Below are 55455 nucleotides of genomic sequence, written 5' to 3'. Positions count from 1 at the left end.
CAGAGTCGGCATATCACATTGCAATGTGATTATTGCAAGGGCGTATCACATTGCGGCAGCGCGCAGGCTCTGCATCCTGTCGAGATAGCGGGCCAGCACGTCGATTTCCAGATTGAACGCGCGGCCTTCGGGCAGATGGGCGAGCGTCGTAGCGGCTGCCGTATGCGGGATGATGTTGAGGCCGAAATGCACGCTGCCATCGGGCTGATCGGCCACGCTGTTGACGGTCAGCGATATGCCATCGAGCGTGATCGATCCCTTTGCCGCGAGGGCTGCGGCCAGCGCCGGTGGCGCGGCGATGGTCAGCCGGATCGAATCGCCTTCCTCCTGTGCCGACACGAGATGGCCGATGTCATCGACATGGCCGGTGACGATATGGCCGCCCAGTTCGTCGCCGACTTTCAGCGCGCGTTCCAGATTGAGACGGCCGCCCTCGACCCACAGGCCCGGCGCGGTGCGTGTGACCGTTTCGGCGGACAGATCGACCGCGAACCAGTCCGCACCCTTTTCCACCACGGTCAGGCACGCGCCCGAACAGGCGATCGACGCACCGATTGCCACGCCGTCCATCGCATAGCTGCACCCGATGACGAGACGCAGGTCGCCGCGTTGCTGCGCGGCGCGCACGGTGCCGATGTCGGTGATGATGCCGGTGAACATGGTGCGTGGTCGGTCCTGTGCTATCCGTCGGAGAAACGTCCAGCGGCTTAGGCGCTCGACACGGCCTCGTAAACCTCCAGCCGGTCTGCACCCAAACGCCGTTCGTCCGTCATGCGCCAGCGGCCATGCGCCTGCGCCAGATCGGTGAGACCGATGTCGCCGATGCCCGCCAGCCCCGCGCCGATGATGATGGGCGCGCGGTAGAGCAGTAGCCGATCGACCAGCCCGGCGCGCAGAAAGGCGGCCGCAGTCCCTGCCCCGCCCTCCACCAGCAGATGATCGACGCGGTCCAGCGTTGCAATATCCTGCGGCGTTGCGATCCCGCCCCAACCTTCCGGCGCGGGGCCACGGCTGAGCAGGATGCGGCGGGGCGATCGCGTCTCCAGCCCGGTCAGCCGCACGTCGAGCCGGGGCGCATCGACGCGCAGCGTGCCGCCGCCCACTAGAATCGCGTCGTGCCGGGCGCGCTCCATATGCGCATGGGCGCGCGCGTCGGGACCAGTGATCCAGCGGCTTGCACCATCCGCCATCGCGATGCAGCCGTCGATCGAGACGCCCAGTTTCAGCGTGACATGGGGCCGCCCGCGCGTCTGGCGCAGGACGAACCCGGCCATGGCGCGGGCCGCGTCATCCGCCAGCAATCCCATCTCTACCGCTATCCCGCGTTCGCGCAGATAGGCCGCGCCCTGCCCATCGGTACGCGGATCGGGATCGCGCAGGGCGACGACCAGACGGGCGATACCGGCGCGCGCCAGCAGATCGGCGCAGCGGGGACCGCGCGGGGACAGGTGAAAACAGGGTTCCAGCGTGACATAGGCCGTCGCCCCGTGCGCGCGATCCATCGCCTGATTGAGCGCCTGCGCCTCCGCATGGGGGCGGCCGCCCTTTTGCGTCCAGCCGCGCCCGACGACATGACCGTCGCGCACGATGAGGCAGCCGACATTCGGATTGGGCGTGGACAGTCCCCGCCCGCGTGCCGACAGGGCGATGGCGGCGGCCATGAAACGCCGGTCGTCCTGCGCTATAGCGGGGGTCGTCATGGTCAGGGCTGGGTGACTTTGGTCCGCGCGGCCGCGCTTTTGGGCGTCTGCACGCCATCGATCGGCGCACCGGGCGCGTCAGCCTCCGCCTTCACAAGTCGCTTGTCGAGCAAGGCGTTGATCTGTTTCAACGCTTCCTTGCGCTCTCTGGTTTTGCGCGCTTCTTCCTCCCGCCATTCGATGCCCAGCGCATCGGCCAGCCGCTGCATTTCGCCCTGTTTTTTCTGCAGGATCACATTGTAGCGGGCCAGATCCATCTTTTGTTGCAGGATGATCGCCGCGTCGCTGCGGTTCGCGTCCCAGCTTTGGAAATAGACGATCTTGTTGCGAGTCGGCATGGTGTTGGTGTTGCCATCGACGATGAACGCCCAGATGATGACATAGGTGATCGCTGCGGACAGGCCCAGCAGCGGCCATTTATGCGGCCGGTTTTCGCGGAAATAGCCCCACAGATCGTGGACGGCCCTTTTGGGGGAAACGGGACGGGGAAATATCGCCATGGCTGGGATATAGGACAGGCCGGGCGTGGATGCAAAGGTCGGCGTCGCATCCGCGCCCGGCGTTCCTGTCCTTACCGGTCGGTCAGGGTGAAGCGCACCGTCAGTATCTTGTAGGATGCCACCGCCACGCCATCACGCGTCGCGGCGCGGAAACGCCATTTGCGTAGCGCGTGCCGCTGGGTCGCCAGCCAGAAACTCTCGTCGCTCGCGGCGATCCGTTCGATGTCGGTGACGCGTCCTTCCGGGCTGATGGTGACGCGGACGGTGACTGTTCCCTCCATACCCTGCCGAATCATCGCGCCGGGGTAATCGGGCTGGAAGGTCGGCAGCGCGCGGGGGTCGATCGCGGCTTCGGTCAGGACAGGATCGCGTGGCGGAACGATCGGCGGCGTGATGATGGTCGGGCCAGGGTCGATCGTTCGGACAGGGTCGTCCGACCCGAGCACTGGATCGGTTGGAAGTATCACGACTGGATCAAACGCGGTCGGCTTTTCCGACGCGACGCGAGCCGTGACGGGATCTTTGGCGACCTCCGTCTTTTCGGGTGGCGGCGGCCTGTCCTCCGGCACGGCGTAGGTTTCGAAGGGATGCGCGGTGAAGGTTTCGATGACCTCCTTGGGCATCAGCATCCAGACGCCGATGACCAGCGCATGCACCATGATCGCGCCGCCGATCCCCACGGGGGATGTGCCGCCACGCCCATAGCCTTCGGGCGTTTGTGCCGTTCGATTATGCAGGAGGCGGGCGATGACGCCCTGCCCCGGCGTGATGGTCCTGTCGCCCTGCCCGACCATCGTCTGCATCATATTCATGCGCATCGCTCGACTCCTCTGCCTGTCCGCCATCGTTGGTGCGGATCATGACATGTTACATCATATTTTCATGATATGTTGCAACATATATCTACATGATTGGTAGAGCAGTGGAACGGGCCGTATGAGGCGTTACAAAAGCGTGTCGATGGCGTGCAGCACTAGTCCGACGAGACCGCCGACCAGCGTGCCGTTGACGCGTATATATTGCAGGTCGCGGCCGACGGCATTTTCCAGCCGGTTGGTGATGGTGCCTGCATCCCATCCGCGCACGGTGTCGCTGACCAGACGGACGATCGCATCGCCATAGGTCGCCGTAGCCCCCACCGCCGCGCGGCGCATGAAACGGTTGATGAGCAGGCGCAGGCGCATGTCGGCCTGCAACGTACCGCCCAGTTGACGCAGCGCTTCGCCCAGTCGCCCGGCCATTGCCTTGCCCGGATCGCGCACCGCGCGCAGCAGGCCGCCGCGCGCCTGTTCCCACATCCCGTCGATCCAGCGCTGCATAGCCGGGTTGTCGAGTATCTCGTCGCGGATTTTGGCGGCCTTCGCCTGCATTTCCAGATCATATTGCAGGTCGAAGGCGAGTTTCGCCATGCCCTCCTGCGCTTTGAGCCGCATCCCATGGTCGGGGTCTGCCGCCATGTCCGCCAGCATCTTGCGCAGGCCAGACAGGATCGCATTGGCGAGATTTTCGTCCAGCCCAGTCCAGCGCAACACCTTGCCCGCGCGTTCCTGCACCATCTGCCGGATCAGATGTTCGTTCGCCTCCAGCGCGCGGTCGGCCCATATGATGAGGCCGTCCATCACCGGTCCGTGGCGACCATCGCGCATCGCCGCCTCGATCGCCTGACCGACCAATGGACCGACATTGATGGCGCGCAGCCGCTGGCCGATCGCGCCCTTGACCATGCCGCCCAGCCGTTCCTGATCCAGCGCCTCCAGCATGTCGGCGATCAGCCGCGACGCGCCTTCGCGCAGTCGTCCGTCGCCGCCCGAGGGGCTGGCGAGGAAACGACCCGCCGCCGACGCGACGTCCATCGTACGCATCCGCCGCGCAACGACCGCAGGCGTCAGGAAATTGTCACGCAGGAACAGCGCCAGCGTATCGCCGATCCGGTCCTTGTTACGCGGGATGATCGCGGTGTGGGGGATGGGCAGGCCAAGCGGATGGCGGAACAGCGCAGTCACGGCGAACCAGTCGGCCAGACCGCCCACCATCGCTGCTTCGGCAAAGGCCTGAACGAAGCCGATGGCCGGGTGCAGATGGACGGTGGCGCGCGCGATGATGAACAACAGCGCCATGGCCAGCAGCATCGCGGTGGCGACCATCCGCATCCGGCGCGCCGGATTGGGAGCAATATCGATGACGGAACGGCCTGAGGCAAAAGGGATGGGGCGTAACAGCTTCATGGCCGTTCAACGGTTACGCCACCGTTTCGTTCAGACAAACAGGTTTTCGCGTTACCGATTGGCTCACTCGGCGGGATGGGGGTGCGGCACGCCCTTGTCGTCGCCCGGCTTATAGGTCATCAGCCCCCGGCCAAGGCGCGGGCCGACCCAGTTTTCCAGACCGATCGCCAGGCTGAACGTCGCAGGCACGATCACCAGTGTCAGGACAGTGGACAGCAGCAGGCCGCCGATCACCGTGATGCCCATGGGCGCGCGCCATGCAGCGTCGCCCGACAGCGACAGCGCAGTCGGCACCATACCCGCCACCATTGCAACCGTGGTCATGACGATGGGCTGTGCGCGCTTGTGCCCTGCATCGACGATCGCTTCATAGATGGGCACGCCCTTTTCCATTTCCTCCAGCGCGAAATCGATGACCAGAATCGAGTTTTTGGCGACGATCCCCAGCAGCATCAGCAGGCCGATGAATACCGGCATGGACAAGGGCTGTCCCGCGACATGCAGGGCCAGCGCGCCGCCCAGAGGCGCGAGCAGCAACGACCCCAGATTGACGAAGGGCGGCATGATCCGCTTGTACAGCAGCACGAGTACCGCCAGCACCAGCATGATGCCCGACGCGACGGCGATGACGAAGTTCTGCAGCATCTCCATCTGCCATTTGGCGTCGCCCGCGTTGATCTTTTGCACGCCCTGAATGCGACCTTCGTTGATCGCCTTCATCAATGGCAGCGCGTTGATCTTCTGATTGGCCTGGCTGGTGACGACGCCAGGCGCCAGATCGGCACCGACGACGATGCGGCGGATCTGGTTGTAGCGGCGGATCTGCGTCGGCCCTGCGCCAAAGCTGATGTCGGCGACGACCTTGAGCGGCACGAACCCGCCGCTGACGGTCGGCACCGGCATGTTTTCGATCGTGCCGATGTCCTTGCGGCTGTCTTCGGCCAGTGCCACGCGAATCGGGATCTGGCGGTCGGACAGAGAGAATTTGGCGCTGTTCTGGTCGATGTCGCCGATCGTGGCGATACGGATCGACTGGCTGAGCGCCGCTGTCGTCACACCCATGCTGGCGGCCAGATCCAGCCGGGGCTTGATGATGATTTCAGGCCGCTGCATGTCGCCCTGCACGCGCGGGGCGCGCAGTTCGGGAATATGCGACATCTGTTCGACCAGTTGGTTAGCCGTTTTTTCCAGCAGTTCCGGATCATCGGACCCGAACATCATGATGACATCGCGGCCAAAGCCGCCGCCCGACTGCGACTGGAAATTGACCCGTGCGTCGGCGATCGTCTGGAACTTTGGCGCGACCTTGCGTTCCCAATCGACCGAACTCATCGGTCGGTCTTTCTTGAGCGTCAGGAAAATGTCGGCGGTGGTTGGTTCGATGTCCGAAAAAGCGGCCTCCACCACATCGGTGTCGGCCGCCAGCATGTCGGCGACCTTACGCGTGATCGCGGTGGTCTGCGCCAGCGTGCTGCCCGGCACGGTTTCGATCTTCACCTGACTGAAATCGGTGTTGGTCGTGGGCTGGAATGTCATCGGCAGGGTCGCAAAAGCAATGATGGTGGCGATGAAGGCGAGGAAGCCAATGCCCACGGTCCATACCCTGTGATCGCGAAAGGTAGCGACGAGCCGATTCCGCCAGCCGCCGCGCGCGCGCCGCTCTTTGGCAACGCGATCGTCCAGTGACCAATGCAATACGGCCATGTACCGATCCATCAACCAGCCTTCGCCATGGCTCGCCTCACCATGCGCCTTGAGGAAATAAGCCGCGATCATCGGCGTGATAAGGCGAGCGACGGCCAGGCTCATCAACACCGACACGACGACCGTCATACCGAACTGGATGAAGAACTGGCCCGACAGGCCCGGCATCAATGCGACCGGCAGAAAGACGGCAACGATCGCCATGGTGGTGGCCAGCACGGCAAGGCCAATTTCGTCCGCTGCATCGATCGACGCCTGATAGGCGGATTTGCCCATGCGCATATGGCGCACGATATTTTCAATCTCCACGATGGCATCATCGACCAGCACGCCCGCCACCAGACTGAGCGCCAGCAATGAAATGCCATTCAGCGTAAAGCCCATCATGTCCATGAACCAGAAAGACGGGATGGCCGAAAGCGGGATGGCGAGCGCGGAAATCATCGTCGCTCGCCAGTCGCGCAGGAACAGGAACACGATGACGACGGCCAGCACGGCGCCCTCGATCATTGCCGCCATGGCCGAATGATATTGGCCCTTGGTATATTCTACGCTGGTATAGAGTTGCTTGAACTGAACCTTGGGGTTTTCCTTTCGCAACGAATCCAGCGTTTTCATCGCTTCGTCGTAGACGGTGACGTCGGACGATCCCTTGGCCTTTTCCATGCTGAAACTGGTGACCTGCCGCCCGTTCATCAACGACAGGCTGCGCTGTTCGGCATACATGTCGCGCACGTCGGCAATGTCGGACAGCTTGACGGTGCGGCCACCGGAAATGGCGATCTGGGTCGCGCCTAGATCGCGGGCACTGCGCGCATTGCCCAGCACGCGGATCGACTGTTCGGCGCCGGCGATTTCGGTGCGACCGCCCGCCGCGTTCATATTCACCTGATTGAGTTGCTGGTTCACCTGCGCAGCGGTGATGCCGCGCGCCTGCATGCGGGCGGGATCGAGGATGACGCGGATTTCGCGGCTGACCCCGCCACCACGCTTGACCGCCGCCATGCCGCTGATCGACAGCAGCCGCTTGGCGACCGTATTGTCGACATACCAGGACAATTCCTCCAGCGTCATGTCGGTCGCTTCGGCGCTGAAATAGGCGATCGGCCCGCCGTCAACGTCGATGCGGCTGACCTGCGGTTCCAGGATACCATCGGGCAGGTCGCTGCGAATCTGATCGACGGCGTTCTTGACGTCGGCAACGGCGCGATCGACCGGCGTGCCGATCTGGAACTGCACGTTGGTGAGCGAACGCCCTTCCGACGCGAAGGAGGTGATTTCGTCCACACCGCTGACAGCACGGACTGCCGCTTCCACGCGCTGCGTGACCTGTGTTTCCAGTTCGGTCGGGGCCGCACCCGGCTGGCTGACGGTGACGCTGACCATCGGAAAGCTGACGTCGGGGTTGTTGTTGATGTCCATGCGGCTGAAACTGACCAGCCCGGCCAGCATCAATGCGGCAAACATGACGAGGGGCGTGACCGGGTTGCGGATCGCCCATGCGGAAATATTGCGAAAACTCATGCCGGGCATTCCCTCGCCGGGCGGCGGACCGCCCCATGTTCATTCATGCAATGCGTGTGGCGACCGATGCCACCACATGCGTGTATTCAGCCTGCCGGTTTCAACAGTTCAGGCTTGACCTTCTGTCCCGGCGTCAGGAAGGCGCCGGCCGACGTGACGATCCGTTCGGTGCCATCGATCCCGCTGGTCACCGCAACGCCTGCGTCGGACACCTGGCCGACGGTGACATTGCGCCGTTCGACCTGGTTGCTGGCATTGACGATATAGACATAGCTGCCCTTCGGATCGCTTTGCACCGCCGATTCGGGTAGCAAGGGCGCGCTGCCCGATCCGCTGGTGATCGTCACGGCGGCAAAGCCACCGGGGCGGATCGCAGGATTATAGGGAATGGCGATGCGGGCGATGCCCTGCCGGTTCTGGGGATCGACCACGGGCGACACCTGCCACACCCGACCGGCGAACTGTTCGCTGCTACCGATCGGGGTGATCGTAGCGCTGTTGCCCACGCGCAGATTGCGCAGATCGCTTTCCGCCACCTGTGCCTGCAATTCCATCTCGCCGTCCTTGGCCATGCGGAACAGCACGCCGCTGCCAGCGCCGACGATCTGCCCCGGCTCCAGCGCGCGGGTCAGCACCAGCCCGGATGCAGGCGCACGAATGTCCAGCCGTCCGGTGCGGGCCTGCTGTTCGGCCAGTTGCGCGGCGGCAACGCCCACGCGCGCATTGGCGGCGTCGCGCGTCGCGGTCCGCTGGTCAATGTCGGCGGCGCTGATGAAGCCGCGCCCGACCAGCGCCTTGGCACGATCAAGCTGCGCCTGCGCCAGTTTCGCGTCGGCGCGGGCCACATCGACCTGCGCGGCGAGCGAGCGCACCTGCTGCGTCTGCACCGAGCGTTCGAGTATGGCCAGCACCTGCCCGGTCCGCACCCAGTCGCCCGGTTGCACCAATACGCGTGTCACCATGCCGCCTTCGCCCAGAACGCCGACAGGCATGTCGATCCGCGCGGCGAGCGATCCGGTTGCCGTGACAGTGCGTGCCACTACCGATTGCCCCGGCTGGCTGACCGTGACGACCGGCACCTGCACACCGGCTGCTGCAACCGGCGCTTCCTTGCCGCGCATGGCCATCCATGTGGCGATCGCGATCAGCACGATGGCGACGATGCCGCCGATCGTCAGCAACCGCTTGCGGCTGGCACGCCGCTCATCCGCATCGACCATCACAACCGATTCGCCCACCAATTGGGTTTCGTAATTCATGCCGCTTCCATCTCTCAGGCGCCAGGCTGCTGTAGCGTCGCCATCCTCAACTGTATTATCTAAATATAGCACCTGTCTCAAGCCCCAATATCACGGACGTGTAATGAAGGGCAAAACGATAATGCGCCGCGACGTCATAACGGGCTGCGGGGCGTTTTCATCGGGTTGTCGCAACCGCTTGCCAAGGGCGCGCGACTGTGGCGCAATGATCGGGCCGAATGGCAACGTGCCGACACAAGGTAGGGAGTGCGCGATGGACTTTCTGGGATGGATCGCGATCGGTTTACTGGCCGGTGCGATCGCGAAGCTGATCATGCCGGGACGCGATCCGGGCGGGTGCATCGTCACGATATTGCTGGGGATTGCGGGCGCGTTGCTGGCCGGGTTCGTCGGGCGGCTGGCGGGGGTCTATGACGCGGGCGAAGGGGCAGGCTTCCTCGCCGCGATCCTGGGATCGGTTGCCGTGCTGGCCGCCTATCGCTGGTTCGCCGCGCGGCGCTGACACAAAAAAAGGCCGCGCCTCAGCAGAGGCACGACCTTTTGAAGCTGGTCGGGTTGATGCGTTAACGCACCGAACCGCGACGGACCAGATTGACGATCGCCAGCAGGATGATGGCACCGGCCAGCGACACCAGGAAACTGTACAGCGTCAGACCGGCATTGTTGATCGAACCGCCGCTGAAAATCAGGCCACCGATGAATGCGCCGACGATGCCGACGACGATGTTCAGCAGAATACCCTGCTGCGCGTCAGTGCGCATAACCATGCTGGCAAGCCAGCCGATAACGCCACCAACAATAAGCCACAAAATGATGCCCATGATACTCTCCTTGACCACGCCCCCAGCGGGTTGGGTGATGTGTTCAACGGAGCAGGGACCGTCCCGTTCCATGCGATAAAAAATGATTCCGGCATGGAAACCATCCGCAGACTTCGCCGTTGCGCAGCATGGTCGCCGGAATCATTTCGTTTGCGCAATCCCGATTGCCTGTACGCGCGCCTTCGCCGAACATGAAACAGGCCGCCGGACATATGTCCGGCGGCCTGTTTCATGCGACCCGCTGTGCCCCCTTGCAGGGCGCGGGTTCAATATTTCTGCTGACGTTCGTACAGCGATTTATAATATTGGATACGCGTGACGCGCAGCCCGTGCATCCCCGAACGGTCGACGGCGCGCTGCCAGCCAGCAAATTCCTCCAGCGTCAGGTTATACCGGGCGCAAGCCTCATCCACTGACAGCAGGCCACCATTGACCGCTGCGACCACTTCAGCCTTGCGCCGCACGACCCAGCGGGTCGTATCCGCTGGCGGCAGGCTATCCAGCGTCAGCGGTTCTCCAAGCGGCCCGACGACCTGGGCTGGTCGTATTTTCTGGTTCTCGATCATTCTCACCCTCAAAAAGCGGCACTGGCGTTGCCGAATTCGGCAGTGTCATCCGTTTTACACATCAGCCCTGAAGAACGGCTAAAGCGCCACGGTAAACACCGCCTTCATCTTCCTTGCTCCCCAGCGAGACGTCTTGCGATCAGCGGATTGAAGCTTCCCGCGAGACGAACGGCTCCGATCAGGCCGTCGGAACGTGGCGAGAACAATCCCGCCAGTTCCTGAATCCAGTCTTCACTTCCATCCTGCCCCCGCAGGACGCCCGCCACCGCCTTTGCGGTCGGGCTGGCCGCCTGCTCCGCCGCAGAGGCGGCACGCAGGAACGGCCAGACCGGCACGCGTACGCGGCTTAGGGGTCTGGCATTGGCGGGGGTAAGCCCGCCTGTCCGAAGGAAACTCAAATCCATGACGACGACTATTAGGGCGCAATGAATAAGGGTCGGTAAACTCGCGCAAAGATTTCGTCACAAACGCGCTCGGCCTGTCGCACGGAGACTGGACGCTGGCGTCGTGCCGCACACATCCTTATATGCGCGGCCATGTCAGCCCAATTGCAGCCACCCGAATTTCAATTGCCCCAGCCGCTCGATGCACGGCGGATCGTCGTTGCCATGTCGGGCGGCGTGGACTCGTCCGTCGTCGCCGCACTGGCTGCGAAGACCGGAGCGGAGGTCATCGGCGTCACGCTCCAGTTGTACGATCATGGCGCGGCGGTGGGCCGCACGGGCAGTTGCTGCGCCGGGCAGGACATACGCGATGCGCGCGCCGTGGCCGACCGCATCGGCATCGCCCATTATGTGTTCGATTATGAAAGCCGCTTTCGCGATTCGGTGATCGCCGACTTTGCCGATGAATATATGGCCGGGCGCACGCCTATCCCTTGCGTCAAATGCAATATGGGCGTGAAGTTCACCGACCTGTTTCAAATCGCCCGCGATCTGGGTGCGGACTGCCTCGCCACCGGCCATTATGTGCGTCGGGTCGAAGGGGCGCAGGGCGCGGAACTGCATCGTGCCGCCGATCCGGCGCGCGACCAGAGCTATTTCCTGTTCGCCACGACTCAGGCGCAGCTCGACTATCTGCGCTTTCCGCTGGGCGGGATGCCCAAGCCGCAGGTGCGCGAAATCGCCGCCGAACTGGGGCTGGCCGTGGCGTTGAAGCCCGACAGTCAGGACATCTGCTTCGTGCCCGATGGCGATTATGCCAAGATCGTACGCAAGCTGCGCCCCGATGCTGATGAAGGCGGCGACATCGTCCATATCGACGGGCGGATGCTGGGGCAGCACAAGGGGATGATCCACTATACGGTTGGCCAGCGCAAAGGGCTGGAAATCGGCGGGCAGCCCGACCCGCTCTATGTCGTGCGCTTGGAGGCGGACAGTCGCCGCGTGATCGTGGGGCCAAAAGCCGCGCTGGCGGTGTCTGGTGCGACGTTGACCGACATCAACTGGCTGGGGCGCGATTTCAGCGGGCCGTTGACGGCGAAGGTGCGGTCGATGGCCAAGCCTGTGTCTGCGCGTTTGGTGGATGGGCAGTTGCTGTTCGGCGCGCCCGAATATGGCGTCGCGCCGGGTCAGGCGGCCGTGCTCTATGATGGCGATCATGTGCTGGGCGGCGGATGGATCGCGAGTACGCAGAGTGCGATGGCGGAGGTGGTGTAACAATCGCCGTCATGCCAGCGAAGGCTGGCATCGCGCTTTTCTTTCGGCGCGACAGAAGAAGAGAGATCCCAGCCCGCGCTGGGATGACGAACAAACGAGAGCCGCGATTTGAAACGCCCCAAATCCTTGCCCTCCCCCCCTCGCCCCGCTAAGGCCCGCGCGTTATGACTCGTCCGCTCATCTTCGCCATTCCCAAGGGCCGCATCCTCGAAGAGGCGCTGCCCCTGCTTGCCAAGGCCGGTATCGAGCCGGAGGCGGAGTTTCACGACAAGAAAAGCCGTGCGCTGCGCTTTGCCACCAATCGGCCCGACGTGTCGATCATCCGCGTGCGCGCGTTCGATGTCGCGACATTCGTGGCGCATGGCGCGGCGCAGATCGGCATTGTGGGATCGGACGTGGTGGAGGAGTTCGATTATTCCGAACTTTACGCGCCCGTCGATCTCGACATCGGCCATTGTCGCCTGTCCGTGGCGCAGCCCGCCGATCTGGCCGACGAGGACGAAGCGGCGATCAGCCATGTGCGTGTCGCCACCAAATATCCCTATCTCACGCGCCGCTATTATGAAGCGCGTGGGCTTCAGGCCGAATGTGTGAAGCTGAATGGTGCGATGGAACTGGCCCCGTCGCTTGGCCTGTCGCGGCGGATCGTCGATCTGGTGTCGTCGGGCGCGACGCTGAAGGCCAATGGGCTTGTCGAAACCAGCATCATCATGCCGGTGTCCGCCCGCCTGATCGTCAACCGCGCGGCGTATAAGATGCGATCGGCGGAATTGTCGCCGATGGTGGAGGCGTTTCGTCAGGCCGTGGGCGTGCGCGATGCGGCGTGACCTTCACAACATTCTCTCCTTTAAGGGGAGGGGGACCGCTTGCGAAGCAAGTGGTGGAGGGGTGTCGCCCTATCGAGAGGGTGACACCCCTCCGTCAGCGCTTCGCCCTGCCACCTCCCCTTGCAGGGGAGGATTTAGTTTGTGACCCAGCGTCTTTTCACCACATCACCTGACTTCGCCGACGCCTTTACCGCGCTGGTCGATGGGCGGCGGGAAGCGGATGAGGATGTTTCGCGGGACGTTACTGGGATCCTGAAGGCCGTGCGGGCTGGCGGGGACGCGGCGCTGGCGGAGTATACGCAGCGATTCGACCGGCATGACCTTGATGTGAGTGGCTGGGCGGTTGCGCCTGCGGATTGTCGTGCGGCGCTCGATGCGCTGTCCACGCCGCTGCGTGATGCGCTGGAACTCGCGGCTGCGCGCATCACCACCTATCATGAAAAGCAGCGGCCCGTGGACAGCGACGGCGTCGATAGCGCAGGCGTAAGGCTCGGCGCGCGCTGGACCGCCGTCGATGCGGCGGGGCTGTATGTGCCGGGCGGGCGCGCCGCCTATCCCAGTTCGCTGTTGATGAACGTGATTCCGGCCAAGGTCGCAGGCGTGCAGCGCATTGCGATGGTGACGCCCACCCCCAATGGCGAGATCAACCCGCTGGTGCTGGCGGCCGCGCAGATTGCGGGGATCGAGGAAATCTGGCGCGTCGGGGGTGCGCAGGCCGTGGCCGCGCTCGCCTATGGCACCGAACGGATCAGGGCGGTGGATGTCATCACCGGTCCCGGCAATGCCTGGGTCGCCGAGGCCAAGCGGCAATTATATGGCGTGGTGGGCATCGACATGGTTGCCGGCCCGTCGGAAATCGTCGTCGTTGCCGATGCGCAGAACGATCCCGACTGGATCGCCGCCGATCTGCTCAGCCAGTCGGAGCATGATCCGACCAGCCAGTCGATCCTGTTCACCGATGACGCCGCTTTCGCGGACGCCGTGGCCGCAGCGGTCGAACGCCGCCTGCCCATGCTGTCGACGCAGGCGGTGGCGACGACCAGCTGGGCGGCCAATGGCGCGATCATCGTCGTGCGCGATTTCGACGAAGCCATGCCGCTGGTGAACCGGCTGGCGGCCGAGCATCTCGAACTGGCAGTGGACGATCCCGATGCACTGTTTGCGCAGGTGCGCCACGCTGGTTCGGTATTCCTGGGCCGGATGACGCCCGAAGCGGTCGGCGATTATGTTGCCGGTCCCAATCACGTCCTGCCCACGGGTCGCCGCGCGCGTTTTTCGTCCGGCCTGTCGGTGCTGGATTTCATGAAACGCACCAGTTTCCTGAGCCTCGACGCTGCTGCGATCCGCGCGATCGGTCCGGCGGCGGTGGCGCTGGCGGAGGCGGAAGGCTTGCCTGCCCATGCGGCATCGGTGGCTCTAAGGCTGTCATAAATAATCGCGTTCGCCCTGAGCGAGGTCGCTTCGCTCCGCTCAGCAGGGGGCTTCGACAAGCTCAGCCCGAACGGCTAAGGATAAGAATATGAACGCACGCTCCAAATCCCGCTCCGCCGCACGGCTCGCTGCCGTTCAGGCGCTGTATCAACTTGATATGGAGGGTACGCCGATCGCCGCGCTGTTGCATGAATTTCATGCACACCGGCTGGGCGCGACGATCGAGGATGTGACCTATGCGCCCGCAGAGGAAGCGTTTTTCGACGATATCGTGTCGGGTACGGACAAGCGCAGCGATGAGATCGACGCGCTGGTGTCGGCGCGCCTGTCGAGCGGATGGAGCCTCGATCGGCTGGACAAGCCGATGCGCCAGATCCTGCGCGCTGGCACCTATGAACTGATCGCCCGCCCCGATGTCGCCACCGCGACCGTCATCAGCGAATATGTCGATGTCGCCCACGCATTCTACGACAAGCGCGAGGCCGGGTTCGTCAATGGCCTGCTCGACGGCGTGGCGAAGGATGTGCGGAAGTAGCCTCTGCCAGGGACATGGATTCCCAATAGCCTGTGCTGCGCTAAATGCGTTAGGCTTGGGTCATGTCCGCCGAATCCCGCTTCCTCACTCTGCTCCGCCTGTTGGCGAATGATCCCGCTGCGCAGGGGTTGCAGGATGATGTTGCGATCCTGCCCGTGGGCGACAGCCGCCTGATCCTGACCAGCGATACGATGGTGGAGGGGGTGCATTATCTGCCCACCGATCCGCCCGCCGACATCGGCTGGAAACTGGCGGCGGTGAATCTGTCGGATCTGGCGGCCAAGGGCGCGCGGCCATTGGGGTGCCTGCTCAACTATGCGCTGTCGGGTGACGAGAATTGGGACGCGGCCTTTCTGGAGGGACTGGGCGATGCGCTGGAGCGGCACGCGATGCCGTTGCTGGGGGGCGACACGGTGGCCATGCCTGCCGGCGCGCCGCGTAGTTACAGCCTGACCGCGATCGGTGAGGCGGGTGGCGCTGTGCCGACCCGATCGGGCGCGCAGCCGGGGGACAGGCTGTATATCACCGGATTTGTGGGCGATGCCGGCATCGGCCTGACGATCGCTCGCGACGATCCCTCTGCGTCCGGCCCGCTGGTCGATGCCTATCGCCGCCCGCGCCCGCGCCTGACCGAAGGCGCGCTGATCGCGCCGCATGCCAGCGCGATGATGGACGTTTCGGACGGCCTACTGATCGACGCATCGCGCATGGCCAAAGCCAGCCGCGTCGCCATCACCATCGACCATATCCCCCTGTCGCCCGCGATGGAGCAGGTGCGTGGCGGCAGCACCGCAACCCAGATTGCCGCTGCACGCGCTGGGGACGATTATGAACTGCTCTTCACCCTGCCCCCCGACGGCCGCCTACCAGTGCGTGCCATTCCGATCGGGCATGTCGCGGCGGGCGTGGGCCTGACGCTGATGATCGATGGCGCGATGATGCCTTTGCCCGAGAGGCTGGGCTGGGAGCATTAAGGGGAGGATGATCCCTTCATTGGTGTTGCTTCTTCCCTGCCCTTGACGTGCGCGTCATACGCTGTAGCTTTCCGTTCACCTTATTCTCAGCCCGATTGGACCGCAGGCATGCGCGTGACCGATGATGCTGATTGATGCGGCGCCCGACGCCGGACGCAACCTGTCCGGCCCGCCGCCCCTGCGCCTTTCGCCTGCCCGTCATTCCCTGCGGAGCGGTCGATGAAAGCCATAACAGGGGGAGAGGAACGTCCATGCACATTGTCTATATCGCCATAGGGTGTGGCCTGCTGGCCATAGTCTACGGCCTGTTCACCAGCCGTCAGGTGTTGATGCAGCCCGCAGGCAACGCCACGATGCAGGAAATAGCGGGCGCGATTCAGGAAGGGGCGAAAGCCTATCTGGGTCGCCAATATACGACCATCGCCATCGTCGGCGTCGTCGTTGCCCTATTGGTGTTCCTGTTCTTAGGCGCCACATCGGCCATCGGATTCCTGATCGGCGCGATTCTGTCGGGCGCGGCGGGGTTCATCGGCATGAATATTTCGGTGCGCGCCAATGTGCGCACGGCCGAAGCATGTCGCGGGACGCTGCAAAGCGGGCTGACGGTGGCGTTCAGGGCTGGCGCGATCACCGGGATGCTGGTGGCGGGCCTTGCTTTGCTCGCGATCAGCGTGTTCTTCTGGTATCTGACGGGGCCTGCGGGCCATGCGCCCGACGACCGGCTGGTCATCGACAGCCTCGTCGCGCTGGCCTTTGGCGCTTCGCTCATCTCCATCTTCGCGCGGCTGGGTGGTGGCATCTTTACCAAGGCGGCGGATGTCGGCGCGGATCTGGTCGGCAAGGTGGAGGCAGGCATCCCGGAGGATGACCCACGCAACCCTGCCGTCATCGCCGACAATGTGGGCGACAATGTCGGCGATTGCGCAGGGATGGCCGCCGACCTGTTCGAAACCTATGTCGTTACGGTCGGCGCGACCATGGTGCTGACTGCTTTGCTGGTCACGGGCGTCGATAATGCGTTTCTGATGCAGCTCATGGCCCTGCCGCTGGCAGTCGGCGGCATTTGCATCATCACGTCGATCATCGGCACCTATATGGTGCGGCTGGGCAAGAGCCAGTCGATCATGGGGGCGCTCTACAAGGGGTTCTGGACCACGGCGCTGCTGTCCATTCCAGCCATCTATTATGTCACGCATCAGGTGCTGGGCGACATGGACGCGGTGTTCGGCGCGGATCTGGATGGCGTGGGCGGCTATACCGGCATGGCGCTATTCTGGTCGATGATGGTCGGGCTGGCCGTCACCGGACTGCTGGTGGTCATCACCGAATATTATACCGGCACCAATTACCGCCCGGTGCGCAGCATCGCCAAGGCTTCGGAGACCGGCCATGGCACCAACGTCATTCAGGGGCTGGCGATCAGCCTGGAATCGACGGCGTTGCCGACGCTGGTCATCGTCATCGGCATCATCGTTGCCCATGGTCAGGCGGGCCTGATCGGCATCGCCTTTGCCGCCACCGCCATGCTGGCGCTCGCTGGCATGGTCGTGGCACTGGACGCCTATGGTCCGGTCACGGACAATGCGGGCGGCATCGCGGAAATGGCGCATCTGGACGATAGCGTCCGCGCCAAGACCGATGCGCTCGACGCGGTGGGCAACACGACCAAGGCGGTAACGAAGGGATATGCCATCGGATCGGCGGGGCTGGCCGCGCTGGTGCTGTTCGGAGCCTATACGGAGGATCTGAAATTCTACAACTCGGCGCTGGGCCTGACCGAGCCTGTCGATTTCAGCCTGTCCAACCCCTATGTCATCGTCGGGCTGCTGCTGGGCGCACTGCTGCCCTATCTGTTCGGGGCGATGGGCATGACCGCCGTGGGCCGCGCGGCGGGCGACGTGGTGAAGGACGTTCGCGCACAATTTGCCGAAAACAAGGGCATCATGGATGGGACCAGCAAGCCTGACTATGCCCGCACCGTCGATCTGGTGACGAAGGCGGCGATCAAGGAGATGATCGTTCCTTCGCTGCTGCCGGTGCTGGCCCCCATCGTCGTCTATTTCGCGATAGCGGCAGTGGCGGGTGTGTCCAACGGCTTTGCCGCTTTGGGTGCGCTGCTGCTGGGCGTGATCGTGTCCGGCCTGTTCGTCGCATTGTCGATGACGTCGGGCGGCGGCGCATGGGACAATGCCAAGAAATATATCGAGGATGGCCATCATGGCGGCAAGGGCAGCGAAGCCCATAAGGCCGCAGTGACGGGCGATACGGTGGGTGATCCCTACAAGGATACCGCCGGCCCAGCGGTCAACCCGATGATCAAGATCACCAACATCGTCGCGCTGCTGCTGCTCGCCGCACTGGCGCATGGGGGGTAGGGACTGACAAAAGCGCAAACCCCGTTCACGCCATTGTGGACGGGGTTTTTGCTGTCTGAGCGACAGTGGATGAAACGGCCCGTTTTGCGAGCATATCGGACGGGATTGTCATAGGCCGACCCGTCACCCCCGGCCAGCATCCCCCCAATAACGGGGGAGATTGTCGATGCGCCTTAGCTGGCCGGAAATCCGGGCGAACGCTGCTCATTTCGCGAGTGAGTGGCAGGGCAAAGGCTATGAGAAAGGCCAGACCCAGAGTTTCTACGATGAATTTTTCCGCATATTCGGCGTGCCGCGCAAGCAGGTGGCGGTTTACGAGCAGCGGGTGAAGGCGCTCGATCCCGGGCGTTCGGGCGGGTTCATCGATCTGTTCTGGCCCGGCACGCTGATCGTCGAGCAAAAGAGCATGGGGCGCGACCTCAACCGCGCGATCGCCCAAGCGCTCGATTATTATGACTGGCTGCCGGAGAACCAGCGGCCCCGCCATATGATGGTGTGCGATTTTCAGCGGTTTGAGCTGTTCGATCTGGAAGAACGGCGCGAATGGCGTTTCCCGCTGACCGACCTCAAACGCCATGTCGAGGTGTTCGGCTTCATCCTGGGCGTCAAGCCACGGGTGCTGCGCAACCAATCGCCGGTCAATCGCAAGGCGTCCGAACTCATGGGCCGCCTGCACAATGCGCTCGCTGCGGACGGCTATGTCGGACATGATCTGGAACGGCTGCTCGTCCGCCTGCTGTTCATCCTGTTCGCCGACGACACCGGGATATTCGAGCGGAAGGACCAGTTTTTCACGTTTCTGGAACGGCGCACCAGTCCCGATGGGCGCGATCTTGGCCGATGGCTGGGCGAATTGTTCCAGACGCTCGATACGCCGCTCGACCGGCGGCAGCAGGGGCTGGACCCGGACCTGGCCGACTTTCCCTATATCAATGGCGAATTATTCCGCGAGCGCATCGCGATGCCGAGTTTCGATCAAGCGATGCGGACCATGTTGCTGGACGCCAGCCTGTTTCATTGGGGGGACGTATCGCCCGCCATTTTCGGGTCGCTGTTTGAAAGCGTGATCGACAAGGTGACGCGGCGCAAACAGGGCGCGCATTACACGCCCGAACAGGCGATCCTCAAAGTCATCGAGCCATTGTTTCTGGACGATCTGCGCGGCGAGTTCGCAAAGGCCAAGGCGCTGCGGTCCGGGCGTGAGCGCGCGCTGCACGCGCTGCATGACCGGCTGGGGTCGCTGACCTTTCTCGATCCGGCATGTGGCGCGGGTAATTTTCTGGTCGTCGCCTATCGCGAGCTGCGCGAGTTGGAGCGGGAGGTGATCCGCGAACTCTATCTGACGCAGGGGATGACGCGGGTTGATTATGTCGGCGGCGGGGGCGTGTTTTCCAAGGTCAATGTCGACCAGTTTCACGGCATCGAGATTGACGAGTTTCCCAGCCAGATCGCGCAGGTGGCGCTGTGGATGACCGATCATATCGCCAACACGCTGCTGGGTGAGGATTTCGGTCGGCCCTTCACCCGCATCCCGCTCGTCACCGCGCCCGGCATCCGCCATGGCGACGCGCTGGCGCTGGACTGGAACGATGTTCTCCCGGCGGCGCGGTGCAGTTATGTGCTGGGCAATCCGCCGTTCGTCGGGGCCAAATTCCAGAGTGAGGACCAAAGGTTTCAGCTGCGGCGATTGGTGGCGCTGCCCGGTAGCGGCGGCACTTTGGACTATGTTGCGGGATGGTTCATCAAGGCGGCGCATTATGTTAAATCGGGTGGCGCGCGCGTCGCGTTTGTTTCCACCAATTCGATCGTGCAGGGGGAACAGGTCGCGCAGCTATGGCCGCTGCTGTTCCGGGCAGGGATGGAGATCGCCTTTGCCCATCGCCCGTTCGTCTGGCCCGGCCGGGCCGCGGTGCATTGCGTGATCGTCGGCCTGGCGCAGCGGGGGAAGGAACCCACGGACAAGCGGCTGTTCAGCTATGCCGACGCCAAGGGGGAGCCGATCGAAACGCGCCATGCCGCGCTGACCGCTTATCTGTTCGATGCAGGGGCGGCGGACCGGCATTTGGTGGTGAAGGAGGAAGGTCGCCCGATCAATGGCGCACGGCGACTTAAAACAGGTTCACAGCCGATTGACGGAAACCTCTACAAGCTGACGGATACCGAACGTGCGGAGCTGTTACGTCAAGAGCCGCAGGCCGATGCGATCCTGCGTCCCTATATCGGTGCGGACGAGTTCATCAATGCGGGCAGCCGCTGGATTCTCGCCCCGGCGCTTGCATCCCCTGCACAGCTTCGCGCCATGCCGATCGTCTTGCAACGCATGAAGGCCGTGCGCGAATGGCGTGCGAAAAGCCCCCGCGCCATGACGCGAAACGCTGCGGACGCCCCTGAACAATTCGGCATTTCGGTCATACCTGATGCGGCCTATCTCGTCATTCCGCAGGTCTCATCTGAACGGCGAACCTATGTGCCGATCGGCTGGCTGGAGCCGCCGGTCATACCCAGCGAAAAACTGCGCCTGCTGGAAAAAGCGACGCTGTGGGAGTTCGCCCTGCTGACCAGCAGGATGCATATGGCGTGGATGCGCCAGATTAGTGGGCGGATGAAGAGCGATTATATGTATTCGGTGGGTGTGGTCTACAACACATTCCCCTGGCCGGACGCCACGCCGGTCCAGCGCGCGCAGGTCGAGGCGCTGGCGCAGGGGGTGCTGGATGCGCGGGCGTTGCCCAAGAACGCCACATCGACGCTGGCGGACCTTTATGATCCCGACACCATGCCAGCGCAGTTGCGCAAGGCGCATCGCGATCTCGATCTGGCGGTAGACCGATTGTATCGCAGGGCCGCTTTCGGTTCGGATCGCGAACGGGTGGAACATCTGTTCATCCTGTATCAGCGGCTGATCGACCCGCTGACGCACGACGGCGTGCGCCAGAAGCAGCGGGTTGCGCGGAAACGCATCGATAAGGCTACGCCGACCTGAACGCGGTCGCCTTGCCCCTCCCGGCGCGCGCGCCTATAGCCCGCGCCATGACTGCCGAACCCTTCGCAAAGCAACTGGCCGCGCTGGAATCGCGCGGGCGGCTGCGTCGTCTCACGCCCCGCGCCGGGCGGGATTTCGCCTCCAACGACTATCTGGGGCTGGCGGGCGATCCGATCATCGCGCAGGCCGTGGCCGACGCCTTGGGGCGTGGCGTGCCGGTCGGTTCGGGCGGATCGCGGCTGCTGCGCGGCAATGCGCCCGAACATGAAGGGCTGGAGGCCAAGGCCGCCGATTATTTTCGCACGCAAGGGGCGTTGTTCGTCGCCAACGGCTTTGTCGGCAACCTCGCTGTGTTCGGCACCCTGCCCCAGCGCGGCGACCTGATCGTCGCGGATGAACTGATCCATGCCAGCGCGCATGACGGCATCCGCATGAGCAAGGCGAGCGCGGTGTTCGCCCGCCACAATGACGTACAGAGCTTCGCCGACCTGATTACCGCGTTCCGCACCGAAGGGGGCATGGGCCGCATCTGGATCGCGGTGGAAACGCTCTATTCGATGGATGGCGACATGGCGCCGCTGACCGACCTTGCGAAGCTGGCGGCCAAGCATGGCGCGATGCTGTTGCTGGACGAAGCGCATGGCACCGGCGTGTTCGGGCCGCGTGGGCGCGGGCTGGCAGCCGGGCTGGAGGGGTTGCACAATGTCATCACCCTGCACACCTGCGGCAAGGCGATGGGGGCCGAAGGCGCGCTGATCTGCGGGCCGCAGGTGCATATCGACTATCTGATCAATCGCGCCCGCGCTTTCATCTTTTCCACTGCGCCGTCCCCACTGATGGCGATCGCCGTGTCCGCCGCGATCGACCGGATCGATCAGGCCGACGATTTGCGCGACCGTTTGAAGACGCTGCGTCAGGACGCGGTGGAGGCGATCTGCGCGCCGCTGGGCCTGCCTGCGCCGCGCAGCCAGATCGTGCCGGTGATATTGGGCGACGACGCCCGCACGATGGCAGTCGCCGCGGCGTTGCAGGAGGCCGGTTTCGACGTGCGCGGCATCCGCCCGCCCACGGTGCCGGCGGGGACCAGCCGGTTGCGGATATCGCTGACGCTCAATATCGGGCGCGCGGACATCGCTGCGCTGGGCCGGGAATTGACGCGGATCATGGCGTGAGCGTGTTCGTCGTCACCGGCACGGACACCGGCATCGGCAAGACGGTGTTCGCCGCTGGCCTCGCCGGAGCATTGGGCGCGCATTACTGGAAGCCGATTCAGGCCGGGGTCGATCCCGATGGCGACAAGGAAGTCGTGGCGCGGCTGTCCGGCCTGCCCGCAGACCATATCCTGCCCGAAGCCTATCGGCTGACCACGCCCGCCTCCCCGCATCTGGCGGCGCGGATCGACGGGGTGAAGATCGAACTCGACCGACTTGCCCTGCCGCAGGTCGATGGCCCGCTGGTGGTGGAGGGCGCGGGCGGCGTGCTGGTGCCGATCAGCGAGACGGTGTTGATGGCGGACCTGTTCGCTCATTGGGGGCAGCCGGTGATCCTGTGCGCCCGCACGGCGCTCGGCACGATCAACCATAGCCTGCTGAGTATCGAGGCGTTGCGGGCGCGCGGCGTTGCGATTGCGGGGATCGCCTTCATCGGTGAAGCGCATGACGAGAATGAGCGGATCATTCCGCAAATCGCCAATATTCCATGCCTCGGTCGCCTGCCGATGCTCGATCCGATCGACCCGGCCAGCCTGCGCGAAGCCTTTGCCGCGCATATTGGGCTTTCCTAAACTTTCAACGTCGGATAATTTTCGATCAACGACATGGACACTCCTGTTGCTGGGGCGTTCAAGTCCTCATCAGCCCAGGGACGCGCATTGTGTCCGGCATGGAATGAAGCAAGGGACGCTTTCATGAAACATCTCCTCCTAGGCGCAGCCGCCACAGCGCTGGCGCTGACCGCCACTGGCGCGCAGGCCGATCAGCCTGCCAAGACGCCTGCACCTGCCGCAGCCGCCGCTACGCCCGCCGCAGCGGGCAAGCCGACCTACGGCAGTTACGGGTTCGATGCGGCGGGCATGGACCTGTCGGTCAAGCCGGGCGACGATTTTTACGACTATGCCAATGGCACATGGGCCAGGAACACGCCGATCCCCGCCGATAAGTCCAACTATGGCGCGTTCAACACGCTGGACGACCTGTCGCGCACGCGCACACGCGGCATATTGGACGCGGCGAAGGCCGACCCCAAAAGCAAGATCGGCGCGGCCTATGCCAGCTATCTCGACACCGCCGCCGTGGAGGCCAAGGGGCTGACGCCGATCAAGCCATGGCTGGGCGAAATCGCCGCCATCAAGGACAAGGCGGACTATGCCAAGGTCGCTGCCAAGGCCGCGCGCGCTGGCGTACCTGGCCCGTTCCGTTTCTATGTGGGGCAGGACGACAAAGACCCCGAAACCTATATCCTCTCGATGAGCCAGAGCGGGTTGGGCCTGCCCGATCGCGACTATTATCTGGACGCTGGCGAGAAGATGGCGGCGATCCGCACCGCCTATGTCGCGCATCTGGAAAAGATGCTGACGCTGGCAGGCGAGAGCGACGCGAAGGCGCGCGCCGCCGCGCTGATGGCGTTCGAGACGGAGATCGCCAAGGTCCACTGGACGCAGGTCGACAGCCGCGACGCGGACAAGACCTATAACAAGATGACGCTGGCGCAGTTGCAGGCAGCGGCACCCGGCTTCGACTTTGCGGGCTATTACAAGGCGAACGGGTTGGCCGCCGCCAATCTGCTGGTCGCGCAGCCCAGCGCAATCACCGGCGAAGCGGCGTTGATCGCCAAGGCACCGATCGGCGTGTTGAAGGACGCGCTGATTCTCGCGAGCCTGCGCAAATATGCCGACTTCCTGCCCGACCGGATCGCCAACGAGGACTTCGCCTTTTACGGCACCACCCTGTCGGGGACGCCAGAGCGCGAGGCGCGGTGGAAGCGTGGGGTGGATTTCCTCAAGGATTCGCTCGGCGAGGAAGTGGGCAAGGCCTATGTCGCGCAATATTTCCCGCCCGAGACCAAGGCGGCGATGGACGTTCTGGTCAAGAATGTCATGGCGGCGATGGGCCGACGCATCGACGGGCTGACATGGATGAGCGACACGGCCAAGGCGCGCGCGCACAAGAAGCTGGCCGCTTTCACCCCCAAAATCGGCTATCCTGACAAATGGCGCGATTATGCGGGCCTCACCATCAAGGGCGACGACCTGATGGGCAATGCGATGCGCGCCAGCCAGTTCGATTTCGATTATAATATCGGCAAGCTGGGCAAGCCCATCTATCGGTGGGAATGGGGCATGACCCCGATGGAGATCAACGCCTATGCCAATTTCGGCATGGTCGAGATCGTCTTTCCCGCCGCGATCCTGCAACCGCCCTTCTTTGACCCCCATGCCGACCCGGCCGTCAATTATGGCGGCATCGGCGCGGTGATCGGCCATGAACTGAGCCATCATTTCGACGATCAGGGCGCGAAATATGACGAGACCGGTAAGCTCAACCAGTGGTGGACCGACGCCGACGTCGCTGCGTTCAAGGCGATGACCGACAAGCTGGGCGCGCAATATGACGCCTATGAGCCGTTTCCCGGCGTGCATGTGAAGGGCGCCTTCACCATGGGCGAGAATATCGGCGATCTGGCGGGGCTGGCGGTGGCGCTCGACGCCTATCATGCTTCGCTGGGCGGCAAGGCTGCGCCAGTGATCGACGGGATGAGCGGCGACCAGCGCTTCTTCCTGGGCTGGGCGCAGGTGTGGCGGCGCAACTATCGCGAAGCCAATCTGCGCCAGCGGCTGGTGACGGATCCGCATGCGCCATCGCAATACCGCGCGGACATCGTGCGGAATTTCGACGCCTGGTATGACGCGTTCAAGCCGCAGCCGGGTGGCAAGATCGTGCTGAAGCCTGCCGATCGCGTTAAAATCTGGTGATTGGGCAGCGCGGGCGTGCGATATTGCGCGCCCGCGCTTGCGCGATGACAAGGGTGCGATAAAGGCACCTGCATGACTTCTCCCGTCTGGCATCCCTTTACGCAGCATGGACTGAACGAGCCGATCCCGCAGGTCGTGCGGGCCGACGGTGCGCTGCTGCATCTGGCCGATGGCGGCACGTTGATCGACGCCATATCCAGTTGGTGGGTGACGACGCATGGCCATTGCCATCCCCGCATCGCCGCCGCCATCGCGCAGCAGGCCGCGACGCTCGATCAGTTGATTTTCGCAGGCTACACCCACGCCCCGGCGGAGGAGGTCGCGCGGGGACTGATCGCACTGGCACCGCGCGCGCCGGGCCAGCCGGAACTGGCGCATGTCTTTTATTCCGACAGCGGATCGACGGCGGTGGAAGTCGCGATCAAGATGGCGCTGGGTTACTGGTATAATCTGGGCCAGCCCGAACGGCATCGCATCCTCGTCCTTGAACATGGCTATCATGGCGATACGATCGGCACGATGTCGATCGGCGAGCGCGGCGTGTATAATGCGGCCTGGACGCCGTTGCTGTTCGATGTCGGCACCATCCCCTTCCCCGCGCCGGGTGCGGAGCAAGCATGCCTCGATGCGCTGGAGTCTGCATGCCGGGACAAGCCCGCCGCTTTCATCGTCGAGCCGCTGATATTGGGCGCGGGCGGGATGTTGATCTATCCCGCGTCCGTGCTGCGCGAGATGGCTGCGATCTGCCGTCGCCACGATGTATTGTTCATCGCCGACGAAGTGATGACCGGGTGGGGCCGCACCGGCACGCTGTTCGCGTGCGAGCAGGCGGGAATCGTCCCCGACATCATGGCGGTAGCCAAGGGGATTACCGGCGGCGCGATTCCGCTGGCGGCCACGCTTGCCACCGCGCCGATATTCGACGCGCATCGTTCCACCGACCGCGCGCGGCTATTCTATCATTCGTCCAGCTATACCGCCAACGCCATCGCCTGCGCCGCTGCCGTCGCCAATATCGCCATCTGGCAAGAGGAGGATGTGCTGGGGCGGATCGCGGCGCTGTCCGCAGGAATCGCCGCGCGACTCGGTACGCTGGCCAGTCACCGCGCCTTTGCCAACCCCCGGCAATTGGGGACGATCGCGGCGATCGACCTGATGACTGGCGACGCGGGCTATCTGTCCGATCTGGCGCCCAGACTGCGCGCCTTCTTCCTCGACAAAGGCCTATTGTTACGGCCGTTGGGCAACACCATCTATATGATGCCGCCTTATTGCACCGATGCAGCGCAGCTCGACCGGCTCTTTACGGCGATCGCGCAGGCGGGCGATTATTTCAGCGCAAATGCCTGACTTTCATTTTGCAGGATTTGGCGCTATGGCGGCGCGATTTTTGAATTTGGGATATTATGGCGAAAGAAGAACTGCTTGAAATGCGCGGACAGGTTGTGGAGCTTCTCCCCAACGCCATGTTCCGCGTCCGGCTAGAGAATGATCATGAAATTCTTGGCCACACTGCAGGCAAGATGCGCAAGAACCGCATCCGCGTGCTGGTGGGCGACGAAGTGCTGGTCGAATTGACCCCCTATGATTTGACCAAGGGTCGGATCACTTACCGCTTCAAATAAGCGGCGCAGATGCGGCTTATATTGGCTTCCGCTTCCCCCCGGCGTCTGACGCTGCTGGGGCAAATCGGCGTTGTTCCCGATGACGTGGACCCGGCCGATTGCGACGAAACGCCGCGCAAGGCGGAATTGCCGTCGCTCTACGCCGCGCGTGTTGCGGCGGACAAGGCGACGATCGTCGCGGCGCGCCATCCCGGCGCGTTCGTCCTGTCGGGCGATACGGTCGTGGCGGCGGGTCGACGCATCCTGCCCAAGGCGGAGACGGAGGATGAGGCACGAACATGCCTCACCCTGCTGTCGGGCCGTCGCCATCGCGTGCTGAGCGCGGTGACTCTGATCGACGGGCATGGTCATGCGCGCCATCGGCTGTCGGCCAACATCGTCACGTTCAAGCGGCTGGAGCGGGCGGAGATCGACCACTATATTGCCAGCGACGAATGGCGGGGCAAGGCGGGCGGCTATGCCATACAAGGGCGCGCGGCTGGCTTCATCCGCGCGATCCAGGGTAGCCATAGCGCAATCATGGGCCTGCCGCTTTACGAAACCCGCGCGTTGCTGAAGGCAGCGGGCTACCCTCTCGACTAGGAACCGACATGGCCGAATGGCTTTACGAAGAAGGGATTGGCGAGGCACGCGCGGCGCTGATCGAAAAAGGCCGTCTGGTCGAGGCACTGGTGGAGCGCGAAGGCGACGCCGTGCGTCCGGGCGCGGTTGCGCAGGGCCGGCTGGTCGCGACGATCATCCCCAAGAAGCGCGGCATCGTGCGGTTGATTTCGGGTGAGGAAGTGCTGCTGGAACCGATCCCGCCGCGCCTGGCGGAAGGCGCCAACGTGCTGGTCGAGATCGTGCGTGAAGCCATTGCCGAAGAAGGCCGCCCCAAGCGCGCCAAGGGCCGGATGCCTCAAGCGGGCGTGAAGCCCCATGCCGGACCCAGCCTGTTGCAGCGCATCCGCGCGACAGGCGTGCCTGTCGTCCCCTGCCCCGCGCATGAGGAAGACCGGCTGGAAGCGCATGGATGGAGCGAGTTGATGGAGGAGGCGATGACTGGCGAGGTCGGCACCGAAGCCGCCGCGCTGCGCCTGTATCTGACGCCCGCCATGCTGCTGATCGACATCGACGGGTCGCTGCCGCCTGCCCAGCTTGGCCCCAAGGGCGCGAAGCTGGCGGCGCAGGCTGTGCGGCGCATGGGCCTGACCGGTTCCATCGGCATCGACCTGCCGACAATGAACAACAAGGATGAGCGGATCATCGCCGCCGCGCAGATCGACAAATATCTGCCCCTGCCGTTCGAGCGGACGGCGGTGAACGGCTTTGGTTTTGTCCAGATCATTCGGAAGCGCGAACGGGCCAATCTGATGGAATTGCTGCGTGAAGACCCGGTCGCCACAGCCGCGCTGGCCCTGCTGCGCCGGGCGGAGCGGCATGGCACCGGCGGAGCGGTGACGGTCAGCGGTGCGCCCGCAGTCATCGACCTGCTGCACAAGCGACCCGACTGGATGGAGCAGCTGGCCAAGCGCCGTGGCGGCGCGGTCACGCTGCGCGCCGACGCTGCCCTGTCGCTGGCTGGTGGCCATGCCGCCTAAAGTGCCTGCCTGCCCCCTGTGCGGCAAGGCCGCGACACCATCGGCCCGCCCCTTTTGCAGCAGCGCCTGCCGCGATCGCGACCTGCTCAAATGGCTGGGCGAAGGCTATCGCGTGCCCGGCCCGCCAGCGCAGGAAGACGCGGAAAAAAACAGCATTTATGGGGTGGACAGCGACGAGGATTGACGCCTATAGGCACGCCTCCATTGCGCGGCCATGGTCGCCATAGATACTATGCCTGGATAGCTCAGTTGGTAGAGCAAGCGATTGAAAATCGCTGTGTCGGCGGTTCGAATCCGTCTCCGGGCACCATTTTTTCTCTTTGCAGCATCCAGCAGCATCCAGAGATATCTCCAGAAATGACGGAAAACGCGGGTTTTGATTGACCCTTCGTTCCCGGCCGTGACCGTCAGCCACACATCAATCATGGTATTTTTGACAGAGGCCGACTTGGGCGCCTTCTGACCGCTTACGCCTTCACCGCCATAATGGCATAGCCCAGACAATCATCCTTCGACCCCAGGCCAAACGCCATGGTCAGGTGCGCGGTCAGCAGGAAGAGCAGCGCCAGCGGCAGCAGCGCCACCAGCAGCGCCCATTGGATCGGCCAGTATCGCGACGGCCGCGCCAGTCGCATCGCAACGACGATCAGCTTGTTGGCGATGACCGCAATATCATCGCCGCGTTCCTCGATATGCACATGCGCGAAGGACGCGAACATCCGGTCCAGCGCATATTTGGAAAAGCGATGGAAATCATAGGGCGCATAATGGACCCGCGCCGAAAAAGGTACGGTCGCGATCAGCGTTCCACCCGGTTTCAGCACCCGCGCCATTTCCGCGATCAGGGCCACTGGCTCGGGCGCATGTTCCAGCACCTCGGTGCATAATATCGTGTCGAAATGCGCATCGGGAAAAGGGATGGACAGGCCATCGAAGGCGACGGTTCCTTCGCGCCCCTGCATGGCGAAGGCCGACGCCTGCGGCACGTCGATCCCGGTATAACGCACCGCAGCGGGCAGGAAGCTGCGATAGGGCATCTCCCCGCATCCCACATCCAGCAGGTCGCCGCGCAAAGGGGCAAGCCGTGGCCCCAGAAAGGTCCAGATCGTGCCGAGTTGCAGGTCGACGAAGCAGCGCAACGCAAAGCCGATCCGCGAGCGCCACGACGCATCGAAGCGCAGGGGAATGGGCTGTACCTGCTCCTTGATGGCGTCGGCCCACTCGCCCAGCATGTCTCCGGTCACAGCGGCTTGAACCCCCAGCTCATATAATTGCCGACATTGACCGACAGCCGCCGCCGGTCGAGCCACGACCCGCGCAACCCCCTGGTCAGCACCCGTTTCAAACCATCGGGCATCGGCACCAGCCTTAGCCAATAGCTGGGCCGGTAGCTGTTGCGGAAACTCGTCCCCGCGACGCTGGTATAGCCATGATGACGCAGCAACCCCTGCGCGCTGGTGGCGGAAAATAGCTGCATATGTTCGATGTCCACGATCGGCGATCGCCGCCCCAGCAGGCGGTTGAGCCAGGCGCGGCGGTCATGCGTCACGCCCACGAACACGCCGCCGGGGCGCAACAGTCGATGCGCAGCGGCGACCAGTGCGCCAGGGTCCTGCACATGTTCCAGCGTCATGAAGCAGCAGATGAGGTCGAAGCTGTCGGGCGCAAAATCCGCTTCCTCGAAAATCCCCTCGCGGATCCACGCCCGGCGATGCGCGGGCGCAGCGGCGATGGCCGCGCTCGACGGCTCCACGCCCACCAGCGGCGTAAAGCCATGCTGCCCCAGCCGCTCCAGAAAGGCAGCGGTCCCGGTCCCGATCTCCAGCGCCGCGCCGCGCCCCTTCAACTGCCCCAGCACGCTATCGAGCGCGCGGGCGTAGGCGTCGGCGGCGTCCTCCGCTTCCTCCGCACTGTCATAATCGGCAGCATGGTAGCTCGCCGCCAGCGACGCCACGCTGGGCGGGCGATCGACATAGGCCAGATCGCAGTCCCGGCAACGCACCATCGCATGGCTCATATATTCGGGTATCTTGCGCGATGCGAAGCTGGACGCGCTGACCCGGCTTTCGTCGCGCGTATCGGACAGGAAAGGTTCGGCCCGATCCGGGCCTGCACCGCAGAGCGGACATGTGCGAACGATGGGGATAGGATCATGCTGCATGGCGACCGCAGTAACACCACTTGGTTGAGCAAATATTAACCATATCCGCCGATTTTGCAGAGCATGACAGATACGCCCCCTCTCGCGCCCCGGCCCCAGGACACGATCGCGCTGGCCCGCGCGATCCGCCGCCTCGCCCTGCACATGGTGACGCGGGCAAAGGCGTCGCATATCGGGTCGGCGCTCTCGATCGCGGACATCGTGGCGGTGCTCTATGGCGCGGCGCTGCGCGTCGATCCCGCCCATCCACGCCACCCGAATCGCGACCGTTTCATCCTGTCGAAGGGCCATGCCTGCGTCGCCGTCTATGCGGCGCTAGCGCAGACCGGCTTTGTGGATGCCACGCTGCTCGACACCTATGGCGACGACGGGTCGATGCTGATGGCGCATATCAGCCACAAAGTGCCGGGCGTGGAATTTTCCACCGGCGCGCTGGGCCACGGCCTACCCTTTGGCACTGGCAAGGCGCTGGCCGCGCGGCGCCGGGGTGAAGACTGGCGCACGGTCGTGCTGACCAGCGATGGAGAATGGGGCGAAGGCAGCAATTGGGAAGCGGCTTTGTTCGCCGCCCATCATGGCCTCGATAATCTCACCTGCATCATCGACTATAACAAGCTGCAAAGCCTGCGCAGCGTGGACGAGACGTTACGGCTCGAACCGCTCCATTCCAAATTCGATGCCTTTGGCTGGGCGGTGCGCGAAGTGGACGGCCACGACCATGGCGCGCTGCGCGATGCGCTGGCGGGCGGACCATGGGTGGCGGGCAAGCCAAGGATGCTGATCGCCCACACGACCAAGGGCAAGGGCGTCAGCTTCATGGAAAACAAGGTGGAGTGGCATTATCGCAACCCCACGCCGCAACTATTGGAGGATGCGCTGGCCGAACTCGCGGGGGAGACAGCCGATGCGTGACGCCTTCATCGACGAACTGACTACGCTGGCCGGAGTCCACGATAACATCGCCCTGATCGTGGGCGATCTTGGCTATAATGTGATCGAACCCTTTGCCGATCGCTTCCCAGACCGCTTCGTCAATGCCGGCGTCGCCGAACAGAATATGACGGGTCTGGCCGCCGGGATGGCGAGCGAGGGCTATCATGTCTTTACCTATTCCATCGCCAATTTCCCGACCTTCCGCTGCGCCGAACAGATCCGCAACGATGTCGATCATCACCGTCTGCCCGTGACGGTCGTCGCGGTGGGCGGCGGCCTGTCTTATGGATCGCTGGGCTATTCCCATCATGCGGTACAGGATTATGCGCTGATGCGCGCCATGCCCAACATGACGATCGCCGCGCCGGGCGACCCGCTGGAAACGCGCGCCTGCCTGCGCTGGCTGATCGCCAACCCCGGCCCCTCCTATCTGCGTCTGGGCAAGGCGGGCGAACCGCGCTTTCATGAAACCATGCCCGACGTCGCACCGGGCCGCTGGGTCCGCGTGCGCGACGGCGATGAGGCATCCATCCTGCTATCCACCGGCGCAGCGCTGGGCGCAGCGATCGCGCGTGCCGATGGCAAAGCGGTCTGGTCGCTCCCCCTCTGGAGCATGGCGGCGAAGGCCGACCAACCCGTCCAGATCGCCCGCCATGGCCGCATCACCACGCTGGAGGATCATCTGGCCGATGGCGGCTTTGGATCATGGCTGGCCGAATCCGTCGCGGGGACGCCTGCTGCTGCGAACATCGCGCCGATCGCTTTGTCCGCAAACGTGTGCGACCATGTGGCCGGGCAAGCGGCGCTTAATCGGATGGGTGGGTTGACGGTATAGGGTTAGGGACGGGTTGCTCCCCCAACTGTCATGCCAGCGAAGGCTGGCATCTCTTTATTCTTTCAGACGCTTCATCCAAAGAAGTGAGATCCCAGCCTTCGCTGGGATGACGGAAATAAAGGGCCGCACATGGTCGTTTGAAAACCGGCAGCTTGAATCACCCGCCCACGCTTCACGCAGGCCACTGCCCCTCGTTCCACTCCCGCGCCGCATGGATGACGCGCAGGATCGCAACCGTCTGGTCTTTGTCGGTCAGGCTGTAGGCAAGGACATAGGGGATGCGCGGCACGGATTTTTCATAAGTGCCGCCGATCCGCCCCGGATGCCCCGTGGCAAAGGCCGCCAGATCCTCGCCCGTCTTCTGTATGGCGTCCGCGACCCGTTCGGCGGCATCGGGATCATCGGCGGCGATATAGCGCAGAATCGCCAGATAATCGGCCTGCGCACTCTGCGCCCAGATGATCCGTCTCATCCACGCGCCGCTTTTGCATCCTCGATGATCCGGCGAGCGTTCGCGCTCACCGTGTCATGGCTGACCACCCGGCCAGCAGCCACATCGTCCAAGCCGCGCTGGATACCCTCGATAATCTCCAGTTCGCGCTCGACATAGGCGGCGACGGCTTCGGCCGCCAGAAAGGACCGACTGCGCCGCGTGCCTTGCGCCAGCCGCTCCAGCTTGTCCTTGAGATCGGACGGCATTCTTATCGTCATCGTCGTGCTGGCGTTCATGGTACATCCTTCCATGTACACATAATAACACAACTGCCAGCGATAGCCACCTCCCTTCCCAATAACACTTTCTTTACCATGCCTGTTCATAAGCATGATCCCATGAAAGCGATCATCCTTGCAGGCGGTTTTGGGACGCGTCTGGCCGAAGAAACGTCGGTCCGGCCAAAGCCCATGGTGGAAATCGGCGGCAAGCCGATCCTGTGGCACATCATGAAGATTTACGCCCAGCATGGCGTGACCGAATTTATCGTGTGCCTTGGCTACAAGGGCTATATGATAAAGGAATATTTCTTCAACTATGCGCTGCACATGTCGGACGTGACGATCGACCTGCGCCGCGGCACGACCGACGTGCATCGCAATGCGTGCGAAGACTGGAAAATCTCGCTGATCGACACCGGCGCGGACACGATGACCGGTGGCCGCCTGCGTCAGGCGATGCGCTATCTGGGCGACGACAAGGATTTCTGCCTGACCTATGGCGATGGCGTCAGCGACCTGAATGTCGGCGCAGCGATCGACTTTCACCGCGCCCATGGCCGCAAGGCGACGGTGACTGCCGTGCGCCCCGCAAGCCGCTATGGCCAGCTCGACCTGGACGGCGACCGCGTGGCCGCCTTTGCCGAAAAGCCGGTGGACGAAGGGGGCTGGATCAACGGCGGCTTCTTCGTGCTGGACCGCAGCATCGGCGATTATCTCGGCCAGTCGGACGAATGCGTGTGGGAACGCGAACCGCTGGAGGAACTGGCGGGCGATGGCGAACTGCGCGCTTTCTTCCACGATGGGTTCTGGCAACCGATGGACACGCTGCGCGACCGCCAGATGCTCGAAGGGCTGTGGGACCGGCAAGAGGCACCATGGAAAATCTGGCCGTAAAGCGGGCGAGCGCCATCCCCCTGACGCCCGATCCTGCCTTCTGGGCAGGGCGGCGCGTGCTCGTTACCGGGCATAGCGGCTTCAAGGGCAGCTGGCTGCTGGTGCTGCTCGATGCGCTGGGCGCACGCGTCACTGGCCTGTCGCTCGCCCCCGACACCACGCCGTCCCTGTTCGATATTATCGAGGGCGCAAGCCTGTGCGATCATCATGTCGCCGACATTCGCGACGCCGCCGCCGTCGAAACGATCGTCACCCGCGCCGCGCCCGACATCGTGCTGCATCTGGCCGCGCAGCCGCTGGTGCGCGCCTCTTACGCCGATCCGCTGGCGACCTATCAGACCAATGTCATGGGGACCGCCCATGTGCTGGAAGCCTGTCGCAAGGCACCCAGCGTCCGCACCATCGTCTCGGTCACGACCGACAAATGCTATGCCAATGACGGGCGCACGCAGGGCTATGGCGAGGATGCGCCGCTCGGCGGGCATGATCCCTATTCCAACAGCAAGGCCTGCGCCGAACTGGTCAGCGCCTGCTGGCGCGACAGTTTCCTGAGCGAACAGGGCGTCGGCCTCGCCACCGCACGCGCGGGCAATGTCATCGGCGGCGGCGACTGGTCCGCCGACCGTCTGGTGCCCGACGCGATCCGCGCTTTTGGGCAGGGGCGTCGCCTTGAAATCCGCAATCCCGGCGCAATCCGCCCATGGCAGCATGTGCTGGAACCGCTGACCGGCTATCTGTTGCTGGCGGAACGCCTCGCCGCCGACCCCGCCCGCTTCGCACGGGGCTGGAACTTCGGTCCCGCCGCCGCCGATATGGCCAGCGTATGCGATGTGGTCGATCTGCTGGGCCAGCATTGGGGCGTGACGCAGGGCTGGACGCAGCAACCGGGCGATCACCCGCACGAAGCCGCGCTCCTGACGCTCGATTCCACCGCAGCGGGTGAAGCCTTGGGCTGGCGTCCGCGCCTGTCGCTCGACCGCGCGCTGGCGCTGACCGCCCACTGGTATCGCGCCACCGACCAGCGCGCTGCGACGCACGCACAGGCGGAAGATTTCCTGTCACTGGTGCCGGCATGAGCCGCATCCTCGTCACTGGCGCAGCCGGCTTCGTCGGCGCGGCCGTGGCCGATCTAGCCGCGCGCGAAGGGCATCAGGTGACGGCCCTGGTGCGCAATCCCGCCGCCCCGCGCGTCGTCGCGCTGGCCGGACGCTGCGCCATCGCGGTCGCGGACCTGGCCGACGCCGCCGCCGTGCGCGCCGCGCTGATACAGGCCCGCCCCGACATCATCATCCATTCCGCGTGGGAAGGCGTGGGCGGCCCGGCCCGCGCAGGCGATATTCAGATCGACAATATCCGCACCACGCTGGCTCTGCTCGACGCCGCCATCGCCGTGGGCGCGCGCCGCTTCATCGGCATCGGCAGTCAGGCCGAATATGGCCGTCACGATTGCCGCATCGACGAAAGTGCCGCGACCATACCCTTCCTCCTTTATGGCGCGGCCAAGCTGTCGGCCTGCCACCTCACCCGCCAGCGCGCGGGCGAAGCGGGCCTTGGCTGGGCGTGGCTGCGGCTCTTTTCGCCTTATGGTCCCGGCGACAATCCGGGCTGGCTGATCCCGTCGGTCACCGCGCAGATGCTGGCGGGCGACACGCCCCGCACCAGCCCCGGCACCCAGAAATGGGATTATCTGCACATTGTCGATTGCGCGCGCGGCATATTGGCCGCTGCCATCACCGACAGCGCGCAGAGCGTGTTCAACCTGTCGAGCGGCCGCGCCGTCGCGGTGCGTGCCATCGTCGAACAATTGCGCGACATCGCCCGCCCCGGCCTTCCCCTCCGCTTTGGCGACATCCCCTTCGGTCCCAACCAGATCATGCATCTGGAGGGGGATTGCAGCCGGTTGACGGCGGCGACCGGATGGACCCCGCGCATCGCGCTGGAGGATGGCCTCGTCACCGTGGTCGATGCCCTGAAAAAGATGGCGAGGCAGGCGGCATGATGGCGCATCTCCTCGACCGACGCCTCATCACCTTCCTGATCGCGGGCGGCATCAACACGCTGTTTGGCTATGGCGTCTATGCCGCGCTGGTGCTGATCGGCATGGTGCCGCACATCGCCCTGATCGTGGGCGGCGTCATCGGTATCCTGTTCAATTTCCTGACCAGCAGCGCGGTGTTCCGTTCGTTCGATCTGCACCGCCTGCCACGCTTTCTGGCGGTCTATACCGTCATGACGGCCCTCAACATCCTGCTGCTGGAAGCCGCCATGCGCTTGGGGATCGGCCCCTTGCTGGCGCAGGCGATCATCCTGCCCTTCTGCACCCTCACCTTTTTTGCCATGCGCCGCTTCGTATTCGCGGCCCGTTCGGAGCAGCCGTCATGAAGACCATCTCAATCGTGACCCCCTGCTTCAACGAAGCGGACAATGTCACTGCCTGCCGCGACGCGGTCGCCGCGCTGTTCGCACCCGGCGCGCCGCTCGCTGGCTATGGCCGCGAACATATTTTCGCCGACAATGACAGCGGCGACGGCACGCAGGACATCTTGCGCGATCTGGCCGCCGCCGACCCGTCGATGAAGGTCATATTGAACGCCCGTAATTACGGTCCCTTCCGCTCGAATTTCAACGCCCTGCGCGCCGCGACTGGTGACGCGGTGGTGGTATTCCTGCCCGCCGATCTTCAGGATCCGGCAGAGATGATCCCCGAATTTGTCGCCCTGTGGGAAAGCGGCGTCGAAGTCGTCGCAGGCGCGCGCATCAACCGTCAGGAAAGCCTGGCGCTGCGGGCCTGTCGCGCGCTCTTTTACCGCACCGTACGAACGCTCAGCGACATCGACATCCCGGTCAACGTCGGCGAATTTCAGCTGCTCGACCGCAAGGTGTGGGAAGCCGTCGTCAGCCATGACGACCATTATCCCTATATTCGCGGCATCATCGCTTCGGTCGGGTTCCGCCGCGTCATCGTCCCCTATACATGGGCCGCGCGCCGATCCGGCCTGTCGAAGAACAACCTGCCACGCCTCATTGATCAGGCGTTGAACGGCATTTTCAGCTTCACCAACGCCCCCATGCGCCTCTGCACCTTTGCCGGGGTCGCCATGGCGATGCTGTGCCTGCTGTACGCCTTCGTGACCGTCGGCGTCTATATCGCCCGCCCAGACCTCGCCCCGCGCGGCACGATGACGCTGATCGTCGCCCTCTTCTTCCTGTCGGGGGTCCAACTGGTATTTCTGGGGATATTGGGAGAATATGTGACCTCCATCCATGCGCAGGTGCGCAAACGCCCGCTGGTGGTGGAGCGCGAACGCATCAACATGCACGGCATGTCGGAAAGTTCTGGGCCAGAGAATCCCGTCCACGCCCTGCAACGCAAGCTGGACGCGGAGGCCGCGTGACACGGGCTTTTGCCCGTACTGTCCCAACCTACGATCAGGGTGCGGCGTCCGTCCCTTTGCGGGCGCTTACCGCAGCGCTGATCGCCCTGTTCGCGCTCGACAATATTGTGCTGCTCGGCCTGCTGAGCGTTGCCCCGGCATTGGTCGCGGCGGCGGCACTGACCCTGCCTTCGCTGCTTGCCATCCTCGCGTGGAAGGCCATGCCCGCCGCACCCCGGATCGGCGCGCAAACGCTGCTTGTCTGCTTCATGCTCGCTGCCCTGCTGCTGATCGTGGGTGGCGAGGGGCGACTGTTCTATGCGCCGGTCGACTGGCAGATCCGCGACGCCGTGCTGGCCGACATGGGCAATCATCGCTGGCCCTTCGACTATTGGCTGGATGGCAAGGCGCAGATGCTGCGCGCGCCCGTCGGCATGTATCTGCTCCCCGCGCTGCTCGGCGGAGCAAGCCAGCTTGGCCGCGACTGGGCGCTGCTGGCCCATAACGCCCTGATCCTGGGCCTGTTGTTCGCGCAAGGGGCTGCCCTGTTCGAGGGTCGCCGCGCGCGGATCATCGCGCTCATCATCTTCGTGATGTTCAGTGGCCTCGACGTCATCGGCGTCGCGCTGGCGCAGCTGGCGACGGGTTCGGCCAACTGGAACCATCTGGAACGCTGGGCCAGCAATTATCAATATAGCGCGCATATCACCCAGCTATTCTGGGCGCCCCAACATGGGCTGGCGGGCTGGGCGATCGCGCTCTTCTACATGCTCTGGCGCAGAAATCTGGCCCCCATCGGCCTGTTCGCCGCCAGCCTGCCCCTCCTCGCGCTCTGGTCGCCGCTCATCCTGTTCGGGGCTTTGCCCTTCGCCGCCTTTGCAGGGGTGCGCGCCCTGCTGTCCGGCGCATGGGACAGGCGCGACGTGCTGCTCTGTGCGCTCGCTACCGCGCTGGCGATCCCGGCGCTCGCCTATCTCTCCACCGACGCAGCATCGGTCGGTGGCGGCCTGCATCCGCCCACTTTGCTGGGCTATGGCCTGATCCTGCTGCTCGAAGTCCTGCCCTTCCTCCTGCCCCTGCTGGCCGACCGGAGCGGAGCCACGGACCGCGCGACCATCCTCATCGCGGGCCTCTGCCTCATCGTCATGCCGCTGTGGACCATGGGGGCCAGCAATGATTTCCAGATGCGCGCTTCCATCATGCCGCTGGCGCTGGTCGCGCTGGCCTTCGCCAACTTTGCGATCCGCCTGCAAGCGGGGCGGGACAAGGTCGTCATCATCGCCCTGATCGCGCTAGGCTCCGTCACGGGCATAGTCGAAATCTCCCATGCCGTCCGCTTCTCCGCTTCCCCCGCGCCGCTCTGCTCGCTGCCGGGCGTGTGGCACCAACAGGCGATCACCGACATCCCCCACGCCTCCTATTTCGCCGCCCGCGCCGCCTTCCCTATCCCCATCACCCCCGCCGACCGGGTGAGCGCGGTGATGCCGCCCCAATGCTGGGCGCGCCCATGGGACAGTCTGGCGGTACGGCCATGACTATTCTGGCCGAAGGCGCGCAGAGCCGTGGACATCGCATCGGTAGCATCGCGAGGCGCTATCTGCCGGAGATCATCCTGTCTCTGGCAGTCCTTGTCGCTTTGTTCATTCTCCACGATATGCCGATCACGCATGATGTCGTCGCGCAGTTTTGGATCGCTCGCCAGATGATGCATGGAGCTGTGCTCTATCGCGATATCTGGGAAATCAATCCACCGCTTTGGTTCTGGTCTGCCATACCGGTCCATTATGTTGCCGCATGGCTTCATGTGGCGCCGTTGCGACTGCTCGTCGCCCTCATCATTGGCGCAGGCGGTTTGTCCGCCCTGACAAGCTGTTATCTGGCGGGATTTATTTCACCCGGCGCGCGACTGTCGATGATGTTGCTGACCTTCTGGCTGGTCGAGATCACTCCAATTTACGATTTCGGTCAGCGTGAGCAACTCGCACTGATGTGTGCCATTCCTTATGCCGCATTGATTGCGCGCCGGTCTGCCGGCATCGCTGTGCCGTCAGCACTGGCATTACTGGTGGGCATGGCGGCAGCCTATGGTTTTGCGTTGAAACATTATTTTATCGCGGTCCCGGTCATGCTGGAGCTGTGGCTGATCGTGCGGAACCGCGCGCAATGGCGCCTCGTGCGTCCAGAAACCGTGGCGTTGGCGGTCGTCGCGCTGGCCTATGGGCTTGCAGTATTGGCTTTTGCGCCTGCCTTCTTCACGGATGCAGTGCCGATGGTGCAAACCGCTTATCACGGTTTTGAAGCGACTTGGGAGATGATATTGGTCCGGCCCTGGGTCGTGATCTGGGTCTGCATCATCGGCTTCTTCCTGACTTTTGGCGGGGCGTTCGGCAGGCAGGCGAACCCACTGGTTACGGCACTGCTGATCGTCGCCATCGGCTTTGGTTTCGCGTATTTCCTGCAGCGCAAAGGATGGCTTTATCACACTGTCCCGGTAACCGGTGCAGCGGCTCTGGCGCTGGGCATTCGGTTAGGAATGACTGACATGCGTCGGCTGATACCCATGTCCATTGGGCTGACAATGATTGCATTGCCGATATTGCTGCCCTTCAAAACCGGATATTATGCCAACTTTTTTCGAGCAGAGATTGATCCGGTCCTCGACACGGTGCCGAGGGGGCAATCCATATTCATTGCAGCGGCTGACCCGATGTGGGTGTGGCCGACCCTAGAGGATAAGGGCCTGATCTGGTCCTCGCGTCTGCCTGTCTATTGGATGATACCGGCGATCGCGCATGGCGAAGTGATCGGTCCTTACCCCGCGCCGCTGCGCGCATTGGCCAAGCGCATACAGGAAGAAGCCGCGCTGGAAATATATTGCTCTTCGCCTGCGCTGATTGTCTTCGAACGGCGCCGCAACTATGTTTATCAGCCATCCAGCTTCGATGTCCGCCGCTTCTTCCTACGGCACGCTGGCATGCGCACCTATCTGGCGCGCAATTATCGTGAATTGACCCCGACGCCCTCGCTTTATATTTATCGACGCGCAACGCAGGCCGAACCCGCGCGCGCAGGGACTGAATGTCCCACTTTTCGTTAAGCTACATCATACCCAAGCAAGATTCCGATATGTTGCCCCCTATTGGAGAGCAGCCCCCCAGAAGAGATCGGCGGCGCGAAGGCCCCGTATAGGAAGCCGCTTTTATCTGAGCGCTTGTGCAAGTCTCAATAACATGGCTGTGGCAGTCTGGGGATCGAGGGGTGCCGCAGCATCGCGAAGACGCGTCTCTGCATCGGCGACGATCGTCGATGCCGCTTCCAAAACATGATGACCTGAGGCCGTCAGTTCGGTCTTTTGAACGCGCCTATGTTCGGGATGGGCGGTGCGCTTGATGAAAGCCGATTTCTCAAGCGTGACCAATATTGCCTGCATCGTTTGTGGCGTGACGAACGCACGGCGCGCAAGCGTCGCGTTCGAAGCGCCTGCTTCGACCTTCAGATAGGCAAGAACCGCATATTGCGGCGTCGTCAAGCCGATCTTCCGCAGTTCCGCGTCCATGCGCGTCCGAAGCGCCTGCTGCGCCTGCTTCAACGCGAAGCCGATCGTCGCATAGGGATCGCTCAACAGCAATTTGGCGTTTGACATATCAGTGCCCTTATATATGTAAGCGCCCTTGCATATTCGGATTGTTGAAATAAAGGAAGCCCAGCCATGTCCCATCTGATCGGACCCGATTTCATCGGTATCCAAGTCGAGGATCTCGAAGCTGCACGGTCATTCTACACCCAAGTCGTTGGATTGAAGGCCGCTCCCCATAGCCCGCCGGGTGCGATCGTCTTCGACACCAGGCCGATCCCATTTGCTGTTCGCACACCCGTTGTCGATTTGGGAGCGACAGACAGGCTGGGCTGGGGCATCGCCATCTGGTTTGGCTGTGACGATGCCGACGCGCTCCACGACGATCTTGTAAAGCAGGGCATCCATGTCGAGTTTCCGCCAATGGATGGGCCGTTCGGCCGCTACTTCGCGTTCCGCGATCCGTTCGGCTACACGATCACGGCCCACACGATCGCGCCGCCCCAATCGACCAACGCATAAGGCGCTGAACTTGGCGTTCTCGATGGGTGTTGCATCGGCGCAGCATGACCGTGGGGGACGCAATGGCGGGTTTGCGCAATTCGGCCACGGCAAGCATATCGCAGTCCAGTCGCTCGGAAAAGGCGACTGGATCGTCTATCACTCCCCTCGCGAGGCTATGGGGAAGGTGCAGCGGTTCAGGCATTCACGACGATCGTTCGTGTAACCACGCGATGAACGACCGCTGCGTAGCGGAAGCACTTCGCTTGCTCCATCACGCATGGACTGATGGCGGCCTGTTGGTGCCCGGATAGTCCAATGCTGCAAGACCAGCGAGATGATCGACTGTCATATTGTGACTTTGGGCGAAAGACGACGGAAATGGACCGCTTGCGCTGGACAGTGAAGGCCGACTAACCTTTTCTGCCGCCCCTCCCCGTCATGAGTGTCCTGCTGCCCATGCATTTGCCTGCCCGCTGTTTTGCCGTCCTGCTTTCCTTGTGTTCCGCGATGGCTGCGGCCCTGCCGGCCAACCGGCCTGTTGCCGGTTATACGCGCGTGGCGATCGACACGTCGGTCGGCACGATCACCGTCGCGGTGGACCAGAAGCGCGCGCCGCGCACGTCGGCCAATTTCCTGACCTATGTCGATGATGGCCGGTTCGACGGCGTGACCTTCTATCGCGCGGCACGACGCAGGAGCGCGCCGACATTGGGGCTGATCCAGGGCGGGATCGACACGGATGCGCGCCGGTCATTGCCACCGGTCGCGCATGAGCCGACGACGCAGACGGGCATACGGCATCTGGACGCCACATTATCGATGGCGCGGCCCAACCGGCCCGATTCGGCGATGGGCAATTTCTTCATCACGATCGGGCCGACACCGACGATGGATGCACGGCCAGGCTATATCGGCTATGCTGCATTTGGTCATGTGGTGGCCGGGATGGACGTCGTTAAAAAGATTCTGGCCGTTCCCACATGCTGCGGATCGGGACCGATGCGTGGGCAGATGATCGTCAAGCCGATAGTCATCCTGCGCGCGAAGCGTCTGGACGGCACGCCAAAGCCTACGCGCGGCGTGAAACCGTGGCTGATCGGCCTGAAACGCCCACCGCCGAAATAGGGCGCCGATGACAGGAGGATAGTATGACGGGACGGATCAGGGTCGGCATAGGCGGCTGGGTTTACGAACCGTGGCGCGGCACCTTCTATCCGCAGGGATTACGGCAAAAGGATGAACTGGCCTATCTCGGCCAGCATCTGAGCGCGACCGAGATCAACGCAACTTATTATGGAACGCAAAAGCCCGCGACCTTCGCCAACTGGGCCAAAGCCGTGCCCGATGGCTTCCAGTTCGCGATCAAGGCGTCGCGTTATTGCACCAATCGCAAGATATTGGCGGAGGCAGGCGAGTCGATCGCGAAATTCACGGGACAGGGCATAGCGGAACTCGGCGATCGGCTGGGACCGATAATATGGCAATTCGCGGCGACCAAGGCGTTCGATCGCAATGATTTCGCCGCATTCCTGAAACTATTGCCTGCCAGCGTCGATGGCATGCCCCTGCGCCACGCTCTCGAAGTACGGCACGCAAGTTTCGATGACCCCGCGTTCAAGACCATGGCGCAGCAGGCTGGTGCGGCGATCGTGCGGGCCGATCATGACGACTATCCCGCAATCGATGGTCTGACAGTTGGCTTTTCCTACCTGCGGCTGATGCACGCGCGGGACAATGAAGCGACGGGTTATGCCCCTTCCGCGATCGCCGATTGGGCCGCACTGGCACGGGACAGGGCGGCGGACGGCGATGTCTTCGCCTTCTTCATCAGCGGCGCGAAAGTCCGCAACCCCGCCGCTGCCCAGGCACTGACTGAGGCTTTAGGGTAACAGCACTGTTGCATTTGCTGCAATCGCAATGTCACGCTTTGCGATTGTTACAATAGCATGACGGGCGCATAGGCGCGCCCTGCCCCGATGGGCAGATGATGAACCTGAATAATGGAGTAGAATATGCGTCAGGCCTTTCAAGGTGCTGCGCTGGTAGTTGCAGTCGGCGTTCAGATGCTGGCTTTCTATTCGGTGCTTTACGCCTGAGCGCGACAACGCGCTTATCCTTATCCCCTCAACGGGATATTAAAAGGCCGCCCAGGGCATATGCCGGGGCGGCTCTTTTATTATCAGGCGATTTTGGTTAACTCAACCGTATCGGGTAAATGGCTTCATCCCTTGGCAAGCCAGCCCGCCAGCAGATAAGCCACAACACCGATCGGCCCCAATGCACAGAGCGTCAGCAGAACCAGCGCGACGCGGACCAGTGTAACGTCCAGTCCGGTCTGGTTGGACAAACCGGCGCATACGCCCATGATCTTGCCATTGCTGCGGTCGAGTGTGAAACTGTTGTTCATGACGTGTGACTTTCGTGGGTGTTGAGGGGATGCGAGGATCAGGCGATCGGCAGCACCGGGACGGCGGCGGCGATGAAAAGCGTGGCGACGGCGCAGGCGCCGATAAGCGCGACAGCAGCATTTTGGAACCGGATGATCGACATGGTGACACTCCCTGTTGTAGCTGGCCGGATAGTCCGGCCTTGATGCTCACAGACATTGCAGAAGCCGTGCCAGTTTCGATTTTCGCTGGAAATGCGGGGCTTTATGGCCATGCATACGTCGAAGACCGCATCAACAATTCCATTTGTTGGCGTAGGCCACCGGCTGTTGGGCAAATTTTCGTTCCGCTGCCATGCACGCACTGATCTTCGTCTATGGCACGCTGCGCTTGAGCTTCGGCGGTGAGATGGCGCAGCGACTGCATGGAGGCGCGCGTCATGTGGGCCGGGCGCAAGCAAAGGGGCAACTCTATCGGATCGCGGAATATCCCGGATTCGTCCCCGGCGAGGGACAGGTTACGGGCGACCTGTTCCTGCTCGATAATCCTGCCAGGATGCTCGCTCTGCTCGACGACTATGAAGAGTGCGCCGCCCGCTTTCCCTTGCCGCATGAATATGTTCGTCAATTGCTGACGGTGCAGGCAGTGGACGGCCCGGTCGATGCCTGGACCTATATCTATCTGCGCGATGTGGAGGGATTGCCGCTGATCGATAGCGGCGATTTTCTGGCCTGAGCCATGACGCCAGCCAGGACACCCGTCCCGGCTGGCGTAATCGGGCTTATTTCTGCTTCATTGCCTCGACGGCGGCCAGCGTGCTCTTCACATGCGCGGCATAGCTCATTTCCGAATGGACGAAAGCGATCCGGCCGGACGGCGCGATGACATAGGATGTCCGGTCGGTCATGCCGGGCCGCATCTTGAGCGCTACGTCATAGCCCGACACAATATCCGGCCCCGCTGATGCGACGGCGAACTTGCCCGCACATTCCTTGGTCGAAAACGCCACCAGATCATCAACCGAATCGGCTGACATGCCGATGACGGTCGCGCCAGCGGCCTTGAACTTGCCGATATTTTCAGCGAACTCGCGCGCTTCGGCCGAACAGCCCGGCGTAAACGCCTTGGGGAAGAAATAGAGTACCACTGGTCCCCGCTTGAGCTGATGCGACAGGGTCAGGGTAAAGGTTTTGCCCGCCTGAGCGCCGCGCGTGGTGAAATCGGGCGCTTTGGCGCCGATGGCGAGCGCGGCCATCGCCCCGCTCGACCCCATCAGGGTGGCGGCGGCGGCAAGAAACAGTGTCAGGCGCTTCATGGGTCAGACTCCTAGAATATCAGGCTAAGCCGTCGATCGGGCGACCGGCTTTAGCATGAGTGATGAGCGCAATGGCGGCGGCACGCAAGTCGTTCGAAGGGGAATAGCCATGCCTCATTCGCCGGTTGGGAACCGCATATATCGCCGAGCGCTTTTAATGGATGATCCGCGCGCTTCTCCTCCCCCTCCCATTGCTTCTGGTCGCATGCCAGGACAAAGGCGCTGCCCGGAACGACAGCGGCCAGCCCGGCGTCGTCACCAACATCGTCGATCAGGGCGGAGGCACGACGCAATCCTCGCCGCCCATCGCCAATCAGGCCACGCCAGCGGACACGCGCGCCCCATCGCCAGGCCTCACGCCATCAGGTTCAATACCGACAGCGTTTCAGGGTAGATGGACCGGCATAAGTGAGACGTGCAGCGATCGCAGCGCTGCACTGGACCTCAGCATCGACCCCAGGCGGCTGTTGTTTCACGAAAGCGAAGGGACAGTGAAGTCGGTGAAAAAGGATGGCGACGACAAGCTGTCGGTCACGGCCGCCTTCACCGGCGAAGGCGAAAGCTGGACCCGCACGCTCGCCCTGCACATGGCGGAGAACGGCACGCGGTTGACGATCGTCAACGACGGACAGTCCGTGACACGCAAGCGCTGCTGATCGTTGGCGCCACCCCTTTCCCCGCCTGTGATAGCCCGCTACAGCCGGGCCAATGATCGGCCGCCTTACCTTGAGCGATTTCCGCAATCACGCGGATGCGCTGATCGTGCCCGATCATGCTTTCATCGTGCTGACCGGCGACAATGGCGCGGGCAAGACCAACATATTGGAAGCGGTATCGATGCTGGTGCCAGGACGCGGCCTGCGCGGCGCAGCGCTGTCCGCCATGGCGCGGCAGGGTGGCCCCGGCAGCTTCGGTATCGCGGCGGATGTCGACGGATCGGTACTGGGCACGGGCGTTTCAGCGCAGGCGCCTGAACGGCGGCAAGTGCGGATCGGCGGCGTCGCATCGTCCGCTAACGCACTGGCGGAGCATCTGTCGATCGTCTGGCTGACGCCCGCCATGGACCGGCTGTTCCTCGACAGCCCTGGCGGACGGCGGCGCTTTTTGGATCGCCTGACGCTGGCGTTGCATCCCGCCCATGCCGGGCACGCCAGCCGCTACGACGCGGCCATGCGCGCGCGCAACCGGCTGTTGAGCGATTTGCGGCAGGCCGACCCCGCCTGGCTGTCCGCGCTGGAGGCGCAGATGGGGGAGCATGGCGAAGCGCTGGGGCAAGCGCGCACGGATCTGGTCGCGCGGCTGAACCTGGTGCTGGCGGAGCAGCCCGATGTCCCCTTTGCCCGCCCGCTGATCGCGATCGATGGCGAGGAGAATGAGTCGGATGAACCGTTGGCAGCGCGTCTGGCGCGCGAACGGCGACGCGATGCGGCGGCCGGGCGCACCCTTTCGGGACCACATCGCCACGATCTTTCAGTCATTCATATCGCCAAGGCGCAGCCCGCTGCGCTCTGTTCCACTGGCGAGCAGAAGGCGCTTTTGCTCTCCATCCTTCTGGCTCATGCCGCGCTGGTCACGGCCGATCGTGGCCAGCCGCCGGTGCTGCTACTTGATGAGGTGGCGGCACATCTCGACCCGTCCCGTCGCGCTGCCCTGTTCGACCGTCTGGCGCAAACTGGAGCGCAAATCTGGATGACCGGAACAGAATATAGTCTTTTCAATGACTTATCGATGGCCACACAATTTACGGTAACTGCGGGCCATGTCTTTCGTTCCGCAGCATGACGCGTCGGAGCAACGACTCGTCGCCTGATGCTTTTCAAGATGAACGCAGTCTGTCCTAAGACGGCCATCGGGGTTCAAGCCTACAAAAAGTCGGGGTCGCAATCGCATGATCGTTGGTTTTCGCACGCTGTTCGCAGCGGCCATTCTTGCGCTTTCGACACTGATCGTTTCGCCTGCGACCGCCGGAGTTCTCCAGTGCGCCCCCTACGCCCGTCAGGTTTCGGGCATCCAGCTTTTCGGCAATGCGAACACATGGTGGGGCCAGGCTGAGGGTCAATATGACCGCGGCCATGAACCCCGCGTCGGTGCCGTCCTCGCCTTTGCATCCAGCCGCTCTATGCCGGTCGGCCATGTCGCGATGGTCAGCAAGGTGCTGGGCGCGCGCGAAGTGCTGCTGACCCATGCCAACTGGTCCTATCGTGGCGGCGTTGAACGCGACGTGCGCGCCATCGACGTATCCGCCAACAACGACTGGACCGATGTCCGCGTATGGTATGGTCCCATCGGCGACCTGGGCCTGCGCTCCAACCCGGCACGTGGCTTCATCTATGCCCAGGCGCCCAAAACGCTTGGCAAGCCAGTGCAGATCGCATCGGCTGATGTAGCGGCCCCCATCCACGCTGCTTTCTGATCCTGCCGGGCGTTTGATCCGGCTGGTTTCTCCCGCATTTACCTCTTCCTAAAGGTCATGGCCTAGGGTCGCTCTTGGTGGGGCGATTCGTGATTTTCAGGGTCGCAGGAATGATTCAATGGTTTCGCGGGGCGGCGCTGTGCGCATTGTCCTGCCTGATAGTAACGCCTGCTTTGGGCGCGGCGCTGCAATGCGTTCCCTATGCGCGTGTCGTATCGGGCGTGCAGATACGCGGCGACGCCCTGACATGGTGGGATCAGGCGAGCGCGCAATATCAGCGCGGACACCGGCCCAAAAAGGGTGCGGTGCTGGCCTTTCGCCCCAATGGCCCGATGACGCTGGGCCATGTCGCGGTGGTCAGCCGCGTGCTGGGCGATCGGCGCGTGCTCATCCGCCACGCCAACTGGTCCACCCCCGGCGCGATCGAGGAAGATGTGCTGGCGATCGACGTGTCGGATGCGGGCGACTGGAGCGCGGTGCGCGTCTGGCACAGCCCGACCGGCCAGATGGGCGCACGGACCAATCCGACCTTCGGCTTCATTTATCCGGCCAAAGCCAAATTGCACGATTTCACGCCCGACCCGTCTTTGGGCGATAGCGTGCGCTTTGCCCGGATCGACCCCAAATTGTGGGATGAACGGCGCGAACCGCAAGCAATCGAACCGGTCCACGCAATGCGCCTGGCGCAGGTGACGCCGGTGGACGGCAGAAAATCGCGCAGGGCACCGAAACTGGAATCCGACCCATTGGTCATCCAGTTCGCCGACAATGCGCCGTCTCAGCGGACGCTCAGCGCGATCATCGCCGACGTAAAGCGCGAAACGATGCTGAACTAATGGCCTGACCGACGCTTATTCGGCGTCGGCGGGCTTGTCCTCTTCAGCACCCGGCGCAGGGTTCTCGAACCATGCTTCGACCGGGCCGTTCAGCTTGATGGTCAGCGGATTGCCCTTGCGATCGCGGGTCTTGCCAGCCGCCACGCGGATCCAGCCTTCGGACATCGAATATTCTTCGACATCCTTGCGCTCGACGCCCTTGAAACGGATGCCGATACCGCGCTGAAGCGCGTCCAGATCGAAATGGGGGCTGCCCTGATGCGTGGAAAGCCGGTCGGGGGGTGTATCGCTCATGATCGTAAATCCCTGCAAAGTTGGGCCGCGCCTACCCTTTCCCCGCCTTGCTCGTCAACCGCCCCGGTCATGATCACCGTTGCTGATCGACGTCGCAGAAAATGCGGCGGATGACGCCATGATCCAGCCATGTCGCAAAGCGGCTCTGCGCATCGGCCAGGCCGGTGAAGGGATAGGCAACCGGCCGGTCATCCACCGCGCGACTTGCCCGCGTCAGGCGCGTCATCGCATCGGGCGCGGTCGTCAATATTCGCCCACGCCGATCGGTCGATGCGCTGTTAACGCCGACGACATGGCCATCTTCGGCAAATATCGGTCCGCCACTGATGCCCGAAAGCGTTCCGTCGCCGCTTGGCACGCGGCTGGTTTCGGCCCAGGCCAGGACAGGTTGGGTCACAGCGCTGCGGCCACGGCGCGCATTGGCGGTGCCGATCAACTGGGACACGACCAGCGTCGGCGCACCAGCGGGAAAGCCCATATGATAGCCGGTCGACCCCGTCGGCGGAACGCGGCTGGATAGCGGCAGGGCGGTATCGACCGGCAAACCGTCCCGCACCAGCGCCGCGTCCGCCTCCCCGCTTTCGATCACGCGCGACACGGGCCGGGCATAGCCATCCTCCTCCAGTCCAACGCGCGAACAGCCATGCGTGACATGTTCGGCCGTCAGCCATGCGCCATCCCGATCGACGGCGAAGGCCGTCCCCATGCTGTCCGCCGGATTCTGGTCGCGGTTTTCGATGACGAACTGCTCGTCGCTCCACTGCGGCAGGGGACGGCGTGGCGATCGGGGATCGAACGTTTCCACCTGCAACGGGGGAATCGGCACGCGCTGGCCAAACCATGCGACCAGCAGCAGGCCGCCCAGCGCCAGCGGCAGGCAACCACAGCCACCTCGCGCCATCGAGTCTCAGCCCGCCACGGCGGCAGAGGTCAGGCAGGCGACGGCCGCCTTCATCATCGCCAGAAAAATCGCCGCCGACCGTTCATTGGCTTCGATACGGCTGGACAATGCACCCAGCAGAAAATCGACCAGCCTGAACGCGATGAGTTGCAGGACCAGCGTCACGCTGCCCCAGATGAGAATGTCCCACGCATTGACCGACCCGGCGAGGCAGAAGCCCAGCGGCAGCGCCAGACCGATCGCCGCACCACCCAGCGAGATAGCAGCGGCTTCGTTGCCTGCCCGGATCAGCGCAAATTCATCATGGGGCGTGATCCACATATACAGCCCCAGCGCCAACAGCCAGACAAGGGTGGCACTGGCAAGGTGCAGCAGCAGGATGGGGAGGCCAGAGAGCAGGCTCTGGATCACAGGCATGGGATCGGTCATGCGCGTCCAATGCCGCAACCCGCCCCAAGGTTCATTTCGGGACGGGCTACAAGCATGATTTACATTAAAATGTCAGCGGCAGATGCGCACGCGGACGTCGCGATGGCGATAGCGATCATAGCGCCACTCGTTCCAGCAGCGTTGACGATAGCCGCGATGGCCGCGCCAGTTGCCCCTGTCACCACGCCAGTTGCGCCGATTGTCCCACCGGCGATGATCCCGGCGCCCGTTGTCGAAGCGATCTCCACGATCACCACGCCAACCATCATGGCGACCACCATGATATTGCGCCTGCGCAGGAACCGCTGCCGTCAATCCGGCGACCGCCAGGCTCAACGCCGCGACGCCTTTCCAGAGAATGTTCATGTCCGTTTCTCCTCACATGTTCTGCCTGTCGAAGGACAGAACCATGAATGAGAAATGGACCCGCGCGGCTGAACCGTCCGGGAACATCGCTGTAATCGGGCGTTCAGCCAGTCATCGGCCGCGCAGGGCGGTTTCGCTGTCGATCATATAGTCGCGGGTGATGGGCAAGGTGCGGCGATCACGGGCATATTGAATCTGATAATTGACCATGCCCCCATGTTCGAACACGGTCGCCGCACCTGCCAGATAGAAGGTCCACAGGCGGTAAAACCGTTCATCATACAGGGCAACGATGTCGGCCTTGCGCGCCAGCGTGCGCTTGTACCATTCGCGGATGGTCAGGCCATAATGCATCCGCAGCACTTCGACATCGGTGACCATCAGCCGCGATCCCTCGCTGCCCGCGACCATTTCGGACAGGGCGGGAATATAGCCGCCGGGGAAGATATATTTCTGGGTAAAGGCGTCGGTGACGCCCGGCCCGCCCATCCGGCCGATCGTATGGACCAGCATCACGCCCTGCGGCGTCAACAGGTCGTGGCATTTGTGGAAAAAGGCGCGGTAATGCGCGGTGCCGACATGTTCGAACATGCCGACCGACACGATCCGGTCGAACGGCCCGGTCATGTCGCGATAGTCGATCAGTTCGAACCGGACATGATCCGAAACGCCCGCTTCCTCCGCACGGGCGCGCGCCACCTTCAACTGTTCTTCCGACAGGGTGATGCCAGTGACGTCCACGCCGCAGGTACGATGGAGATAGAGCGCCATGCCGCCCCAGCCGCATCCGATATCGAGCACGCGCATCCCCGGCTCCAGCGCCAGCTTGGCGGCGATATGCGCTTTCTTGTCCTCCTGCGCCTGCTCCAGGCTGATGCCCGCCTCATTGTCCGCATCGGGATAATAGGCGCAGCTATATTGGCGATCGCGGTCGAGGAAGAGGGAGTAGAGTGCGCCCGACAGGTCGTAATGATGGGCGACGTTCGCTTTCGATCGGGCCTTGTGACTGGCCCGCCACATTTTCTGGCGGACGCTGCCGAAGCTGCGCTTGAACAGGCTTTTATTCTCGATGGATTTGCCCTGTTCCCACGGGTTGCTGGCGCGCACCATGGAAATCAGTTCCATGATTCCGCCGCCCTCGATCGTCACCCGCCCGTCGATCCATGCCTCCGCCATGCCCAGGCGCGGATCTCGCAATATGTCGAATGCCGCCCGCCGGTCGCGCAGTCGCAGCGCCAGGTCGGGAAAGTCAGGATCGGGATTGCCGACGGTAAAATGCCCGCCATCGGGGTAGAAGATCGTCAACCGGCCACGGGTGACCAGACGGCGCAAAATCCGCTCGAAAACTGTCATGCGTCCTCAATAATCAACTTCCTGCATGCACGTCAAATGCCCGCATACCAGTCATAATCCGCATAATCTTCCCAATAGCCGCCCTTGCCCTTGCCGATGCCGTCGAGCGTCGCAACCGCTTCGATGCCCATCAGATATTTGGCCTGTTTATAGCCCAGTTGCCGTTCGACGCGCAGTCGCAGCGGCGCGCCGTTTGCGACGCTCAGCGGACGGTCGTTGAGCGCGAAGGCGAGGATGGTCTGCGGGTGGAAGGCATCGAACAGGTCGATGCTTTCATAATAGGGCCGCCCGCCGCCCATATCGTCCGCGCAGCGCAGCACGATATAGCGCGCACCATCACGCAGCTTTGCGGCGTCGAGAATCGTCTTGAGCGGTACGCCGCGCCATTTGCCGATCGCGCTCCACCCCTCGACACAATCATGGCGAGTGATCTGTTCGCGATGGGGCATCTGGCGCAGCTGTGCCAGCGAGAGGGCGAGAGGGCGCTCGACCAACCCGGTGATGGCCAGACTCCAGTCGGCAAAACCATTGCGCCACAATGCCTTATAGGCAGGCGTATTGGGATTGGCGGTGCCATTGGCGCGAAAGAAAGGAGAAATCTGGTCGGGCCTGAACTCCGGCGCCAGCGCGTCGCGCGCCATCACCCCGCGCTGCGCCCATTTATGGAAATTTTCGGCGGAAAACAGCGCTTCGCGGAAGGATGCGTTGCTCGCCAGCCGATCGCAGCCGGCCAGCGTCGCGGTGGCCCCCAGCAGCAGATTGCGGCGCGTGAGGATCATGGCCGTTCCTCCGGCACGCGATAGCGCCCTGTTATAATCGACCGGATCTCATTCACTGGCCCGGCCAGCAGCACCATGGCGATATGGACGAGGAAGAAGGCGACAAGGGAGAAAGCGGCGATGAAGTGGATCGAACGCGCCGACTGCCGCCCGCCGAACAGATCGACCAGCCAGGGCCAGGCCGCATTCATGCCCGGCGACATGGTAAGGCCGGTCAGGATCAGCACTGGCAGCAGGAGGAAAATAACCGCGATATAGCTGCCCTTTTGCAGGACGTTATAGCGCAGCGCTGCCTCGCCCTTTGGGAAACGCAGCCGTGCATGATCCTTGATATCCTGCCAGATATGACGGGGCGCAACGTCCTCCCGGCGCAGCGCCAGATCGCGGGTGATATGCCGGTTCAGCAGGCTCCACACCATATAGGCGAGCAGCGCGAAGGCGAAGATGGGGGCTGCGGCCAGATGCCAGTGGCGCGACATGGCCAGACTGTAATGCGTCGGCAAAGTGATCCAGCCGGGAAAGCGATCCAGCGTCAGCCAGGCGACATCGAAATTCGCCCCATATTGCCCCCAATAGAGCCGGGGATGCGCGTTGAAGATGCCCAGCCCGCTGGTGAACAGGACATAAAGCAGAACAGCGTTGAGCCAATGCCAAAGTCGCGTCGACAGGCGGTGCCGCTTAACGTCTGCACCAACTGCACGCACTGGCTGATTCTGATCGGCATCCATCACGCGATGCTAGACCTATCGGCCATTGGACGCCAGTGTGCGCGGCTCAGCCCAGCGCCGCCTGCTTTTCGGCGGCCAGCCTGTCCATCTCCGCCCGGCTCTTCTTTTCGCTCGCGGACTTCAACTGCCCGCACGCCGCCATGATGTCGCGCCCACGGGGCGTGCGGACGGGGGCGGAAATGCCGCCTTCGAACACGATGCTGCTGAACGCGCGGATGCGCTCGGGCGTCGAACATTCATAGTCACTGCCCGGCCATGGGTTGAAGGGGATGAGGTTGACCTTGGCCGGAAGCTGATATTTGCGGATCAGGCGAACGAGTTCCCGCGCGTCGGCGTCGCTGTCATTCTTGTCGCGAATCATCACATATTCAAACGTGATGCGCCGCGCATTGCTGGCCTTGGGATAGTCGGCACAGGCCTGAAGCAGTTCCTCAATTCCATATTTCTTGTTCAGCGGCACCAGCTCGTCGCGCACTTCCTTGGTCACGGCATGGAGCGACACGGCCAGGTTCACGCCGATTTCCGCGCTCGCGCGGGCCATCATCGGGATGACGCCGCTGGTCGACAGCGTGATGCGGCGACGCGAAAGGGCCAGACCGTCTCCATCCATCACAACTTTCAGCGCATCGCGGACATGCTCGAAATTATAAAGCGGCTCCCCCATGCCCATCATGACGATGTTGGTCAGCATCCGCCCGTCGGGCGAATATTGCGGCGCGTCTTCATCTTCATCGATGTCATTGGCGCCGATTCCGGCAACGCTGCCCATATTGCCCTTGGGCCATTCTCCCAGCGCATCGCGCGCCAGCATGACCTGCCCCACGATCTCACCGGGCGTCAGGTTACGGACCAGACGCATCGTGCCGGTGTGGCAGAAACGGCAGTTGAGCGTGCAGCCGACCTGACTCGACACGCACAGCGTGCCGCGATCCGCATCGGGGATGAACACCATTTCATAATCCTGCCCGTCGTCGGTACGAAGCAGCCATTTGCGCGTGCCGTCGCTCGACACCTGCGCCTCCACCACTTCCGGGCGTCCCACGACGAACCGTTCCGCCATCCAGCCGCGCATCGGCTTGGCAAGGTCGGTCATGGCATCGAAATCGGTTTCGCCGCGATGATAAAGCCAGTGAAACAGCTGCTTGGAGCGCAGCTTGGCGGCCTTCACGTCCAGCCCGGCTTCCTCCAGCACAGCCTTGATCTGCGGCCGGGACAGGCCCAGCAGATCAGTGCGACCATCCGCGCGCGGCGTGACGGCACGCGGCACAGGCACAGGGTCGATAAGGCCGGGAATCGGCATGAGAGGCGTGGCGGATGATTGCATGGCCGCGCACATAGTCGATTCTGCGGGATTTTTAAAGCCGCGCTTTGCCCGGCCACTCCGACGCCAACCCTACCGCAACCGCGCGCAGCCCAATGCTGCCGCGTCCATCGCCGTAGCAGCCCCGCGCAATGCATAGCTGTCGGCAAAGGCGCGACCCTGCGTGTCGATCGTCTGCACGCTCATGCTGGCCGACGATCGCATCGCCGCTACGATCGCCGCGTCGGCGCGCGTGTCCTGCCCCCAGGCATCCTGCTGCCCCGCCACCAGCGTGAAGCGCCGCTCGCCTACGCCCAGCGTCACTGGCGCACGCAAGGATCGGGCGCGACTGAGGCGCAGGTGCAGCTGCCCCCGCACGCCCTTGCCCGGCCAGGTTCCAACTGCGGCGAACGCGCCGGTCTTGCGGTCGGCGCGCATCACGGCACGCGCAATGGCATAGCAGCGCGGTCCGTTCTGACTGGCGGGAGAATCGCGAAACGCGCCCCATCCTTCAAAAATGCCCAGGGAATCGCGTGCCGACGCAGGCGCAATCGCCAAAAAAACGGCCATGGACAGGAGCATCGGGCTACGCATGGCCATGGCAAAGCGCAAGGCTTCACCATTTGCAAGGGCTTGTGCCTTTAAGAGCGCGCAGAGTGCTTGCCCGCGCCGCAACAGCGGTTATGAAGAACCATCCATCCTTGTCGCCCGGATTCGACTGCATCCGGGCCTTGCAGAAAAAGAAACGGACAGACCAGGGACATGAAGGCCACCATCGAACGCGCAACGCTCCTCAAGAGCCTGAGCCACGTCCAGTCGGTGGTCGAACGGCGCAACACGATTCCCATCCTGTCCAACGTCCTGATCGAAGCATCGGCCGATGGCGCGATCAAGCTGATGGCGACCGACCTCGACCTCCAGATCGTGGAAAGCGTGTCGGCGCAGGTCGAACAGGCTGGCGCGACGACGATTTCCGCCCACACCCTGTTCGACATCGCCCGCAAACTGCCTGAAGGCAGCCAGGTGTCGCTACATGCGGCAGAGGGCAAGATGCTGATCCAGGCCGGGCGCGCGCGTTTCAACCTGTCCACCCTGCCGCGCGACGATT

60 protein-coding genes and 1 tRNA gene (1 of these 61 only partly in view) are annotated in these 55455 nt (G+C 63.3%); 35 read left to right on the top strand and 26 right to left on the bottom strand.

What is annotated here, in order from left to right:
* Positions 1-45: 45 nt before the first annotated feature.
* The 7 genes from WA070_RS05955 to WA070_RS05925 form a co-directional block, all read right to left on the bottom strand.
* Positions 46-660, bottom strand: a complete 615-nt coding sequence (locus WA070_RS05955) for a riboflavin synthase (protein WP_422633201.1) — start codon at positions 658-660, stop codon at positions 46-48.
* 47 nt (positions 661-707) lie between these two features.
* Positions 708-1700: a bifunctional diaminohydroxyphosphoribosylaminopyrimidine deaminase/5-amino-6-(5-phosphoribosylamino)uracil reductase RibD gene (gene ribD, locus WA070_RS05950; RefSeq protein WP_422633200.1), complete on the bottom strand. Its 993-nt coding sequence runs from the start codon at positions 1698-1700 to the stop codon at positions 708-710.
* Between the two features lie 2 nt (positions 1701-1702).
* A complete protein-coding gene (locus WA070_RS05945) occupies positions 1703-2200 on the bottom strand; it encodes a hypothetical protein (RefSeq protein ID WP_422633199.1) in 498 nt (165 codons plus the stop codon).
* Positions 2201-2271: 71 nt separating this feature from the next.
* Positions 2272-3018 carry a TonB family protein gene (locus WA070_RS05940; protein ID WP_422633198.1) on the bottom strand — a complete coding sequence of 249 codons (747 nt, stop codon included), beginning with the start codon at positions 3016-3018 and terminating at the stop codon, positions 2272-2274.
* Positions 3019-3144: 126 nt separating this feature from the next.
* A complete protein-coding gene (locus WA070_RS05935) occupies positions 3145-4425 on the bottom strand; it encodes a DUF445 domain-containing protein (RefSeq protein WP_422633197.1) in 1281 nt (426 codons plus the stop codon).
* 63 nt (positions 4426-4488) lie between these two features.
* The gene (locus WA070_RS05930) at positions 4489-7653 is read right to left on the bottom strand and encodes an efflux RND transporter permease subunit (protein ID WP_422633196.1); all 3165 of its coding nucleotides are present in this window, start codon (positions 7651-7653) and stop codon (positions 4489-4491) included.
* An 86-nt stretch (positions 7654-7739) separates the two neighbouring features.
* The gene (locus WA070_RS05925) at positions 7740-8912 is read right to left on the bottom strand and encodes an efflux RND transporter periplasmic adaptor subunit (protein WP_422633195.1); all 1173 of its coding nucleotides are present in this window, start codon (positions 8910-8912) and stop codon (positions 7740-7742) included.
* Between the two features lie 253 nt (positions 8913-9165).
* On the opposite strand from WA070_RS05925, the gene WA070_RS05920 reads away from it, so the two are divergent.
* The gene (locus WA070_RS05920; protein WP_422633194.1) at positions 9166-9414 is read left to right on the top strand and encodes a GlsB/YeaQ/YmgE family stress response membrane protein; all 249 of its coding nucleotides are present in this window, start codon (positions 9166-9168) and stop codon (positions 9412-9414) included.
* A gap of 61 nt (positions 9415-9475) precedes the next feature.
* Here WA070_RS05920 and WA070_RS05915 read toward each other — a convergent pair whose 3' ends face one another.
* The 3 genes from WA070_RS05915 to WA070_RS05905 all read right to left on the bottom strand — a co-directional run bounded on the left by WA070_RS05915 (position 9476) and on the right by WA070_RS05905 (position 10634).
* Positions 9476-9733, bottom strand: coding sequence for a GlsB/YeaQ/YmgE family stress response membrane protein (locus WA070_RS05915; protein ID WP_336967937.1), 258 nt, complete (start codon positions 9731-9733; stop codon positions 9476-9478).
* A gap of 266 nt (positions 9734-9999) precedes the next feature.
* Positions 10000-10299, bottom strand: a complete 300-nt coding sequence (locus tag WA070_RS05910; protein ID WP_422633193.1) for a DUF1153 domain-containing protein — start codon at positions 10297-10299, stop codon at positions 10000-10002.
* Positions 10300-10403: 104 nt separating this feature from the next.
* On the bottom strand, positions 10404-10634 hold the full coding sequence (locus WA070_RS05905; protein ID WP_422633192.1) for a hypothetical protein: 231 nt from the start codon (positions 10632-10634) through the stop codon (positions 10404-10406).
* A 201-nt stretch (positions 10635-10835) separates the two neighbouring features.
* Between WA070_RS05905 and mnmA the strand changes: the two genes are divergently transcribed.
* The 16 genes from mnmA to WA070_RS05825 all read left to right on the top strand — a co-directional run bounded on the left by mnmA (position 10836) and on the right by WA070_RS05825 (position 28567).
* Positions 10836-11957, top strand: coding sequence for a tRNA 2-thiouridine(34) synthase MnmA (gene mnmA / locus WA070_RS05900; RefSeq protein ID WP_422633191.1), 1122 nt, complete (start codon positions 10836-10838; stop codon positions 11955-11957).
* A 164-nt stretch (positions 11958-12121) separates the two neighbouring features.
* Positions 12122-12784: an ATP phosphoribosyltransferase gene (gene hisG / locus WA070_RS05895; protein ID WP_422633190.1), complete on the top strand. Its 663-nt coding sequence runs from the start codon at positions 12122-12124 to the stop codon at positions 12782-12784.
* Positions 12785-12925: 141 nt separating this feature from the next.
* Entirely contained in the window at positions 12926-14215 is a 1290-nt protein-coding gene (hisD, locus tag WA070_RS05890; protein WP_422633189.1) for a histidinol dehydrogenase, read from the top strand.
* An 88-nt stretch (positions 14216-14303) separates the two neighbouring features.
* Positions 14304-14750 (top strand): transcription antitermination factor NusB, encoded by a 447-nt coding sequence (nusB, locus tag WA070_RS05885; protein ID WP_422633188.1) that lies wholly within the window; start codon positions 14304-14306, stop codon positions 14748-14750.
* Between the two features lie 62 nt (positions 14751-14812).
* Positions 14813-15724, top strand: coding sequence for a thiamine-phosphate kinase (thiL, locus tag WA070_RS05880; protein WP_422633187.1), 912 nt, complete (start codon positions 14813-14815; stop codon positions 15722-15724).
* Between the two features lie 251 nt (positions 15725-15975).
* Positions 15976-18099: a sodium-translocating pyrophosphatase gene (locus tag WA070_RS05875; RefSeq protein ID WP_422633186.1), complete on the top strand. Its 2124-nt coding sequence runs from the start codon at positions 15976-15978 to the stop codon at positions 18097-18099.
* A 166-nt stretch (positions 18100-18265) separates the two neighbouring features.
* Entirely contained in the window at positions 18266-21082 is a 2817-nt protein-coding gene (locus WA070_RS05870) for a class I SAM-dependent DNA methyltransferase (protein ID WP_422633185.1), read from the top strand.
* Between the two features lie 47 nt (positions 21083-21129).
* A complete protein-coding gene (locus WA070_RS05865) occupies positions 21130-22254 on the top strand; it encodes an 8-amino-7-oxononanoate synthase (RefSeq protein ID WP_422633184.1) in 1125 nt (374 codons plus the stop codon).
* A complete protein-coding gene (gene bioD / locus WA070_RS05860) occupies positions 22251-22865 on the top strand; it encodes a dethiobiotin synthase (RefSeq protein ID WP_422633183.1) in 615 nt (204 codons plus the stop codon). Before WA070_RS05865 ends, bioD begins: the two co-directional genes overlap by 4 nt.
* Positions 22866-22988: 123 nt before the next feature.
* On the top strand, positions 22989-25052 hold the full coding sequence (locus WA070_RS05855; RefSeq protein ID WP_422633182.1) for a M13 family metallopeptidase: 2064 nt from the start codon (positions 22989-22991) through the stop codon (positions 25050-25052).
* A 72-nt stretch (positions 25053-25124) separates the two neighbouring features.
* Positions 25125-26402, top strand: coding sequence for an adenosylmethionine--8-amino-7-oxononanoate transaminase (locus tag WA070_RS05850; protein ID WP_422633181.1), 1278 nt, complete (start codon positions 25125-25127; stop codon positions 26400-26402).
* A 56-nt stretch (positions 26403-26458) separates the two neighbouring features.
* A complete protein-coding gene (gene infA, locus WA070_RS05845) occupies positions 26459-26677 on the top strand; it encodes a translation initiation factor IF-1 (RefSeq protein WP_003049127.1) in 219 nt (72 codons plus the stop codon).
* Positions 26678-26686: 9 nt separating this feature from the next.
* The gene (locus tag WA070_RS05840; RefSeq protein ID WP_422633180.1) at positions 26687-27259 is read left to right on the top strand and encodes a Maf family protein; all 573 of its coding nucleotides are present in this window, start codon (positions 26687-26689) and stop codon (positions 27257-27259) included.
* 8 nt (positions 27260-27267) lie between these two features.
* Positions 27268-28257, top strand: a complete 990-nt coding sequence (locus tag WA070_RS05835; RefSeq protein WP_422633179.1) for a ribonuclease — start codon at positions 27268-27270, stop codon at positions 28255-28257.
* Positions 28247-28441, top strand: coding sequence for a DNA gyrase inhibitor YacG (locus WA070_RS05830; protein ID WP_422633178.1), 195 nt, complete (start codon positions 28247-28249; stop codon positions 28439-28441). Before WA070_RS05835 ends, WA070_RS05830 begins: the two co-directional genes overlap by 11 nt.
* 50 nt (positions 28442-28491) lie before the next feature.
* Positions 28492-28567 (top strand) — tRNA-Phe (locus WA070_RS05825).
* Between the two features lie 157 nt (positions 28568-28724).
* On the opposite strand, the gene WA070_RS05820 is transcribed toward WA070_RS05825, so the two are convergent.
* Both WA070_RS05820 and WA070_RS05815 read right to left on the bottom strand, forming a co-directional pair.
* Positions 28725-29501 (bottom strand): class I SAM-dependent methyltransferase, encoded by a 777-nt coding sequence (locus tag WA070_RS05820; RefSeq protein ID WP_422633177.1) that lies wholly within the window; start codon positions 29499-29501, stop codon positions 28725-28727.
* Positions 29498-30418, bottom strand: a complete 921-nt coding sequence (locus WA070_RS05815) for a class I SAM-dependent methyltransferase (protein ID WP_422633176.1) — start codon at positions 30416-30418, stop codon at positions 29498-29500. Before WA070_RS05815 ends, WA070_RS05820 begins: the two co-directional genes overlap by 4 nt.
* A 63-nt stretch (positions 30419-30481) precedes the next feature.
* On the opposite strand from WA070_RS05815, the gene WA070_RS05810 reads away from it, so the two are divergent.
* Both WA070_RS05810 and WA070_RS05805 read left to right on the top strand, forming a co-directional pair.
* The gene (locus WA070_RS05810; RefSeq protein WP_422633175.1) at positions 30482-31330 is read left to right on the top strand and encodes a transketolase; all 849 of its coding nucleotides are present in this window, start codon (positions 30482-30484) and stop codon (positions 31328-31330) included.
* The gene (locus tag WA070_RS05805) at positions 31323-32186 is read left to right on the top strand and encodes a transketolase family protein (protein WP_422633174.1); all 864 of its coding nucleotides are present in this window, start codon (positions 31323-31325) and stop codon (positions 32184-32186) included. The genes WA070_RS05810 and WA070_RS05805 overlap by 8 nt, the downstream gene beginning before the upstream one ends.
* Before the next feature lie 172 nt (positions 32187-32358).
* Here the strand turns inward: WA070_RS05805 and WA070_RS05800 are convergent, their stop codons facing one another.
* Complete coding sequence (locus tag WA070_RS05800) at positions 32359-32658, bottom strand: type II toxin-antitoxin system RelE/ParE family toxin (RefSeq protein WP_422633173.1); 300 nt, start codon at positions 32656-32658, stop codon at positions 32359-32361.
* Positions 32655-32915 (bottom strand): CopG family ribbon-helix-helix protein, encoded by a 261-nt coding sequence (locus WA070_RS05795; protein WP_422633172.1) that lies wholly within the window; start codon positions 32913-32915, stop codon positions 32655-32657. Before WA070_RS05795 ends, WA070_RS05800 begins: the two co-directional genes overlap by 4 nt.
* A gap of 102 nt (positions 32916-33017) precedes the next feature.
* Here WA070_RS05795 and rfbF point away from each other — a divergent pair, with 102 nt between their 5' ends.
* From rfbF to WA070_RS05760, 7 genes are read left to right on the top strand one after another with little or no spacing between them, the layout of a single operon-like run.
* Entirely contained in the window at positions 33018-33794 is a 777-nt protein-coding gene (gene rfbF / locus WA070_RS05790) for a glucose-1-phosphate cytidylyltransferase (protein WP_422633171.1), read from the top strand.
* The gene (gene rfbG / locus WA070_RS05785; RefSeq protein WP_422633170.1) at positions 33776-34870 is read left to right on the top strand and encodes a CDP-glucose 4,6-dehydratase; all 1095 of its coding nucleotides are present in this window, start codon (positions 33776-33778) and stop codon (positions 34868-34870) included. The genes rfbF and rfbG overlap by 19 nt, the downstream gene beginning before the upstream one ends.
* Positions 34867-35793: an NAD-dependent epimerase/dehydratase family protein gene (locus WA070_RS05780; RefSeq protein ID WP_422633169.1), complete on the top strand. Its 927-nt coding sequence runs from the start codon at positions 34867-34869 to the stop codon at positions 35791-35793. Before rfbG ends, WA070_RS05780 begins: the two co-directional genes overlap by 4 nt.
* Positions 35790-36176 carry a GtrA family protein gene (locus WA070_RS05775; RefSeq protein WP_422633168.1) on the top strand — a complete coding sequence of 129 codons (387 nt, stop codon included), beginning with the start codon at positions 35790-35792 and terminating at the stop codon, positions 36174-36176. Before WA070_RS05780 ends, WA070_RS05775 begins: the two co-directional genes overlap by 4 nt.
* Positions 36173-37189 carry a glycosyltransferase family 2 protein gene (locus WA070_RS05770; protein WP_422633167.1) on the top strand — a complete coding sequence of 339 codons (1017 nt, stop codon included), beginning with the start codon at positions 36173-36175 and terminating at the stop codon, positions 37187-37189. The genes WA070_RS05775 and WA070_RS05770 overlap by 4 nt, the downstream gene beginning before the upstream one ends.
* Positions 37186-38703, top strand: coding sequence for a hypothetical protein (locus tag WA070_RS05765; RefSeq protein WP_422633166.1), 1518 nt, complete (start codon positions 37186-37188; stop codon positions 38701-38703). Before WA070_RS05770 ends, WA070_RS05765 begins: the two co-directional genes overlap by 4 nt.
* Positions 38676-40265 (top strand): GtrA family protein, encoded by a 1590-nt coding sequence (locus WA070_RS05760; protein WP_422633165.1) that lies wholly within the window; start codon positions 38676-38678, stop codon positions 40263-40265. The genes WA070_RS05765 and WA070_RS05760 overlap by 28 nt, the downstream gene beginning before the upstream one ends.
* 102 nt (positions 40266-40367) lie before the next feature.
* Here WA070_RS05760 and WA070_RS05755 read toward each other — a convergent pair whose 3' ends face one another.
* Positions 40368-40811 (bottom strand): MarR family winged helix-turn-helix transcriptional regulator, encoded by a 444-nt coding sequence (locus WA070_RS05755; protein WP_422633164.1) that lies wholly within the window; start codon positions 40809-40811, stop codon positions 40368-40370.
* A 66-nt stretch (positions 40812-40877) separates the two neighbouring features.
* On the opposite strand from WA070_RS05755, the gene WA070_RS05750 reads away from it, so the two are divergent.
* The 3 genes from WA070_RS05750 to WA070_RS05740 all read left to right on the top strand — a co-directional run bounded on the left by WA070_RS05750 (position 40878) and on the right by WA070_RS05740 (position 43135).
* On the top strand, positions 40878-41264 hold the full coding sequence (locus WA070_RS05750; RefSeq protein ID WP_422633163.1) for a VOC family protein: 387 nt from the start codon (positions 40878-40880) through the stop codon (positions 41262-41264).
* Positions 41265-41702: 438 nt separating this feature from the next.
* Entirely contained in the window at positions 41703-42371 is a 669-nt protein-coding gene (locus WA070_RS05745) for a peptidylprolyl isomerase (RefSeq protein WP_422633244.1), read from the top strand.
* Between the two features lie 23 nt (positions 42372-42394).
* Positions 42395-43135 carry a DUF72 domain-containing protein gene (locus tag WA070_RS05740; protein ID WP_422633162.1) on the top strand — a complete coding sequence of 247 codons (741 nt, stop codon included), beginning with the start codon at positions 42395-42397 and terminating at the stop codon, positions 43133-43135.
* A 332-nt stretch (positions 43136-43467) separates the two neighbouring features.
* Here the strand turns inward: WA070_RS05740 and WA070_RS05735 are convergent, their stop codons facing one another.
* Positions 43468-43653, bottom strand: a complete 186-nt coding sequence (locus WA070_RS05735) for a PspC domain-containing protein (protein ID WP_422633161.1) — start codon at positions 43651-43653, stop codon at positions 43468-43470.
* Positions 43654-43987: 334 nt separating this feature from the next.
* Here WA070_RS05735 and WA070_RS05730 point away from each other — a divergent pair, with 334 nt between their 5' ends.
* A complete protein-coding gene (locus WA070_RS05730) occupies positions 43988-44368 on the top strand; it encodes a gamma-glutamylcyclotransferase family protein (RefSeq protein ID WP_422633160.1) in 381 nt (126 codons plus the stop codon).
* A gap of 46 nt (positions 44369-44414) precedes the next feature.
* On the opposite strand, the gene WA070_RS05725 is transcribed toward WA070_RS05730, so the two are convergent.
* On the bottom strand, positions 44415-44948 hold the full coding sequence (locus tag WA070_RS05725) for a peroxiredoxin (protein ID WP_422633159.1): 534 nt from the start codon (positions 44946-44948) through the stop codon (positions 44415-44417).
* 161 nt (positions 44949-45109) lie between these two features.
* On the opposite strand from WA070_RS05725, the gene WA070_RS05720 reads away from it, so the two are divergent.
* From WA070_RS05720 to WA070_RS05705, 4 genes are all read left to right on the top strand, one after another.
* A complete protein-coding gene (locus tag WA070_RS05720; protein WP_422633158.1) occupies positions 45110-45604 on the top strand; it encodes a hypothetical protein in 495 nt (164 codons plus the stop codon).
* Positions 45605-45656: 52 nt separating this feature from the next.
* The gene (gene recF, locus WA070_RS05715; protein ID WP_422633157.1) at positions 45657-46730 is read left to right on the top strand and encodes a DNA replication/repair protein RecF; all 1074 of its coding nucleotides are present in this window, start codon (positions 45657-45659) and stop codon (positions 46728-46730) included.
* 106 nt (positions 46731-46836) lie between these two features.
* Positions 46837-47361: a CHAP domain-containing protein gene (locus tag WA070_RS05710; protein ID WP_422633156.1), complete on the top strand. Its 525-nt coding sequence runs from the start codon at positions 46837-46839 to the stop codon at positions 47359-47361.
* A 110-nt stretch (positions 47362-47471) separates the two neighbouring features.
* A complete protein-coding gene (locus tag WA070_RS05705) occupies positions 47472-48197 on the top strand; it encodes a CHAP domain-containing protein (protein ID WP_422633155.1) in 726 nt (241 codons plus the stop codon).
* A gap of 15 nt (positions 48198-48212) precedes the next feature.
* Here the strand turns inward: WA070_RS05705 and WA070_RS05700 are convergent, their stop codons facing one another.
* From WA070_RS05700 to WA070_RS05660, 9 genes are all read right to left on the bottom strand, one after another.
* Entirely contained in the window at positions 48213-48491 is a 279-nt protein-coding gene (locus WA070_RS05700; RefSeq protein ID WP_422633154.1) for a DUF3297 family protein, read from the bottom strand.
* 73 nt (positions 48492-48564) lie between these two features.
* Positions 48565-49392: a S1 family peptidase gene (locus WA070_RS05695; RefSeq protein WP_422633153.1), complete on the bottom strand. Its 828-nt coding sequence runs from the start codon at positions 49390-49392 to the stop codon at positions 48565-48567.
* Between the two features lie 6 nt (positions 49393-49398).
* Positions 49399-49821: a DUF350 domain-containing protein gene (locus WA070_RS05690; protein ID WP_422633152.1), complete on the bottom strand. Its 423-nt coding sequence runs from the start codon at positions 49819-49821 to the stop codon at positions 49399-49401.
* 72 nt (positions 49822-49893) lie between these two features.
* Positions 49894-50187 (bottom strand): hypothetical protein, encoded by a 294-nt coding sequence (locus WA070_RS05685; RefSeq protein ID WP_422633151.1) that lies wholly within the window; start codon positions 50185-50187, stop codon positions 49894-49896.
* 111 nt (positions 50188-50298) lie between these two features.
* Positions 50299-51540 carry a class I SAM-dependent methyltransferase gene (locus WA070_RS05680; protein ID WP_422633150.1) on the bottom strand — a complete coding sequence of 414 codons (1242 nt, stop codon included), beginning with the start codon at positions 51538-51540 and terminating at the stop codon, positions 50299-50301.
* Positions 51541-51572: 32 nt separating this feature from the next.
* On the bottom strand, positions 51573-52319 hold the full coding sequence (locus WA070_RS05675; RefSeq protein ID WP_422633149.1) for a molybdopterin-dependent oxidoreductase: 747 nt from the start codon (positions 52317-52319) through the stop codon (positions 51573-51575).
* Positions 52316-53047, bottom strand: a complete 732-nt coding sequence (locus tag WA070_RS05670) for a cytochrome b/b6 domain-containing protein (protein WP_422633148.1) — start codon at positions 53045-53047, stop codon at positions 52316-52318. Before WA070_RS05670 ends, WA070_RS05675 begins: the two co-directional genes overlap by 4 nt.
* 46 nt (positions 53048-53093) lie before the next feature.
* A complete protein-coding gene (gene rlmN, locus WA070_RS05665) occupies positions 53094-54371 on the bottom strand; it encodes a 23S rRNA (adenine(2503)-C(2))-methyltransferase RlmN (protein ID WP_422633147.1) in 1278 nt (425 codons plus the stop codon).
* 69 nt (positions 54372-54440) lie between these two features.
* Positions 54441-54917, bottom strand: a complete 477-nt coding sequence (locus WA070_RS05660; RefSeq protein WP_422633146.1) for an invasion associated locus B family protein — start codon at positions 54915-54917, stop codon at positions 54441-54443.
* Positions 54918-55109: 192 nt separating this feature from the next.
* On the opposite strand from WA070_RS05660, the gene dnaN reads away from it, so the two are divergent.
* Positions 55110-55455, top strand: partial view of a DNA polymerase III subunit beta gene (gene dnaN, locus WA070_RS05655; RefSeq protein WP_422633145.1) — the 5' end (the start) only. 767 nt of this gene lie beyond the right edge of the window; the window shows 346 of its 1113 coding nt (coding positions 1-346); the start codon lies at positions 55110-55112; the stop codon falls past the right edge of the window.

Origin of the sequence: Sphingobium sp. (genome assembly GCF_049304695.1) — a bacterium.
Lineage (GTDB): Bacteria > Pseudomonadota > Alphaproteobacteria > Sphingomonadales > Sphingomonadaceae > Sphingobium.
This window is presented reverse-complemented; position numbering and strand designations above follow the sequence as displayed.

Bases quoted from the DNA above. Each gene is read 5' to 3' on its own strand.
- WA070_RS05955 (WP_422633201.1), bottom strand. From the start codon at position 660: ATGTTCACCGGCATCATCACCGACATCGGCACCGTGCGCGCCGCGCAG.
- ribD (WP_422633200.1), bottom strand. From the start codon at position 1,700: ATGACGACCCCCGCTATAGCGCAGGACGACCGGCGTTTCATGGCCGCC.
- WA070_RS05945 (WP_422633199.1), bottom strand. From the start codon at position 2,200: ATGGCGATATTTCCCCGTCCCGTTTCCCCCAAAAGGGCCGTCCACGAT.
- WA070_RS05940 (WP_422633198.1), bottom strand. From the start codon at position 3,018: ATGCGCATGAATATGATGCAGACGATGGTCGGGCAGGGCGACAGGACC.
- WA070_RS05935 (WP_422633197.1), bottom strand. From the start codon at position 4,425: ATGAAGCTGTTACGCCCCATCCCTTTTGCCTCAGGCCGTTCCGTCATC.
- WA070_RS05930 (WP_422633196.1), bottom strand. From the start codon at position 7,653: ATGAGTTTTCGCAATATTTCCGCATGGGCGATCCGCAACCCGGTCACG.
- WA070_RS05925 (WP_422633195.1), bottom strand. From the start codon at position 8,912: ATGAATTACGAAACCCAATTGGTGGGCGAATCGGTTGTGATGGTCGAT.
- WA070_RS05920 (WP_422633194.1), top strand. From the start codon at position 9,166: ATGGACTTTCTGGGATGGATCGCGATCGGTTTACTGGCCGGTGCGATC.
- WA070_RS05915 (WP_336967937.1), bottom strand. From the start codon at position 9,733: ATGGGCATCATTTTGTGGCTTATTGTTGGTGGCGTTATCGGCTGGCTT.
- WA070_RS05910 (WP_422633193.1), bottom strand. From the start codon at position 10,299: ATGATCGAGAACCAGAAAATACGACCAGCCCAGGTCGTCGGGCCGCTT.
- mnmA (WP_422633191.1), top strand. From the start codon at position 10,836: ATGTCAGCCCAATTGCAGCCACCCGAATTTCAATTGCCCCAGCCGCTC.
- hisG (WP_422633190.1), top strand. From the start codon at position 12,122: ATGACTCGTCCGCTCATCTTCGCCATTCCCAAGGGCCGCATCCTCGAA.
- nusB (WP_422633188.1), top strand. From the start codon at position 14,304: ATGAACGCACGCTCCAAATCCCGCTCCGCCGCACGGCTCGCTGCCGTT.
- thiL (WP_422633187.1), top strand. From the start codon at position 14,813: ATGTCCGCCGAATCCCGCTTCCTCACTCTGCTCCGCCTGTTGGCGAAT.
- WA070_RS05875 (WP_422633186.1), top strand. From the start codon at position 15,976: ATGCACATTGTCTATATCGCCATAGGGTGTGGCCTGCTGGCCATAGTC.
- WA070_RS05870 (WP_422633185.1), top strand. From the start codon at position 18,266: ATGCGCCTTAGCTGGCCGGAAATCCGGGCGAACGCTGCTCATTTCGCG.
- WA070_RS05865 (WP_422633184.1), top strand. From the start codon at position 21,130: ATGACTGCCGAACCCTTCGCAAAGCAACTGGCCGCGCTGGAATCGCGC.
- WA070_RS05855 (WP_422633182.1), top strand. From the start codon at position 22,989: ATGAAACATCTCCTCCTAGGCGCAGCCGCCACAGCGCTGGCGCTGACC.
- WA070_RS05850 (WP_422633181.1), top strand. From the start codon at position 25,125: ATGACTTCTCCCGTCTGGCATCCCTTTACGCAGCATGGACTGAACGAG.
- infA (WP_003049127.1), top strand. From the start codon at position 26,459: ATGGCGAAAGAAGAACTGCTTGAAATGCGCGGACAGGTTGTGGAGCTT.
- WA070_RS05840 (WP_422633180.1), top strand. From the start codon at position 26,687: ATGCGGCTTATATTGGCTTCCGCTTCCCCCCGGCGTCTGACGCTGCTG.
- WA070_RS05835 (WP_422633179.1), top strand. From the start codon at position 27,268: ATGGCCGAATGGCTTTACGAAGAAGGGATTGGCGAGGCACGCGCGGCG.
- WA070_RS05830 (WP_422633178.1), top strand. From the start codon at position 28,247: ATGCCGCCTAAAGTGCCTGCCTGCCCCCTGTGCGGCAAGGCCGCGACA.
- WA070_RS05815 (WP_422633176.1), bottom strand. From the start codon at position 30,418: ATGCAGCATGATCCTATCCCCATCGTTCGCACATGTCCGCTCTGCGGT.
- WA070_RS05810 (WP_422633175.1), top strand. From the start codon at position 30,482: ATGACAGATACGCCCCCTCTCGCGCCCCGGCCCCAGGACACGATCGCG.
- WA070_RS05805 (WP_422633174.1), top strand. From the start codon at position 31,323: ATGCGTGACGCCTTCATCGACGAACTGACTACGCTGGCCGGAGTCCAC.
- WA070_RS05800 (WP_422633173.1), bottom strand. From the start codon at position 32,658: ATGAGACGGATCATCTGGGCGCAGAGTGCGCAGGCCGATTATCTGGCG.
- WA070_RS05795 (WP_422633172.1), bottom strand. From the start codon at position 32,915: ATGAACGCCAGCACGACGATGACGATAAGAATGCCGTCCGATCTCAAG.
- rfbF (WP_422633171.1), top strand. From the start codon at position 33,018: ATGAAAGCGATCATCCTTGCAGGCGGTTTTGGGACGCGTCTGGCCGAA.
- rfbG (WP_422633170.1), top strand. From the start codon at position 33,776: ATGGAAAATCTGGCCGTAAAGCGGGCGAGCGCCATCCCCCTGACGCCC.
- WA070_RS05780 (WP_422633169.1), top strand. From the start codon at position 34,867: ATGAGCCGCATCCTCGTCACTGGCGCAGCCGGCTTCGTCGGCGCGGCC.
- WA070_RS05775 (WP_422633168.1), top strand. From the start codon at position 35,790: ATGATGGCGCATCTCCTCGACCGACGCCTCATCACCTTCCTGATCGCG.
- WA070_RS05770 (WP_422633167.1), top strand. From the start codon at position 36,173: ATGAAGACCATCTCAATCGTGACCCCCTGCTTCAACGAAGCGGACAAT.
- WA070_RS05760 (WP_422633165.1), top strand. From the start codon at position 38,676: ATGGGACAGTCTGGCGGTACGGCCATGACTATTCTGGCCGAAGGCGCG.
- WA070_RS05755 (WP_422633164.1), bottom strand. From the start codon at position 40,811: ATGTCAAACGCCAAATTGCTGTTGAGCGATCCCTATGCGACGATCGGC.
- WA070_RS05750 (WP_422633163.1), top strand. From the start codon at position 40,878: ATGTCCCATCTGATCGGACCCGATTTCATCGGTATCCAAGTCGAGGAT.
- WA070_RS05745 (WP_422633244.1), top strand. From the start codon at position 41,703: ATGCATTTGCCTGCCCGCTGTTTTGCCGTCCTGCTTTCCTTGTGTTCC.
- WA070_RS05740 (WP_422633162.1), top strand. From the start codon at position 42,395: ATGACGGGACGGATCAGGGTCGGCATAGGCGGCTGGGTTTACGAACCG.
- WA070_RS05735 (WP_422633161.1), bottom strand. From the start codon at position 43,653: ATGAACAACAGTTTCACACTCGACCGCAGCAATGGCAAGATCATGGGC.
- WA070_RS05730 (WP_422633160.1), top strand. From the start codon at position 43,988: ATGCACGCACTGATCTTCGTCTATGGCACGCTGCGCTTGAGCTTCGGC.
- WA070_RS05725 (WP_422633159.1), bottom strand. From the start codon at position 44,948: ATGAAGCGCCTGACACTGTTTCTTGCCGCCGCCGCCACCCTGATGGGG.
- WA070_RS05720 (WP_422633158.1), top strand. From the start codon at position 45,110: ATGATCCGCGCGCTTCTCCTCCCCCTCCCATTGCTTCTGGTCGCATGC.
- recF (WP_422633157.1), top strand. From the start codon at position 45,657: ATGATCGGCCGCCTTACCTTGAGCGATTTCCGCAATCACGCGGATGCG.
- WA070_RS05710 (WP_422633156.1), top strand. From the start codon at position 46,837: ATGATCGTTGGTTTTCGCACGCTGTTCGCAGCGGCCATTCTTGCGCTT.
- WA070_RS05705 (WP_422633155.1), top strand. From the start codon at position 47,472: ATGATTCAATGGTTTCGCGGGGCGGCGCTGTGCGCATTGTCCTGCCTG.
- WA070_RS05700 (WP_422633154.1), bottom strand. From the start codon at position 48,491: ATGAGCGATACACCCCCCGACCGGCTTTCCACGCATCAGGGCAGCCCC.
- WA070_RS05695 (WP_422633153.1), bottom strand. From the start codon at position 49,392: ATGGCGCGAGGTGGCTGTGGTTGCCTGCCGCTGGCGCTGGGCGGCCTG.
- WA070_RS05690 (WP_422633152.1), bottom strand. From the start codon at position 49,821: ATGACCGATCCCATGCCTGTGATCCAGAGCCTGCTCTCTGGCCTCCCC.
- WA070_RS05685 (WP_422633151.1), bottom strand. From the start codon at position 50,187: ATGAACATTCTCTGGAAAGGCGTCGCGGCGTTGAGCCTGGCGGTCGCC.
- WA070_RS05680 (WP_422633150.1), bottom strand. From the start codon at position 51,540: ATGACAGTTTTCGAGCGGATTTTGCGCCGTCTGGTCACCCGTGGCCGG.
- WA070_RS05675 (WP_422633149.1), bottom strand. From the start codon at position 52,319: ATGATCCTCACGCGCCGCAATCTGCTGCTGGGGGCCACCGCGACGCTG.
- WA070_RS05670 (WP_422633148.1), bottom strand. From the start codon at position 53,047: ATGGATGCCGATCAGAATCAGCCAGTGCGTGCAGTTGGTGCAGACGTT.
- rlmN (WP_422633147.1), bottom strand. From the start codon at position 54,371: ATGCAATCATCCGCCACGCCTCTCATGCCGATTCCCGGCCTTATCGAC.
- WA070_RS05660 (WP_422633146.1), bottom strand. From the start codon at position 54,917: ATGGCCGTTTTTTTGGCGATTGCGCCTGCGTCGGCACGCGATTCCCTG.